Source organism: Buttiauxella noackiae ATCC 51607, from assembly GCF_001654865.1.
GTDB classification, from domain to species: Bacteria; Pseudomonadota; Gammaproteobacteria; order Enterobacterales; family Enterobacteriaceae; genus Buttiauxella; species Buttiauxella noackiae.
Map to the genome: position 1 here is coordinate 1 of NZ_LXEO01000055.1, position 57,302 is coordinate 57,302.

The 57,302-nt window shown below is 50.0% G+C and carries 54 protein-coding genes (1 of these 54 running past the window's edge); 24 read left to right on the forward strand and 30 right to left on the reverse strand.

The annotated features are described in order from the left end of the window. The 5 genes from M979_RS17915 to rfaD form a co-directional block, all read right to left on the reverse strand. Positions 1 to 410 (reverse strand): glycosyltransferase family 9 protein (locus M979_RS17915; protein WP_425338135.1); only part of this gene is annotated, 410 nt, incomplete at its 3' end. A 73-nt stretch (positions 411 to 483) separates the two neighbouring features. Beyond that, the gene (locus tag M979_RS17920; RefSeq protein ID WP_064555932.1) at positions 484 to 1,560 is read right to left on the reverse strand and encodes a glycosyltransferase family 9 protein; all 1,077 of its coding nucleotides are present in this window, start codon (positions 1,558 to 1,560) and stop codon (positions 484 to 486) included. Positions 1,561 to 1,566: 6 nt separating this feature from the next. Then, on the reverse strand, positions 1,567 to 2,544 hold the full coding sequence (gene rfaC / locus M979_RS17925) for a lipopolysaccharide heptosyltransferase RfaC (RefSeq protein ID WP_064555933.1): 978 nt from the start codon (positions 2,542 to 2,544) through the stop codon (positions 1,567 to 1,569). After that, positions 2,544 to 3,593, reverse strand: coding sequence for an ADP-heptose--LPS heptosyltransferase RfaF (gene rfaF / locus M979_RS17930; protein ID WP_064555934.1), 1,050 nt, complete (start codon positions 3,591 to 3,593; stop codon positions 2,544 to 2,546). Before rfaF ends, rfaC begins: the two co-directional genes overlap by 1 nt. 80 nt (positions 3,594 to 3,673) lie before the next feature. Beyond that, a complete protein-coding gene (gene rfaD / locus M979_RS17935; RefSeq protein ID WP_034461451.1) occupies positions 3,674 to 4,648 on the reverse strand; it encodes an ADP-glyceromanno-heptose 6-epimerase in 975 nt (324 codons plus the stop codon). A gap of 216 nt (positions 4,649 to 4,864) precedes the next feature. Between rfaD and kbl the strand changes: the two genes are divergently transcribed. Both kbl and tdh read left to right on the forward strand, forming a co-directional pair. Beyond that, positions 4,865 to 6,061, forward strand: a complete 1,197-nt coding sequence (kbl, locus tag M979_RS17940) for a glycine C-acetyltransferase (protein ID WP_034461450.1) — start codon at positions 4,865 to 4,867, stop codon at positions 6,059 to 6,061. Between the two features lie 10 nt (positions 6,062 to 6,071). Then, on the forward strand, positions 6,072 to 7,097 hold the full coding sequence (gene tdh / locus M979_RS17945) for an L-threonine 3-dehydrogenase (RefSeq protein WP_064555935.1): 1,026 nt from the start codon (positions 6,072 to 6,074) through the stop codon (positions 7,095 to 7,097). A 51-nt stretch (positions 7,098 to 7,148) separates the two neighbouring features. On the opposite strand, the gene M979_RS17950 is transcribed toward tdh, so the two are convergent. From M979_RS17950 to gpmM, 5 genes are all read right to left on the reverse strand, one after another. Beyond that, positions 7,149 to 8,069: a hypothetical protein gene (locus M979_RS17950; protein WP_034461448.1), complete on the reverse strand. Its 921-nt coding sequence runs from the start codon at positions 8,067 to 8,069 to the stop codon at positions 7,149 to 7,151. Continuing rightward, positions 8,062 to 9,294, reverse strand: coding sequence for a glycosyltransferase (locus tag M979_RS17955; protein WP_064555936.1), 1,233 nt, complete (start codon positions 9,292 to 9,294; stop codon positions 8,062 to 8,064). The genes M979_RS17950 and M979_RS17955 overlap by 8 nt, the downstream gene beginning before the upstream one ends. A gap of 61 nt (positions 9,295 to 9,355) precedes the next feature. Beyond that, positions 9,356 to 10,327, reverse strand: coding sequence for a divergent polysaccharide deacetylase family protein (locus M979_RS17960; protein WP_064555937.1), 972 nt, complete (start codon positions 10,325 to 10,327; stop codon positions 9,356 to 9,358). Between the two features lie 3 nt (positions 10,328 to 10,330). Then, on the reverse strand, positions 10,331 to 11,614 hold the full coding sequence (envC, locus tag M979_RS17965) for a murein hydrolase activator EnvC (protein ID WP_034461445.1): 1,284 nt from the start codon (positions 11,612 to 11,614) through the stop codon (positions 10,331 to 10,333). Between the two features lie 9 nt (positions 11,615 to 11,623). Then, positions 11,624 to 13,171 (reverse strand): 2,3-bisphosphoglycerate-independent phosphoglycerate mutase, encoded by a 1,548-nt coding sequence (gpmM, locus tag M979_RS17970; protein ID WP_034461444.1) that lies wholly within the window; start codon positions 13,169 to 13,171, stop codon positions 11,624 to 11,626. Positions 13,172 to 13,416: 245 nt separating this feature from the next. Between gpmM and M979_RS17975 the strand changes: the two genes are divergently transcribed. From M979_RS17975 to cysE, 5 genes are all read left to right on the forward strand, one after another. After that, positions 13,417 to 13,848, forward strand: a complete 432-nt coding sequence (locus M979_RS17975; RefSeq protein ID WP_034461443.1) for a rhodanese-like domain-containing protein — start codon at positions 13,417 to 13,419, stop codon at positions 13,846 to 13,848. Between the two features lie 23 nt (positions 13,849 to 13,871). Continuing rightward, positions 13,872 to 14,123: a glutaredoxin 3 gene (gene grxC, locus M979_RS17980; RefSeq protein WP_034461442.1), complete on the forward strand. Its 252-nt coding sequence runs from the start codon at positions 13,872 to 13,874 to the stop codon at positions 14,121 to 14,123. A 60-nt stretch (positions 14,124 to 14,183) separates the two neighbouring features. After that, positions 14,184 to 14,657 carry a protein-export chaperone SecB gene (gene secB / locus M979_RS17985; protein ID WP_034461441.1) on the forward strand — a complete coding sequence of 158 codons (474 nt, stop codon included), beginning with the start codon at positions 14,184 to 14,186 and terminating at the stop codon, positions 14,655 to 14,657. Continuing rightward, positions 14,657 to 15,676 (forward strand): NAD(P)H-dependent glycerol-3-phosphate dehydrogenase, encoded by a 1,020-nt coding sequence (gpsA, locus tag M979_RS17990; protein WP_034461440.1) that lies wholly within the window; start codon positions 14,657 to 14,659, stop codon positions 15,674 to 15,676. The genes secB and gpsA overlap by 1 nt, the downstream gene beginning before the upstream one ends. Positions 15,677 to 15,792: 116 nt before the next feature. Then, positions 15,793 to 16,614: a serine O-acetyltransferase gene (gene cysE, locus M979_RS17995; protein WP_034461439.1), complete on the forward strand. Its 822-nt coding sequence runs from the start codon at positions 15,793 to 15,795 to the stop codon at positions 16,612 to 16,614. Here cysE and trmL read toward each other — a convergent pair. The 3 genes from trmL to cpxR form a co-directional block, all read right to left on the reverse strand. Then, on the reverse strand, positions 16,611 to 17,084 hold the full coding sequence (gene trmL / locus M979_RS18000; protein ID WP_064555938.1) for a tRNA (uridine(34)/cytosine(34)/5-carboxymethylaminomethyluridine(34)-2'-O)-methyltransferase TrmL: 474 nt from the start codon (positions 17,082 to 17,084) through the stop codon (positions 16,611 to 16,613). The genes cysE and trmL overlap by 4 nt on opposite strands. A gap of 89 nt (positions 17,085 to 17,173) precedes the next feature. Then, complete coding sequence (cpxA, locus tag M979_RS18005; protein WP_034461437.1) at positions 17,174 to 18,544, reverse strand: envelope stress sensor histidine kinase CpxA; 1,371 nt, start codon at positions 18,542 to 18,544, stop codon at positions 17,174 to 17,176. Continuing rightward, positions 18,541 to 19,239 (reverse strand): envelope stress response regulator transcription factor CpxR, encoded by a 699-nt coding sequence (gene cpxR, locus M979_RS18010; RefSeq protein WP_034461436.1) that lies wholly within the window; start codon positions 19,237 to 19,239, stop codon positions 18,541 to 18,543. Before cpxR ends, cpxA begins: the two co-directional genes overlap by 4 nt. A 150-nt stretch (positions 19,240 to 19,389) precedes the next feature. Here cpxR and cpxP point away from each other — a divergent pair, with 150 nt between their 5' ends. The 5 genes from cpxP (at position 19,390) to M979_RS18035 (ending at position 24,070) form a co-directional block, all read left to right on the forward strand. Further along, the gene (gene cpxP, locus M979_RS18015) at positions 19,390 to 19,902 is read left to right on the forward strand and encodes a cell-envelope stress modulator CpxP (protein ID WP_034461435.1); all 513 of its coding nucleotides are present in this window, start codon (positions 19,390 to 19,392) and stop codon (positions 19,900 to 19,902) included. 124 nt (positions 19,903 to 20,026) lie between these two features. After that, positions 20,027 to 20,929, forward strand: coding sequence for a CDF family cation-efflux transporter FieF (fieF, locus tag M979_RS18020; protein ID WP_034461434.1), 903 nt, complete (start codon positions 20,027 to 20,029; stop codon positions 20,927 to 20,929). A gap of 183 nt (positions 20,930 to 21,112) precedes the next feature. Continuing rightward, a complete protein-coding gene (gene pfkA, locus M979_RS18025; protein ID WP_034461433.1) occupies positions 21,113 to 22,075 on the forward strand; it encodes a 6-phosphofructokinase in 963 nt (320 codons plus the stop codon). Between the two features lie 152 nt (positions 22,076 to 22,227). Then, complete coding sequence (gene sbp / locus M979_RS18030; RefSeq protein ID WP_034461432.1) at positions 22,228 to 23,217, forward strand: sulfate/thiosulfate ABC transporter substrate-binding protein Sbp; 990 nt, start codon at positions 22,228 to 22,230, stop codon at positions 23,215 to 23,217. A gap of 94 nt (positions 23,218 to 23,311) precedes the next feature. After that, on the forward strand, positions 23,312 to 24,070 hold the full coding sequence (locus M979_RS18035) for a CDP-diacylglycerol diphosphatase (protein WP_064555939.1): 759 nt from the start codon (positions 23,312 to 23,314) through the stop codon (positions 24,068 to 24,070). Positions 24,071 to 24,116: 46 nt separating this feature from the next. On the opposite strand, the gene tpiA is transcribed toward M979_RS18035, so the two are convergent. Both tpiA and M979_RS18045 read right to left on the reverse strand, forming a co-directional pair. After that, a complete protein-coding gene (tpiA, locus tag M979_RS18040; protein ID WP_034461430.1) occupies positions 24,117 to 24,884 on the reverse strand; it encodes a triose-phosphate isomerase in 768 nt (255 codons plus the stop codon). 110 nt (positions 24,885 to 24,994) lie between these two features. Further along, positions 24,995 to 25,561 (reverse strand): YiiQ family protein, encoded by a 567-nt coding sequence (locus M979_RS18045; RefSeq protein WP_122974070.1) that lies wholly within the window; start codon positions 25,559 to 25,561, stop codon positions 24,995 to 24,997. A gap of 147 nt (positions 25,562 to 25,708) precedes the next feature. Between M979_RS18045 and M979_RS18050 the strand changes: the two genes are divergently transcribed. Beyond that, positions 25,709 to 26,128, forward strand: a complete 420-nt coding sequence (locus tag M979_RS18050; protein WP_034500043.1) for a DUF805 domain-containing protein — start codon at positions 25,709 to 25,711, stop codon at positions 26,126 to 26,128. 2 nt (positions 26,129 to 26,130) lie between these two features. Here M979_RS18050 and fpr read toward each other — a convergent pair whose 3' ends face one another. From fpr to M979_RS18070, 4 genes are all read right to left on the reverse strand, one after another. Then, on the reverse strand, positions 26,131 to 26,877 hold the full coding sequence (gene fpr / locus M979_RS18055) for a ferredoxin--NADP(+) reductase (RefSeq protein ID WP_064555940.1): 747 nt from the start codon (positions 26,875 to 26,877) through the stop codon (positions 26,131 to 26,133). 101 nt (positions 26,878 to 26,978) lie between these two features. Further along, positions 26,979 to 27,989 (reverse strand): class II fructose-bisphosphatase, encoded by a 1,011-nt coding sequence (gene glpX / locus M979_RS18060; RefSeq protein WP_064555941.1) that lies wholly within the window; start codon positions 27,987 to 27,989, stop codon positions 26,979 to 26,981. A gap of 145 nt (positions 27,990 to 28,134) precedes the next feature. Further along, the gene (gene glpK / locus M979_RS18065; RefSeq protein WP_034461425.1) at positions 28,135 to 29,649 is read right to left on the reverse strand and encodes a glycerol kinase GlpK; all 1,515 of its coding nucleotides are present in this window, start codon (positions 29,647 to 29,649) and stop codon (positions 28,135 to 28,137) included. 21 nt (positions 29,650 to 29,670) lie between these two features. Then, positions 29,671 to 30,522 carry an MIP/aquaporin family protein gene (locus M979_RS18070; RefSeq protein ID WP_034461424.1) on the reverse strand — a complete coding sequence of 284 codons (852 nt, stop codon included), beginning with the start codon at positions 30,520 to 30,522 and terminating at the stop codon, positions 29,671 to 29,673. 443 nt (positions 30,523 to 30,965) lie between these two features. Between M979_RS18070 and zapB the strand changes: the two genes are divergently transcribed. Continuing rightward, positions 30,966 to 31,205: a septal ring assembly protein ZapB gene (zapB, locus tag M979_RS18075; RefSeq protein ID WP_064555942.1), complete on the forward strand. Its 240-nt coding sequence runs from the start codon at positions 30,966 to 30,968 to the stop codon at positions 31,203 to 31,205. A 183-nt stretch (positions 31,206 to 31,388) separates the two neighbouring features. Here the strand turns inward: zapB and rraA are convergent, their stop codons facing one another. From rraA to priA, 7 genes are all read right to left on the reverse strand, one after another. Next, on the reverse strand, positions 31,389 to 31,874 hold the full coding sequence (gene rraA / locus M979_RS18080) for a ribonuclease E activity regulator RraA (RefSeq protein ID WP_034461422.1): 486 nt from the start codon (positions 31,872 to 31,874) through the stop codon (positions 31,389 to 31,391). Between the two features lie 92 nt (positions 31,875 to 31,966). After that, positions 31,967 to 32,896, reverse strand: coding sequence for a 1,4-dihydroxy-2-naphthoate polyprenyltransferase (gene menA / locus M979_RS18085; protein WP_064555943.1), 930 nt, complete (start codon positions 32,894 to 32,896; stop codon positions 31,967 to 31,969). Positions 32,897 to 32,972: 76 nt separating this feature from the next. After that, positions 32,973 to 34,307: an ATP-dependent protease ATPase subunit HslU gene (gene hslU, locus M979_RS18090; protein WP_034461420.1), complete on the reverse strand. Its 1,335-nt coding sequence runs from the start codon at positions 34,305 to 34,307 to the stop codon at positions 32,973 to 32,975. A gap of 9 nt (positions 34,308 to 34,316) precedes the next feature. Further along, entirely contained in the window at positions 34,317 to 34,847 is a 531-nt protein-coding gene (hslV, locus tag M979_RS18095; RefSeq protein WP_034461419.1) for an ATP-dependent protease subunit HslV, read from the reverse strand. Between the two features lie 90 nt (positions 34,848 to 34,937). Further along, positions 34,938 to 35,915, reverse strand: a complete 978-nt coding sequence (gene ftsN / locus M979_RS18100; protein ID WP_072009489.1) for a cell division protein FtsN — start codon at positions 35,913 to 35,915, stop codon at positions 34,938 to 34,940. Positions 35,916 to 36,004: 89 nt separating this feature from the next. Next, a complete protein-coding gene (cytR, locus tag M979_RS18105; protein WP_034461417.1) occupies positions 36,005 to 37,039 on the reverse strand; it encodes a DNA-binding transcriptional regulator CytR in 1,035 nt (344 codons plus the stop codon). Positions 37,040 to 37,204: 165 nt separating this feature from the next. Continuing rightward, complete coding sequence (gene priA, locus M979_RS18110; protein ID WP_064555944.1) at positions 37,205 to 39,400, reverse strand: primosomal protein N'; 2,196 nt, start codon at positions 39,398 to 39,400, stop codon at positions 37,205 to 37,207. A 208-nt stretch (positions 39,401 to 39,608) separates the two neighbouring features. On the opposite strand from priA, the gene rpmE reads away from it, so the two are divergent. Next, positions 39,609 to 39,824, forward strand: coding sequence for a 50S ribosomal protein L31 (gene rpmE, locus M979_RS18115; protein WP_034461415.1), 216 nt, complete (start codon positions 39,609 to 39,611; stop codon positions 39,822 to 39,824). A 254-nt stretch (positions 39,825 to 40,078) separates the two neighbouring features. Here the strand turns inward: rpmE and metJ are convergent, their stop codons facing one another. Continuing rightward, entirely contained in the window at positions 40,079 to 40,396 is a 318-nt protein-coding gene (gene metJ / locus M979_RS18120) for a met regulon transcriptional regulator MetJ (protein WP_034461414.1), read from the reverse strand. Positions 40,397 to 40,659: 263 nt separating this feature from the next. Here metJ and metB point away from each other — a divergent pair, with 263 nt between their 5' ends. From metB to katG, 4 genes are all read left to right on the forward strand, one after another. Further along, on the forward strand, positions 40,660 to 41,820 hold the full coding sequence (metB, locus tag M979_RS18125) for a cystathionine gamma-synthase (protein WP_034461413.1): 1,161 nt from the start codon (positions 40,660 to 40,662) through the stop codon (positions 41,818 to 41,820). Positions 41,821 to 41,822: 2 nt separating this feature from the next. Continuing rightward, positions 41,823 to 44,255 carry a bifunctional aspartate kinase/homoserine dehydrogenase II gene (locus M979_RS18130; protein ID WP_064555945.1) on the forward strand — a complete coding sequence of 811 codons (2,433 nt, stop codon included), beginning with the start codon at positions 41,823 to 41,825 and terminating at the stop codon, positions 44,253 to 44,255. 226 nt (positions 44,256 to 44,481) lie between these two features. Next, entirely contained in the window at positions 44,482 to 45,372 is an 891-nt protein-coding gene (metF, locus tag M979_RS18135) for a methylenetetrahydrofolate reductase (RefSeq protein WP_034461411.1), read from the forward strand. Positions 45,373 to 45,616: 244 nt separating this feature from the next. Continuing rightward, complete coding sequence (gene katG, locus M979_RS18145; RefSeq protein WP_064555947.1) at positions 45,617 to 47,797, forward strand: catalase/peroxidase HPI; 2,181 nt, start codon at positions 45,617 to 45,619, stop codon at positions 47,795 to 47,797. Positions 47,798 to 47,849: 52 nt separating this feature from the next. Here katG and gldA read toward each other — a convergent pair whose 3' ends face one another. Genes gldA through ptsP form a run of 3 tightly spaced genes read right to left on the reverse strand, consistent with a single transcriptional unit; the run spans position 47,850 to position 52,161 of the window. Continuing rightward, on the reverse strand, positions 47,850 to 48,953 hold the full coding sequence (gene gldA, locus M979_RS18150; protein WP_064555948.1) for a bifunctional L-1,2-propanediol dehydrogenase/glycerol dehydrogenase: 1,104 nt from the start codon (positions 48,951 to 48,953) through the stop codon (positions 47,850 to 47,852). A gap of 22 nt (positions 48,954 to 48,975) precedes the next feature. Further along, the gene (fsa, locus tag M979_RS18155; RefSeq protein WP_034461405.1) at positions 48,976 to 49,638 is read right to left on the reverse strand and encodes a fructose-6-phosphate aldolase; all 663 of its coding nucleotides are present in this window, start codon (positions 49,636 to 49,638) and stop codon (positions 48,976 to 48,978) included. A gap of 21 nt (positions 49,639 to 49,659) precedes the next feature. Beyond that, positions 49,660 to 52,161 (reverse strand): phosphoenolpyruvate--protein phosphotransferase, encoded by a 2,502-nt coding sequence (ptsP, locus tag M979_RS18160; protein ID WP_064555949.1) that lies wholly within the window; start codon positions 52,159 to 52,161, stop codon positions 49,660 to 49,662. A gap of 308 nt (positions 52,162 to 52,469) precedes the next feature. On the opposite strand from ptsP, the gene M979_RS18165 reads away from it, so the two are divergent. The 5 genes in view from M979_RS18165 to M979_RS18185 are tightly spaced (at most 29 nt apart) and all read left to right on the forward strand, a layout consistent with a single transcriptional unit that may run on beyond the window. Further along, the gene (locus M979_RS18165) at positions 52,470 to 53,552 is read left to right on the forward strand and encodes a PTS fructose transporter subunit EIIC (protein ID WP_034461402.1); all 1,083 of its coding nucleotides are present in this window, start codon (positions 52,470 to 52,472) and stop codon (positions 53,550 to 53,552) included. A gap of 22 nt (positions 53,553 to 53,574) precedes the next feature. Further along, the gene (locus M979_RS18170) at positions 53,575 to 53,895 is read left to right on the forward strand and encodes a PTS fructose-like transporter subunit IIB (RefSeq protein WP_034461400.1); all 321 of its coding nucleotides are present in this window, start codon (positions 53,575 to 53,577) and stop codon (positions 53,893 to 53,895) included. A gap of 29 nt (positions 53,896 to 53,924) precedes the next feature. Beyond that, positions 53,925 to 56,222 carry a formate C-acetyltransferase gene (locus M979_RS18175; RefSeq protein ID WP_064555950.1) on the forward strand — a complete coding sequence of 766 codons (2,298 nt, stop codon included), beginning with the start codon at positions 53,925 to 53,927 and terminating at the stop codon, positions 56,220 to 56,222. After that, entirely contained in the window at positions 56,188 to 57,063 is an 876-nt protein-coding gene (locus M979_RS18180; RefSeq protein ID WP_064555951.1) for a [formate-C-acetyltransferase]-activating enzyme, read from the forward strand. Before M979_RS18175 ends, M979_RS18180 begins: the two co-directional genes overlap by 35 nt. 21 nt (positions 57,064 to 57,084) lie before the next feature. Then, on the forward strand, positions 57,085 to 57,302 hold the 5' portion of the coding sequence (locus M979_RS18185; protein ID WP_034461396.1) for a PTS fructose-like transporter subunit IIB. 127 nt of this gene lie beyond the right edge of the window; 218 of the gene's 345 nt are visible here — the first part of the coding sequence; it begins with the start codon at positions 57,085 to 57,087; its stop codon lies off the right edge, out of view.

A 57,302-nucleotide genomic window follows, 5' to 3' on the forward strand; every position in this document is an offset into this window, starting at 1 on the left:
TTTCGGAGAAAATGCAAACTGGCAGGCGATATTTTGTCACCCATATCAATGACTGCGTCATATTGTTCTTTAAATAAATAATCGACCAAATTATTAGAGTTCGTTGTTAATATTTTCCTGATAAAAGGGTTGTTTTCAATAATAATAACATTTTCAGGAGTTGCAAGGACATCCACGATATAACCGCGTGAATGGAATTCCCTGAATAAAGATGTGGAAACGACCATATCTCCTATTTTACCATCATCCCGTAAGAGCAATACTTTTTTAATGTCATTAAGCTCGAAAGGGGCGCGAGAACGGTAATCCCAGAGCAATTTTGCAAAGCGCATGCGCAATGATTTTAAATAATAGTTCCGACGCCGGTTCCATTGTCTTAGCTTGGCGAATTTTTTATGGGGTTGAGACATAAGAATCACTCTATCTAATAACTGTCTTTATGGTGGTTTAATGACATCAAGTCAGCTCCAAAAATATCATAAGTCAGGAGATATTGTTTTCTCTTGAAATGAATGTGCGTATTTTTATAAGATCATCTTTGCTCAACGCAAACATCTCTTCTCTTGAGCGATCAAAATAGTAAGGAGCTTCAAAAATATATGATTTTTCGTACTCTTTGTGGCCAATCAACAGAACGTTGCCTAATGGACGTTGCTCCTCAATGCAGCACGGACCATAAATGAGGACAATAGGAACACCAATTGCATCTGCTATATAAACATTTCCAGAATCTGATGCAATATAGAAATCCATTTTACTGATAGCAAAAGGGACATCTTCCAAAGGTAATTCGCCAATCAGACTCACAATATCTTCTCGTTCACCAACTTCACGGTGCAAGTCATCGAGCCATACTTGTTCGCTTTGAGGACCGAAGACATAGTAAATACAATTTAAGTCACCTAAAGCATCAAATACTTTTTTCCATACAGCAGCTGGAATTGTTTTTGACTTGTTTCCTGCAGATATACTCAGGCCGATTTTTATAACATTTTGTTTATCAAGCGATATTGGGTAGGACTCAGGCTTTCGTAATGGCCGGGTGGCATGCTTAGGGACATTACGCCAGGTCAAAGTACGATCAGCGAGCTTAAGATAATCGTCGACAGTTAATTGGTTTTTACTATGTTCAACAGTACCTGTAGCCGTAAAGTAAAGTGGAGCTTGATACCAGCGACGCGTATAAGTCGACAAATACTGTTTGTTCTTCGCATTACAGACTGATGCAAAGAACAGATTCGTACTATTTGGATGTAACAAGTAAACATTTTCGTAGCAATTCATAATTTTGAAAGCCAGGCGAAATTTGCGCCATAGGCTCTTTTTATGTTCTTCAATCAAGAAAATGGTATCGATAGTTTCATCATGCTTAGCCAAAGGAAGAACAGTTTTGCTGATCAAAACATCACTATGCTTCAGATGGGCGAGTAAAGGCGTAACGTTGACAAAATCGCCTATTTTTGCCGTTTGAATGAGTAAGTTTCGGCCGGTTTTTTTATAAAACAGTTTTCCGATCAATTTGAACGGAAGAAAGAGGATAAAGAGGATTAGATAGCTCATTAATCGTTATTCTGTCGTTAAGTGGCTAATTTTCTGGAGTGCGGTAAACGTTTCTACAGCGGTGATGTTAGCCATATTTTTTCCTGCGCCCCTGATTTCATGTTGATTTTCACCGTAGCCACCAATTAAACCCGGATCGGTTGGGCCATACAATGTGATGTTTGGCTGACCTAATGCGGCGGTCAGATGACTTAATCCGGTATCGACGGAGACAACAGCTCTGGCTCCAGCAAGTTGTTTGGCTACCTGTTCAAGGGACAGACGTGGCAACACTTCAACATTATCAAATCCTTCAGCCAAACGAATTGCCCGTTCGTGCTCGTGATTTGCGCCCCACGGGAGTTTAATACGTAAGCCAGTATTGTGCATTAATTGAATAAGATCTCGCCAGTGTGATTCCGGCCAGTGTTTTTCATCGCGTGTGGTGGCATGAAGGAAAATCATATATTCCCCCATATCTGACGGCGCGGTAGCCAGAAAATGCCGGGCTATTGCATAGTCACCTTGTTTTTCAGGCTTTTGATAACCAATGCTTTTGGCAAATAACTCGCGGGTACGTTCTACGGCATGTTGCTGTTTCGCGATTGAATGCCGGCGATTGTAAAAGAGGCTGGCTAACGGTTCACGGGCGCTATTCCAGTCCATACCATGTTTTATCCCACGGGCTTTCCGGGTAACCAGAGCAGCGCTCTTTATTAAACCTTGGGCATCAACGATGAGATCGTAATTCTCGACACGTAGCGCCTGGTAGAATGCAGCACGCTCGGCTTTCACTGCGGCTGAAAACCAGCTTTTACGCCAGCGACGAATCGCCACTGGAAGAACTTTATCGACAGCTGGATGCCAGGTGGGGATTTGTGCAAAGCCTTCTTCAACTACCCAATCGAAGCGGATACCAGGAATGGCGTTCATTGCGTCAGTCAGCGCAGGCAAAGTATGTAGCACGTCACCCATTGACGATGTTTTGACGATTAATACCCGCATTACGCTTCTTTCTCCGCTAGCAGCAGGGCTGCAAGCTCTTCCATTACTCGCTCAGGAGTAATATCAATCAAACTTTGATGGTAGCCTTCTGCGGCGTCGCCTTTACGCACTTTGTGATAGCCGCTAATCAGTCGGATGACTCGTGCCTTATGCGAAAGCGGCGGGGTAAAGTCTGGGCTGCTTGGGCCATACAACGCAACAAGTGGGCGATTGAGAGCTGCGGCAACGTGCATTAAACCTGAATCGTTACTTACCACAGCCTGACAAGCGGCGATGAGTATAACGGCTTGCTCAAGAGCGGTATCACCTGCAAGATTACGGCAATGCGCCTGCTGTTGCGTGGTTAACGCGGCGACAATATCATTCCCGGCTTCTTTATCTTTTGCCGAACCAAACAACACAACTTGATAGCCATCATCAATGAGTTTGCCAGCAAGGGTTGCGTAGTGATAATGCGGCCAGCGTTTCGCCGGACCAAATTCAGCTCCAGGGCAGAAACCAATAATTGGGCGTTTAGCATCGAGGCTAAACGCTGCAGTTGTCTGGAGCTTTTCGCTTTCGTTGACTTGCAACTGAGGCCATAGCAACGGCTGGGGGAGATCTTTAGCCGACTGCATTACCCCTTTCTCATATGCTAACGCAACATAACGCTCGACCATTAATGGCCAGGCTTGCTTATCCAGCACGCGGGCGTCGTTGAGCAACCCATAGCGCATTTCACCGCGCCAGCCGGTACGTTGTGGGATGTTGGCAAAGAAAGGAACCAATGCAGATTTGAATGAGTTTGGCAGCACATAAGCTTGATCGTAACGTTTAGCACGCAGGGCGTGCCCAAGGCGGCGACGTTCACCAATCTCAAGAGCGCCATGGCCAAGCGGCATCGCCAACGCTTCGTTCACTTCCGGCATACGCGACAATAACGGACGGCACCAGGCCGGTGCCATCACATCAATGATTGCCTGGGGATAGCGAGCCTTGAGCGTGCGATAGAGACTTTGCGACATCATCATGTCGCCCACCCATGACGGGCCAATCACCAGTATTTTCATACACTTCATCCTTCAAGCTGTCTCTGCGTTGGCTTCATTTGTTCACACCAGTCACATAGTTATCCTATGTTCCTGGTGCTTCACTCATTTGCCGCCTTGATCCCGCCTGAATGATTTTGTGTAGCTGCGTCACGGTTCAGCCAGGCCATATATTCTGTTACGCCTTCGGCTACAGTTTTGAATGGCTTGTCGTAACCTGCAGCACGCAGATTGGTTAAGTCGGCCTGAGTAAACGCCTGATAGCGGCCTTTGAGTTTTTCCGGGAACGGAATGTACTCAATGCTGCCTTTTTTATGGAATGCCAGGGCTGCGTCGGCAATGGCCTGGAAGGATTCCGCACGACCGGTGCCGCAGTTATAGATACCAGATACGCCGTTCTGCCAGAACCACAGGTTAACCGCTGCAACATCACCCACGTAGATGAAGTCGCGCTTAAAGTTATCGCTGCCTTCAAACAGTTTTGGATTTTCGCCGTTGTTCAACTGAGTGTTCAGATGGAACGCAACGCTTGCCATGCTGCCTTTGTGGCCTTCGCGTGGCCCGTAGACGTTGAAGTAACGGAAGCCAGTAATCTGGGAGCTAGCTTCAGGCAGGATTTGGCGTACGTATTCGTCGAACAGGAACTTGGAGTAACCGTAAACATTAAGCGGCTGCTCGAATTCACGAGACTCGATAAAATCGCTGTTGCGGCCGCCGTAAGTTGCAGCTGATGAGGCATACAGGAATGGAATTTCGCGTTCGAGGCAGTAATGCAGAAGTTCTTTTGAGTACTGATAGTTATTGTCCATCATGTACTTTCCATCCCACTCGGTGGTGGAAGAACAAGCACCTTCATGGAAAATTGCTTCGATATCGCCGAATTCTTCACCTGCCATAATCTGGATTAAGAAGTCTTCTTTATCCATGTAGTCGGCAATATTTAAATCTACGAGGTTGGCGAACTTGGTGCCATCCTTTAGGTTGTCGACTACCAGGATATCAGTATGGCCGATATCATTCAGTGACTTAATGATGTTGCTGCCAATAAGGCCAGCACCGCCGGTGACAATAATCATAAGCGAAAACCTTAAAAAAAGAGGGCCGTAAGGCACAATACCTCACGCGCTAATGGCTCTTATCATACCATTACATTGATGGACCCGCCTAATCAGAGGAAGTTTCTCAGCCTCGTGATTTATGCTGCAAATTTCAATTTCATTGAAGCGTAATCTCGTGTCCTGGTATAGGTTTGGGTAATATGTGCCGAAATTAGCCATGCCTGGAGAATCGCAATGCGCGGAGATTTTTACCAACAGTTAACATCCCAACTTGAAACCGCACGAGCGGAAGGGTTGTTTAAAGAAGAACGTATTATCACTTCTGCCCAACAGGCAGATATCACTGTTGCTGATGGCAGTCATGTTATTAACTTCTGCGCCAATAACTATCTGGGGCTCGCTAACCACCCGCAACTGATCGATGCCGCAAAGCAGGGCATGGACACACACGGCTTTGGGATGGCATCTGTGCGTTTCATTTGTGGAACACAAGACAGCCATAAAGAGCTGGAAGGCAAACTTGCAGGCTTCCTCGGAATGGAAGACGCGATTCTTTACTCTTCCTGCTTCGATGCTAACGGCGGCCTGTTTGAAACGCTACTCGGCCCGGAAGATGCGATTATTTCTGATGCCCTGAACCACGCGTCCATTATTGATGGCGTGCGTCTGTGCAAAGCGCAGCGTTATCGCTATGCAAACAACGATATGCAAGAACTTGAGGCTCGCCTAAAAGAAGCGCGTGCAGCAGGGGCTCGTCACATCATGATTGCCACCGACGGTGTGTTCTCTATGGATGGCGTGATTGCCAACCTGAATGGTGTTTGTGATTTAGCTGATAAATATGACGCGCTGGTGATGGTCGATGATTCTCACGCCGTCGGTTTTGTCGGTGAAAATGGTCGTGGCACGCATGAATATTGCGATGTGATGGATCGTGTAGACATCATCACCGGCACGTTAGGCAAAGCGCTCGGTGGTGCATCTGGTGGCTACACTGCGGGTCGTAAAGAAGTGATTGAGTGGTTGCGCCAGCGCTCTCGCCCATACCTTTTCTCTAACTCTTTGGCACCGGCTATCGTTTCGGCATCCATCAAAGTTCTGGAAATGCTGGAAACCGGTGCCGAAATTCGTGCTCGTCTTTGGGCTAACGCGAGTTTGTTCCGCGAGAAAATGTCTGCAGCAGGTTTTACCCTGGCGGGTGCGGATCACGCCATCATCCCTGTGATGTTAGGTGAAGCGGTTGTGGCGCAGAACTTTGCGCGTGAACTGCAAAAAGAAGGCATTTATGTCACTGGGTTCTTCTTCCCGGTAGTACCAAAAGGTCAGGCTCGCATTCGTACTCAGATGTCAGCGGCTCACACGACTGAACAAATTGAACGTGCGGTTGACGCATTTACGCGTATCGGTAAACAGTTGGGCGTTATCGCCTGAGGGAGCGGTCATGAAAGCATTAGCGAAACTGAAAGCAGAAGAAGGCATCTGGATGACGGATGCACCCAAGCCTGAAATGGGTCATAACGATCTGCTGATTAAAATCCGTAAAACCGCAATCTGCGGCACCGATGTGCATATTTATAACTGGGACGAATGGTCGCAGAAAACTATTCCGGTTCCGATGGTTGTTGGTCACGAATATGTGGGTGAAGTGGTTGGCATCGGCCAGGAAGTTAAAGGTTTTAAAATTGGCGACCGCGTATCCGGTGAAGGCCATATCACTTGTGGCCACTGCCGTAACTGTCGTGCCGGCCGTACTCACTTGTGCCGTAACACGACAGGCGTTGGTGTAAACCGTCCGGGTTGTTTTGCAGAATACCTGGTGCTGCCTGCGTTCAATGCTTTCAAAATCCCTGACAACATTTCTGACGATTTAGCCTCTATCTTTGACCCGTTCGGCAACGCTGTTCACACTGCGCTGTCATTCGATCTGGTTGGTGAGGATGTACTGGTTTCAGGCGCTGGCCCAATCGGTATTATGGCGGCGGCTGTAGCAAAACACGTTGGCGCGCGTAATGTCGTGATCACCGATGTTAACGAATACCGTCTGGAACTTGCGCGTGAAATGGGTGTGACCCGTGCGGTCAACGTCAGCAAAGAAAACCTGGCCGACGTAATGAAAGAACTGGGCATGACCGAAGGTTTTGATGTGGGTCTGGAAATGTCTGGTGCTCCACCGGCATTCCGTACCATGCTCGATACCATGAACCACGGTGGCCGTATTGCGATGCTGGGTATTCCGCCGTCAGATATGTCTATCGACTGGACAAAAGTCATCTTCAAGGGCTTGTTCATTAAAGGCATTTACGGGCGTGAAATGTTCGAAACCTGGTACAAAATGGCGGCGCTGATTCAGTCTGGTCTGGATCTGTCACCAATCATCACTCACCGTTTTGGTATCGATGATTTCCAGAAAGGTTTTGATGCCATGCGTTCCGGGCAGTCTGGTAAAGTCATTCTTAGCTGGGATTAATTGTTGCTCAGTTGATTTAAAAAGGCCGGGAAACCGGCCTTTTTAACATTTTTATTCACTTGCCATCTGTTTTTCAGCATCTGTCAGATAACGCACTTTGCGCGTGTAATCCTGTCCTTTAAACAGTAATTCACTCTCTGGCGAAACCAGATATTTTTGCCATTCAGAAAGTGGGAAACCGCCATGCGCGCCCACAACTTGTTTCGGAATCACCGATGGTGTGCCGCCAATTTTCTTGGATACCGGCCAGTTCATCCAGTCACCTAAATTCACGGTTTTGATATCGAGCATATCCAGCAACGCGGCTAGCGGCAGTTGATCTGTTGGTGGCTGGCTATCGTCCATCAACTCCCAGGTGTCCTGGAAGAGCGTGAGCCATAACGGGCAAATTCGACGCCAGGTTTTACGCGTTGCCGCGAGGAATGCCCCGTTAACGTGATCCACAATATATGGACGCACGGTATCTTTATAATAGGCGGGGACTTTATCGACCGGAGCTTTATCCAGTTTGGCGATCATTTTGCCCTGACGGAAACTGGAGTAAATGTGGTGCTCTTCAATTTTAAAACGCGGCATTTGCAGCAAATTGAGATCGGAATCGATCATCAAAATACCGTCTGTGCGGGCCTGCAATGGTGCGTTTAGTTTGATTAAACGGCTGAGATAAATTTGCTTATAACGGTACCCTTCCTCGCGTTGTGGAAGCTCAAGAGTTGCGATGCGGGTTTTCGGTGGAAGTTCACCAAATTCGTGCGCAGGGCGATCGGAAACAATCACGATCTCTTCAACTTCAGGAGCAAAACGAGCCGCGAATTGCGCAGAAAGTAAGCCTTCTTCGATGTAATCCACACCTGCGCAAGGAATGACAATCGATGTCACTGGCACTGCCGCACTTCCGGCCGCAGGTTCCTGATAAGGGATATTATGTCGCGCCGTAATATGGCGATATTTTGGGTTCAGAAATTTAAACATATTCATTCCGGGTTGGTTTTACTGCGCCAAGTACGGCTTCGACACCGGCAACATAGTGTTCGATCGCATAGTTATCAATCACGCGTTGGTAGGCGGCTTGTGTGAGGGCATCACGTAATGCGCTATCTTGCCATACCTGCTGAAGATGCGAAGCGAGCATGATGGTATCGCCATAAGGATAAAGCAGACCGGTACGTCCTGAGTCGATTAACTCTGCCGTCCCCGTCACATTTGAACCGATTACTACGGTTTTAAGCAGCATGGATTCGAGCACGACACGCGGTAGTCCTTCGCTTTTCGATGCCAGAATAAAGACATCAAATGCGGCCAGAAAATCCAGCGGGTTGTTACGAAAGCCGGTAAAGATAACCCGATCTGCAAATCCGTAATCAGCGGCCTGGCGTTTTAGTTTTTCGCGTTCGGCCCCTTCGCCTACCAGAATAAATTTCCATTTTGCGTCGGGATGCTGTTGCTGAAAACGGTGCAAAGCTTCCAGTGTATGGTGGCAGGATTTTCTTGGGATAAGCGAGCCGATACTACCAAACAAAAATGTATCGTCGCCAATGCCCAACGAGCGGCGTACCGCCTCGCCAGAAGGTAAGGGCTGGTGAACATCAATGGCGTTAGGAACAGTAGTACAGAGCGACTTTTTCACGCCGTGGTTAAGCAGCACGCTTTCCACACCATGAGAGACAGCAATTATAGCGTTGCCTGTACGGTTCACGATTTTTGTAATCGCCTGACTCATTACCGGTTCGATACGACAGTGTTGCACGACCGCAACATTGAGCGGCTCGGCTGCCAGATATCCTTCCAGGTTAGAGCCCGGCTGGTTATTCATATATAGAATTTCGTAGCCATCTTTCTGCAACCGCTCACGCAACGCCATTGCGTTAGGTTTGATGCGCCATTGCTCATCAATATAGGCGGTTACCTTTTTGCGCCCTGACTTGCTGAAAAACAAAAATGAGCGAGCGACTTCCTTGCAGATTTTTGCCCAGCCAGGTTGTTTACGTTGGGGGATAAAAATGACAGGAATCTGAATGCTGGTCAGCACTTTCTCAATGGTTTCACCTTCACCACGCGCGTAGTTGTAGTAAAAGCAGCACGTGATATCAAACCGTTGGCGGTCAATACGTTTGAGCAGTTCCAACATACTGTTGGTCCCGCCGCCCCACTCTTTACCGTTATCCAGCAAGAGAATTTTATGCCGCTGTTGCGTCATCGTAGACCGACTCCTGTAGCTTTATTCAACGCGGCATTATAAGGGCTATCAACCGTGATAACTATCCCGCGACATTTCCAACTGTGGGTGTGCTTTTTCCCCAGCCCTGCCACTGATGCTGCATATATTGCATTAATTGGCTCTGGCTGATGCTTTCACTCAACACAGTGAAGAACGTAGTGGCATAGACAGGTTGCAAAGGTTGTTTCGGTTTGCACAAACTAATGCCTTTAAATGGATTACGCGGTTGTTCCGTTGGTTTGCCGGGCACTACAGGGCGAGTATTGTTTGGTTTTGAGGTATCAACCTGCGGCTCGTTCAACAAGCTGCTCGGGCGGACCAGCGTAATATCCGAAGGCAAGTTGTAGACCATCTGTTGCAATACGCGCACGGTTGTTGGGTGTGGATGGCCGATGGCTATCGCGGAGCCATTTCGGCGCGCTAACTCTACAGCACGATTAAACTGGAAACGGATATCGGCTTCGTTTTGCGTATCGTCGAGGAACACTTTGCGCTTGATAACTTTAACGCTGGTTCCAGCTGCGGCCCGCATCGACTGACTGTTGCCGATTGTCATGCTGTCGAGAAAATAGAGATTATATTGCCCTAATGCCTGCATCACTTTTTGCATACCGAACAGGCTGGACGTCATCGCGCTGCCCATATGGTTATTGAGTCCCACAGCATAAGGAACATCATTAACCGCTTCGCGAATAATGCGTTCGATTTCGCCGCTGCTCATATCCGGGCGCAAAGTATCTTTTTCCAGCGGCTGTTTGCTCAGTGGAGCCATCGGTAAATGGATTAGCACTTCATGCCCGGCATTATGTGCTTTGGTTGCCATTTCGCGTGCGTGAGGGGCATTGGGTAAAACAGCCACGGAAATATTAGAAGGAAGAGCGATAACCTGATTTTCTTGCGCGGGGCGATAACCAAAGTCATCTATAACGATTGCCAGCTTTCCGGCGTAAACGGGGTTTGCCAGCATGAGTGTGCTGACGAGAGAGAAAAACACACGACGGAATTGAAGCAAAACTTATCTTCCCAACCACGGTTGTGGATTGACTGCCTGGCCCTGGCGACGAATTTCGAAATAAAGTGACGGGCGGCCCTGACCACCACTGTTGCCCACCAGTGCAATTGCCTGGCCGGCGCGTACTTGTGTTCCAACATTAACCAATGCGCTTTGGTTATAACCGTACAAACTCATATCGCCTTTGCCGTGTTCGACAACCACAACCAAACCATAGCCTTGCAGCCAGTCGGCAAGGATCACACGTCCATCGGCAATGGCTTTAACTTCAGTGCCTTCACCTGCGGCGATAACAATCCCTTTCCAACGTAGCTCACCCTGAAGCTGTTCGCCATAACGATGCAGAATTGAACCGCGCACCGGCCAGAAAGCTTGTCCGTTTGGCGATCCCAGGCCACCAGTACGTGACATCAGTGAGCGTTCGCTTTCTGTTGGTTTGTAGGTACTACCTTTGCTGGTGGCTTCTTTCTGACGATTTCTAACCTGCTCAGCTTCACGTGCTTCTTTCTCTGCCCGCGCTTTGGCTGCCGCTTCTGCCCGGGCTATTTGCCCCTGAAGGCGAGACTGGTTCTGGCGCATTTCGCTCAGCTTTTGCTGATCTTGCTGCAAAGAAGATTCAAGAGTGGATAGCGTCTTTTTGCGCTCGTTACGGGCGCTTTCCAGCTTAGTTTGCTGGGCTTGTTGTTCGTAAAGCAGTGTTTGCTGTTCGGTTTGCTTGGACTCCAGACTCTCTTTTTGCTCCGCCACCTCAGCTTTCGTCTGCTTAAGCCCTTCAATCGTTTCCTGGCGCGCAGCATTCAGATAGCCAAAGTAAGCCTGTAAGCGCTGTCCTCGCTGGCTTTCTTCACCGCTTAATATCAGCTGAATGCCGGTATGTTGACCCTGACGAAAAGAAGCATCGAGTTGTGCCGCCAGATTACGTTCCTGCGAGGCCTGCTGTTTTTGCAGTTTCGCGAGTGAAGCATTCATGGTGTCAATTTGGCGGTTGAGGTCGGCAAGCGTGTTTTGCGTATCGCGCAGCTTGCGGCTGGCTTCGGCAATCGCTTTTTCTTGTGCCTGGAGTTGAGCGAGTAATGTAGAGCGTTGCTGCTGTTGCTGACGTACCGCACGTTCTTGAGTAGCAATATTCTGCTGGATAGATTTCAGCTCGGCTCGATCGTCGGCATGGCTGATCGAGGGGCATAACAATACGCCAGCGCTTAAAACGCTGGCGTACATCATAGGCCTGACTGAAAACAGTTTCGTTTTCACGGCCCATGTTATTGAAAAAATCGCCTTTCCCCTCATGGGGAGGGATTATTCCACGATGAACAGCGGCTTGCCAGTCATCTCTTGCGGGATTTCCATACCCATCAGGCTCAACATTGTTGGCGCGATGTCAGAAAGCTTGCCGCCTTCTACCGCTTTCACACTACGATCGCCCACATAAATCAATGGAACAGGCAGGCTGGTATGCGCGGTGTGCGCCTGGCCAGTTGCCGGGTCAGCCATCTGTTCTGCGTTACCGTGGTCAGCGGTGATAAGCAACTGCCCGCCAACATTTTCAACCGCAGAGACAACCTGAGCGATGCAACCATCCAGTGCTTCAACCGCAGCAATAGCCGCTTCATAAACACCGGTATGACCGACCATGTCACCATTTGGATAGTTACAAATGATGGTGTCGTATTTACCGCTGTTGATAGCTGCCAGCAGTTTTTCGGTCAGTTCTACAGAACTCATTTCTGGTTGCAGATCGTAAGTAGCAACTTTCGGGGAGTTAATCAGAATGCGGTCTTCGCCAGCAAATGGCTCTTCAACTCCACCGTTATAGAAGAAGGTAACGTGAGCATATTTTTCAGTTTCGGAGATACGCAACTGAGTTTTATCGTGCTTCGCCATCCATTCACCGAAAGTATTGGTCAGTGAAGCAGGTGGGTAAGCACAAGCGGCTTTGATGTCTGCTGCGTATTCGGTCAGCATCACGAAATCGCCGAAGTTAACCACTTTCTTACGTGCAAAGCCGTCGAAGTCAGCGTTAACAAAAGTACGGGTGATTTGGCGAGCACGGTCAGCACGGAAGTTCATGAAGATCAGCGCGTCGCCATCGTTCATTACGGCTTCTGCTTCGCCTTGTGCACGAATCACAGTCGGTTTAACGAATTCATCGTTTTCATCACGTGCGTATGCTGCTTCCAGGCCCGCAATAGCGGTTTCTGCCTGGTATTCGCCTTGAGCCAGAGTCAGCAGATCGTAAGCCAGTTCAACGCGATCCCAGCGGTTGTCGCGGTCCATAGCGTAGTAACGGCCAATCAGAGAAGCAACGCGGCCTTTGCCTAGTGCAGCAAACTTATCGGCAAACTTCTTCAGAGAAGATTCTGCACTACGTGGCGGTGTATCGCGACCATCGAGGAATGCGTGCAGGTAGATGGCTTCTGCGCCACGTTCAGCTGCCAGTTCAATCATTGCCAGAATGTGTTCTTCGTGGCTGTGAACGCCACCGGCTGAAGCCAGACCCATGATGTGTACTGCTTTGCCAGCAGCAACCGCTTTGTCTACTGCTGCAGTCAGCGTCGGGTTTGCGAAGAAAGTACGTTCTTTAATTTCAACGTCCAGACGAGTCAGGTCCTGGTAAACAATACGGCCAGCGCCGAGGTTTACATGGCCAACTTCGGAGTTACCCATTTGGCCTTCTGGCAGACCGACTTCCAGGCCGGATGCGTTGATTAAAGTGTGTGGACGCTTCGCCCACAGGCTATCCATAACCGGGGTTTTAGCATTCAGAATAGCGTTATCCTGCTGCTCTTCGCGGTGGCCATAGCCATCCAGAATCACCAGAACCATAGGTTTTTTAGTAACTGACATTGCGACAACCTCTAAGTCAAAGACAAAATTTGCGTAATTTTACTACAGGCTGCGGGGTAAATAGCCGCAGAAGATCAAAGAAAGAGGCTGGATTGTGATCGGTTTTACGTCGTTGCGGTAATTTTTTTCGTAACAGTCCGCAGAATCTACATTACCTGGCGCAGACTGGCTGTATTTGGCACAACGCAAATGTATACTCCTCACCTGGTTTTTTTATATTACTTAGTCGGGAGTTACACCCCCCCATGCAAGAAATTATGCAATTCGTTAGTCGTCATCCCATACTTAGTCTGGCGTGGGTTGGCTTACTGGCCGCCGTACTTTTCATGACCTTTAAAGGTTTAACTTCTAAAGTTAAGGTTATCACCCGTGGTGAAGCGACACGTCTTATCAACAAAGAAGACGCTGTTGTTGTAGATGTGCGTTCCCGTGATGATTTCCGCAAAGGCCATATTGCTAACTCATTGAATGTTCTGCCTGCTGATATTAAAACTGGCAACTTTGGTGAGCTGGAAAAACATAAAGCACAACCAGTGATTGTGGTTTGCGCTAATGGTGTTTCTTCTCAAGAATCAGCCGCACTGCTGACGAAAGCCGGTTTTGAAAAAGTGACCTTGCTGAAAGAAGGTATCGCTGGCTGGAGCGGGGAAAACCTGCCATTAGTTCGCGGAAAATAATGCTACGTACACTGAGGTAAACCATGGCGAATATTGAAATCTATACCAAAGCAACCTGTCCGTTTTGCCACCGTGCAAAAGACCTGCTGCAAAGCAAAGGGGTCTCGTTTCAGGAGTTGGCGATTGACGGCGATGCCGTAAAGCGTGAAGAGATGATTAAACGCAGTGGGCGCACCACAGTGCCGCAGATTTTTATTGACGCACAGCACATTGGTGGTTGCGATGACTTGTATGCACTTGATGCTCGTGGTGGACTTGATCCCCTGTTGCGCTAGTGCAGTTCCTTTGTCGCTTACTGCCGTTTAAGGACGTATTAATTTTTTAAGGGTTTAACAATGTCAGAACAAAACAACACAGAAATGGCTTTCCAGATTCAGCGTGTTTACACCAAGGACATCTCTTTCGAAGCACCAAATGCACCACACGTATTCCAGAAAGACTGGCAGCCTGAAGTGAAGCTGGATCTCGATACCGCTTCAAGCCAGCTGGCAGACGACGTTTATGAAGTAGTGTTGCGCGTAACTGTGACCGCAACACTTGGCGAAGACACTGCATTCCTGTGCGAAGTTCAGCAGGCAGGTATCTTCTCCATCGGTGGGATCGAAGGTCCGCAGATGGCACATTGCCTGGGTGCGTACTGCCCGAACATTCTGTTCCCTTATGCACGTGAAGCAATCACTAGCCTGGTTTCTCGTGGCACCTTCCCGCAGCTGAACCTTGCACCGGTTAACTTCGATGCGCTGTTCATGAGTTATCTGCAGCAGCAATCTGGCGAAGGCGAAGGTGCTGAAAACCATCAGGATGCCTGATGAACAGCCTTAATGCTTCAATGACTGTGATCGGTGCCGGTTCGTACGGCACCGCTCTTGCCATCACCCTGGCACGTAATGGCCACCACGTTGTTCTGTGGGGCCATGACCCTAAACACCTTGCTGTATTGCAGGCAGATCGCTGTAATGCGGCGTTTCTTCCTGACGTTCCTTTCCCTGACACACTTCACCTCGAAAGCGATTTAGCGAAAGCGTTATCTGCCAGCCGTAATATTCTGGTAGTAGTGCCGAGCCATGTCTTTGGCGAAGTTCTACGCCAAATCAAACCGCTTATGCGCAAAGATGCGCGTATCGTGTGGGCGACTAAAGGTCTGGAAGCTGAAACCGGGCGTCTTTTGCAAGACGTTGCGCGTGAAGCTTTGGGTGACGAAATTCCTTTAGCGGTAATTTCCGGTCCAACGTTTGCTAAAGAACTTGCAGCGGGTTTACCAACGGCAATTGCTCTTGCGGCAACTGACGAAACCTTCGCGCAGGATCTCCAGCAACTGCTGCACTGCGGCAAAAGCTTCCGTGTCTACAGCAACCCAGATTTCATTGGCGTGCAGTTGGGCGGTGCGGTGAAAAACGTTATTGCGATTGGCGCGGGGATGTCAGACGGTATTGGCTTTGGTGCGAACGCCCGTACTGCGTTGATCACTCGTGGCCTCGCTGAAATGACGCGTCTTGGCACTGCTTTAGGCGCAGACCCTGAAACGTTTATGGGAATGGCCGGTTTGGGCGATTTGGTCCTGACTTGTACCGACAACCAGTCACGTAACCGTCGCTTCGGTATGGCGCTGGGGCAGGGTGCGGATGTTGATTCGGCACAGCAGAAAATCGGCCAGGTCGTTGAAGGTTACCGCAACACTAAAGAAGTGCGGGAGCTGGCGGCGCGTTTTGGCGTTGAAATGCCAATAACCGAGGAAATTTATCAGGTATTGTATTGCGGAAAAAACGCGCGCGAGGCAGCATTAACGTTGCTTGGTCGAACGCGCAAGGATGAACGGAGCGGCAGCTAATACCCGTCATACTTCAAGTTGTGGGTATAGTTACGGATGATGGAACGACAAAACCGCAATAACTGAAGCGTTCCGGTACTTTGTGCCGGGCGCTGTTTTTCTGTCTGGAGAGAGCAATGTCGTCTGAAGAACTGGATCTGGTGTGGAGCAACATTAAAGCCGAAGCGCGAGCGCTTGCCGATTGTGAACCGATGTTGGCCAGTTTTTACCACGCAACTCTCCTCAAACACGAAAACTTGGGCAGTGCGCTGAGCTATATGCTCGCCAACAAACTCGCCTCCCCGATTATGCCAGCCATTGCGATTCGTGAAGTTGTCGAAGAAGCATATGCCGCAGAACCACAAATGATTGCCTCAGCAGCTCATGACATTCAGGCGGTGCGCACCCGTGACCCGGCAGTCGATAAATATTCTACCCCGCTGTTATACCTGAAAGGTTTTCATGCTTTACAGTCTTACCGTATCGGCCATTGGCTGTGGAAAGAGGGCCGTAGGGCGTTAGCGATTTTCCTGCAAAATCAAGTTTCTGTGTCATTCCAGGTAGATATCCACCCAGCTGCGAGAATTGGCTGTGGGATCATGCTCGATCACGCGACCGGCATTGTGATCGGTGAAACGGCAATCGTTGAAAACGACGTGTCAATTTTGCAGTCGGTAACACTTGGCGGTACTGGAAAAACCAGCGGCGACCGCCATCCGAAAATTCGTGAAGGCGTGATGATTGGTGCCGGTGCGAAAATCCTTGGCAATATTGAAATTGGGCGTGGGGCGAAAATTGGTGCAGGTTCTGTGGTGTTACAACCAGTGCCGCCTCATACCACGGCGGCTGGTGTTCCAGCTCGAATTGTTGGCAAGCCTGAAAGCGATATGCCTGCCATCGATATGGATCAGCACTTCAACGGTGCTAACAATGGTTTTGAGTACGGCGACGGAATCTAACTTCTCAGAACGGCGCCGGGATAGCCAAGCTGGCGCCATGCTTCATACACCACCACCGATACTGCATTCGACAAATTCATGCTGCGGCTGTCCGGCATCATTGGGATGCGGATTTTTTGCTCAGCAGGCAAAGCGTCAAGAATCGTAGCTGGCAGGCCGCGCGTTTCCGGGCCAAACACCAAATAGTCACTATCCTGATAACTCACGGCACTGTGGGCCGGCGTGCCTTTAGTGGTTAATGCAAACAAGCGTTGCGGGTTTTCTGCTTCCAGAAAAGCGCTGTAGTCTTTATGGCGATTAACCGCAGCGAACTCATGATAATCCAGGCCTGCGCGGCGCAGACGCTTGTCATCCCAGCCAAAACCCGTTGGCTCAATGATATGTAACCGGAAGCCCGTATTGGCGCAAAGACGGATGATATTTCCGGTATTCGGTGGGATTTCAGGTTCAAACAACACGATATTCAGCATACGGCCCCCATAAGACAAGGCGCGCAGAATAACAATTTATCGCTGGAAGGAAAACAGGCCCCGAAGGGCCTGTAATTTATGATGGAAAATTAGCGATGATAGAGTGGTAACCAAAGTACCAGTCGCAAACCACCTAATGGACTGTCATCGGCTTTCACCCAGCCACGATGTTGCTGAACGGCAGTTTCTACAATCGCAAGCCCCAGACCTGTACCACCAGATTCGCGATCGCGCGCTTCGTCTGTACGATAGAACGGACGGAAAATTTGCTCACGATCTTCCGGGCTGACGCCTGGGCCATCATCATCAACTGTGATAGTAATCCCTTGATTATCAACAGAGAAGTTGACTGCAATTTTCGTGTGCGAATAACGCAATGCGTTGCGGACGATATTTTCTAATGCACTTTCCAGTGCGTTAGGGTTGCCGTACATCAACCACGGGCCTGGCGGGTAAGTGACTTCTAATGATTTACCCATCTGTTCGGCTTCAAAGGCTGCGTTATCCAGCACTTCTGACCAAATTTGATTGGCTTTCATCGTCTCGCTCGCCAGTGCATTTTTTTGCTGATTGCGTGACATCACCAGAAGATCGTTGATCATGCCATCCAGACGCTGAGCTTCCGTTTCAATACGTTCAAGCTCTTTGCTTTCACCCGTTTTACGGCGCAGCAGGGCGGTGCCTAATTGCAAACGAGTTAGCGGAGTACGCAGTTCATGCGAAATGTCAGACAACAGCCTTTGCTGGCTTGTCATCATCCTTTCCAGCGCGGTAATCATCTGGTTAAAGCTGGCACCAGCTGCGAGAAACTCTTGCGGTCCGGATTCGAGTTCAGGGTGTTGGCGTAAATTACCCTGGGCTACTTCATCAGCGGCGTTTTTCAACTTACGCGCAGGTTTTGCCAGGCTCCACGCCAACCATAATAGCAGCGGTGAACTGACCAGCATCGTGACAATAAGTAACAGTAAAGGTCTATCAAACAGCAGGTTAATAAAATCAGATTGGGAATTACTTGCAGGGCGAATCAGGTAGAGCTGGTAGTTATCTTCGCCATCACGCACAGCGAATGGCCCCACCAATTCTACGCGACCATATTTTTTCTTTTGCGGATGATCGGCGTTATCAGACTGGCCGATAAAGTTACGAATGATCTGCATTTCATTACGCTGGGCGCCAATAACTCGCCCTTCGCTGGTCACGAGTAATAAACGCTGTCCCGGCGGTGCCCATTTATCAATGGCCCGGAACAAACGACGCCACCACATCAGGTCATTTGGTGGATCGTTTTCAAGTTCCGCTTCGACATGCTGTTCAATCATGATGCCTTGACGTTGCTCATTCTCCATCAACTCGGTCATTTGACGCGAATCCAGTTTAGGCAGCATCAGCACTAGCATTAGCACTAACGCCAACGTCAACCAGAAGATGGCAAAAATACGCGCGGTAAGGCTACTTATCATGAAGCAGACACCATCAGGTAGCCGCGGCCACGTAATGTTTTAAACCACGGATGGCCATCTTTGCGGTCCGGCAACTTACGACGCAAATTGGAAATATGCATGTCGATTGCACGGTCGAAAGGTGTCAGGCGTTTACCCAGAACTTCCTGGCTTAAATGTTCGCGTGAAACCACCTGGCCCAGATGCTGTGCCAGCAAATAGAGCAGGGTGAATTCGGTACCGGTCAAATCCAGCGCTTGTCCATCAAAGCTGGCTTCCTGGCGGCCTGGGTTAAGGCTTAAACCGTCAACTTCGACAGTCGGTGAGCCACTGTCACTGTTTTGCTGCTGCTCACTCCAGTGTGAACGACGCAAAATAGCGCGTATACGGGCCACCAGCTCACGATCGTTAAAGGGTTTAGGCAGATAGTCATCTGCACCCAGTTCAAGGCCGAGAACGCGATCCAGCTCACTTCCTCGTGCTGTCAGCATAATGACTGGAGTCTGGTGTGACTGGCGCAACTCTTTCAATGTATCAATGCCATTTTTCTTTGGCATCATCACGTCGAGCAATAAAAGGTCAATGGTGTCATCAAGAAGCTCCAACGCTTGTTCGCCATCGTGGGCAACAATTACGTTAAAACCTTCCATGTCGAGCAGTTCCTTTAATAGGGAAGTAAGCTCTCGGTCATCATCAACTAGCAGAATTTTATTCATTGTTAAATTACCTCCGAGGCAGAAATTACGTCATCAAGGCGCGCTAATCTATGACTTTACGTTGTTTTACACCCCCTGACGCTAGTTTGCAGCGGGAATCGTAGACTGAATCTCGTTGAATCGCAGCACAGATGATTTCAGGAGCAAGTGATGCGCAATGTTACCGCTGCCGTCATGGCCTCTACATTGACTCTGATAACCCTGGCTAGTCAGGCCAAAGAGTTACCGGCCAGCGATAACTGGTACCAGGGCGGTGAAGGTTTAGTGAAGCGTAATCACCTTCAGAGCCATATGTTCGATGGGATAAACCTGACCGAACAACAGCGCCAGCAAATGCGCGATCTTATGCAACGGGCACGGCATGATAGCCCACCCGTGAATGTAAGCGAAATGGAGACCATGCATAACCTGGTCACCGCAGACAATTTTGATGAAACGGCAGTGCGTGCCCAGGCTGAAAAAATGGCACAAGAACAAGTGACTCGCCAGGTTGAAATGGCGAAAGTACGCAACCAAATGTACCGCTTGTTAAGCCCTGAGCAACAGGCCGTTTTAAATGACAAACACCAACAGCGCATGGATCAATTCCGTGAACTGGCGGACCTGCAACAGATGTCTTCGATGCAGGCACTGAGTAGTAGCAGTAAGCGTAGTAACCAGTAACAAACCCTGTTTTCCTTGCCATAGACACCATCCCTGTCTTCCCCGCCTTAACCGGCGGGTTTTTTTTGCCTGAAGGTTCAGGTGAATCCGCTATACTAGCCAGCAATCATTTGCTGGAGCCCCTATGAATCAACAATATGGGAAACTGGTCAGCCGTGCGGCAATCGCCGCGACGGTAATGGCATCATTGTTACTTTTGATTAAGATTTTCGCCTGGTGGTATACCGGTTCGGTCAGTATTCTGGCTGCATTGGTGGATTCGCTGGTGGACATTGCTGCGTCGCTGACTAATCTTCTTGTCGTACGTTACTCACTGCAACCGGCGGATGAAGAACATACATTTGGCCATGGTAAAGCTGAATCGCTGGCTGCTCTGGCGCAAAGTATGTTTATTTCAGGTTCTGCACTATTCCTTTTTTTGACGGGGATCCAACATCTAGCTGAACCGTCACAGATGAAACAACCATTAGTTGGTGTCGTAGTCACGGTCATTGCATTATTCAGCACGTTAATACTTGTGACTTTCCAGCGCTGGGTTGTGAGGAAGACGCAAAGTCAGGCCGTTCGGGCAGATATGCTTCATTATCAGTCTGATGTTATGATGAACGGAGCAATTCTTGTTGCACTGGCGCTGTCCTGGTATGGATGGCATCGTGCGGATTCGATATTTGCTTTAGGTATTGGCGTCTATATTTTATATAACGCGATTCGTATGGGGCATGAAGCCGTACAATCTCTTTTAGACCGTGCATTACCAGATGATGAACGTCAGGCAATTATTGATGTCATCAATGCATGGCCAGGGGTCAAAGGGGCGCATGACTTACGTACGCGGCAGTCAGGGCCGACCCGCTTTATTCAAGTCCATATTGAAATGGAAGACAATCTACCACTGGTTCAGGCGCATGTTATTGCCGAACAAGTGGAGCAAGCGATTTTACGTCGCTTCCCTGGGTCAGATGTGATAATTCACCAGGACCCCTGCTCGGTTGTTCCGACGCAGCAACAAGGGCATTTTGAGCTTTAATTTTTCGTTGTAAGGTCAGGCTGAACCGATATTTTGTGGTTAAGATACCGGCATATGGCCTGACCTGAATCAATTCAGCAAGAAGCGGTTGTTATACTATTTGTAGCAGAGTCGACGCCTCGGCATGCCGCAGGCCGTTTCCGGCAACAGGATTAATTTGCATTTAAAAGTTCAGAGGTAGTCATGATCAAAAAAATTGGTGTGTTGACGAGTGGCGGTGATGCGCCAGGTATGAACGCCGCGATTCGTGGTGTTGTCCGTGCTGCATTGTCGGAAGGTCTGGAAGTCGTAGGTATTTATGACGGTTATCTCGGCTTGTATGAAGATCGCATGGTGAATCTGGACCGCTACAGCGTGTCCGATATGATTAACCGCGGCGGTACCTTCCTGGGATCCGCTCGTTTCCCGGAGTTTCGTGATGAGAAAATCCGTGAAGTGGCTATCGAGAATTTGAAAAAACGCGGTATCGATGCGCTGGTTGTTATCGGTGGTGATGGCTCCTATATGGGTGCTATGCGTCTGACCGAAATGGGCTTCCCATGCATCGGCCTGCCAGGCACCATTGATAACGACATCAAAGGTACCGACTACACTATCGGCTTCTTCACCGCTCTGGAAACAGTCGTGGAAGCAATCGACCGTCTGCGTGACACCTCTTCCTCCCACCAGCGTATTTCTATCGTGGAAGTGATGGGCCGTTACTGTGGCGACCTGACCTTAGCTGCGTCCATTGCTGGTGGCTGTGAGTTTGTTGTGCTGCCAGAAGTTGAGTTTAATCGCGAAGACCTGGTTGAAGAGATCAAAGCGGGCATCGCGAAAGGTAAAAAACACGCTATCGTCGCTATTACCGAGCACATTTGTGACATCGACGAGCTGGCTCAATATATCGAGACGGAAACCAAACGCGAAACTCGCGCCACCGTCCTGGGCCACATTCAGCGCGGTGGTTCGCCGGTTGCCTACGATCGCATTCTGGCTTCCCGCATGGGTGCTTACTCCATCGAACTGCTGCTGCAAGGCCATGGTGGTCGTTGCGTCGGTATTCAGAATGAGAAACTGGTTCACCACGACATCATTGACGCTATTGAAAGCATGAAGCGTCCATTCAAAGGTGACTGGCTGGATTGCGCCAAGAAACTCTACTAATTCACTTGTTGTGAAATCTGAAGCCGGGGAAACCCGGCTTTTTATCGTTTGTTATATGCTCGATAGTTATAGCCAATCTTTTTTTATTCTTTAATGAATGGTTAAATTTCTGGCACGCTGCTTTTATCAAATCTGATTAAAGAGAGCGAACGATGAATAAGTGGGGAGTTGGACTTACATTACTGTTGGCGTCAACCAGCGTACTGGCAAAAGATATTCAGTTACTTAACGTCTCATACGATCCCACTCGCGAACTTTATGACGAGTACAACAAGGCGTTCAGTGCACACTGGAAGCAACAAACAGGCGATAACGTCGTTATCCGCCAGTCTCATGGTGGTTCCGGTAAACAAGCCACATCAGTAATCAATGGTATTGAAGCTGATGTCGTGACTTTGGCGCTGGCCTATGATGTGGATGCGATTGCTGAGCGTGGCCGTATCGACAAAAACTGGATCAAACGCCTGCCTGATAACTCCGCGCCTTACACTTCAACCATCGTTTTCCTGGTGCGTAAAGGCAACCCAAAACAAATTCATGACTGGAACGATCTGATTAAACCGGGCGTTTCCGTTATTACCCCGAATCCAAAAAGCTCCGGCGGTGCGCGCTGGAACTATCTTGCTGCCTGGGGCTACGCTCTGCATCACAACAATAACGACCAGGCCAAAGCGCAGGATTTCGTGAAGGCGCTGTATAAAAACGTAGAAGTACTGGATTCTGGCGCACGTGGTTCAACCAATACCTTTGTTGAGCGCGGTATCGGCGATGTGCTGATTGCCTGGGAAAACGAAGCGTTACTGGCGACTAACGAACTGGGTAAAGATAAGTTTGAGATTGTCACTCCGAGCGAATCTATTCTGGCCGAGCCGACTGTTTCCGTAGTCGACAAAGTGGTCGATAAGAAAGGAACTCAGAAGGTTGCTGAAGAGTATCTGAAATACCTCTACTCGCCGGAAGGCCAGGAAATTGCGGCGAAAAACTATTATCGCCCTCGCAATGCAGAAGTGGCGAAGAAGTATGAAAATGCCTTCCCGAAACTGAAACTGTTCACCATTGATGAAGAGTTTGGCGGCTGGACCAAAGCGCAGAAAGAACACTTCTCGAATGGCGGAACCTTCGACCAAATTAGCCAGCGTTAAACGAAATGGCGGCCCCGAAAGGGGCCGTTTTGCTTTTGGGTTACGGGAGTTTGGGATACGCTGGGCAACCCTCTCATCATGTCTGAGGTTTTGTATGCTCCGGCGTCGACGCACAATAGTTGTCTGTGTTTTTTTGCTGATTCTCGCAGCCGTGTGCTGGTTTAGCCTCCGGCAATATCTCCATCACCCAGACGCCCTGTGGCGCATCGTCAGCCAGCAGTGCGTTCCTCATCAGCGTGATCGCCAAAACCCTGAGCCTTGTGCCAAAGTGGATTTGCAGTCTGGATTCGTACTGCTGAAAGATATTCATGGCCCGCTTCAATACCTGTTATTACCCACGACCAAAATGAAAGGGATGGAAAGCCCGGAATTATTGCAGGCGAAAACCGCTAATTTTTTCTGGCTAGCGTGGCAGCAGCGCAATTTTATGAGCCTGCGCCGTGGATCTCCGGTACCTGATGACGTTATCTCGCTGACAATTAACTCCACCTCCGGGCGCACCCAGAATCAGTTACACATCCATATTTCATGTTTGCGCCCGGATGTGCGTAACCAGTTAAATCAGTATGCAAAGACGTTGAACAACGGCTGGCAAGATTTCCCGGCACCGCTTGCCGGAAATAAATACATCGCACGGAAGGTAAGCGAAGCGGAGTTTGTGCAGCGTAGCCCGTTTATTTTGTTGGCATCTCAGGTTCCACAAGCACGCGAGCATATGGGGAGTTATAGCCTGGCGATGGCGAAATTAGCTGACGGAGAGTGGGTCATACTGGCGACGGAGCGCAACTTACTACATTTGAATCTGGCTTCTGCGGAGCAGTTGCAGGATCACAGCTGTGAACTGCTGAAATAATAAAGGCCCCGCCGGAGCAGAGCCTTAATATTTTAAGCGCGAGAAATTACGCTTTTTTCGCTTCAGCCGCAGCTTTAACGATTACTGCGAATGCGTCAGCTTTCAGAGATGCGCCGCCAACCAGGGCACCATCGATGTCTGGCTGAGCAAACAGCTCTGCAGCATTTTTGTCGTTTACGGAACCGCCGTACTGGATGATCACTTGCTCAGCAACTTTCGCATCAGCTTTAGCAATGTGGTCACGAATGAATTTGTGAACTGCCTGAGCCTGAGCTGGAGTTGCAGATTTGCCAGTACCGATTGCCCATACTGGTTCGTAAGCGATTACCACGCCTTCGAATGCCGCAGCACCCTGAGTTTTCAGAACTGCATCGATCTGACGTGCGCAAACTTCTTCAGTTTTGCCAGCTTCGTTTTCTGCTTCAGTTTCGCCGATGCACAGTACTGGGATCAGGCCAACTTCTTTCAGGATAGCGAATTTTTTAGCGATCAGTTCGTCAGACTCTGCGTGGTAAGTACGACGCTCTGAGTGACCGATGATGATGTATTTAGCACCAACATCTTTCAGCATTTCTGCAGAAACTTCGCCAGTGAATGCGCCAGACAGGTTCAGGTCAACGTTCTGAGCACCAAGAATGATGTGGCTGCCAGAAGCGGCGTGTTTAGCCAGATCCAGGTACATTGTTGGAGGAGCGATAGCAACGCCACAGCCAGCAACGCCAGCCAGTTCTTTGCGTAAGCCAGCAATCAGCTCGTGTACCATGTGCTTGCTGCCGTTCAGTTTCCAGTTACCCATCACCAAAGGATGTCGCATCTTAATTCTCCACAAGGTCAAACTAATAAAAGAATCGCTGCCATTCAGGGCAGCATGGTCTGTGAAACAGTATAGAGACTCAGCAAGCGAAAGGCTTTGCTTTTTGTCATTTATTCGCCGTTGTTAAGGGTTTCAGATAGCGTCAGCTTAATCGGTTCAACTGCGAAGGTAAGCCCCTTTTCACCGTTATCCGCAACAACATAACGAATCGCGCCATCGGTTTGCGCGTAATAACGTTTGTTCTTCCCATCGCTAAGTAATTTAGTGAGTTTTGCCCCGCTTTGCGGTTTTGAAAGCGACGGGGTAAAGGTGCGAATCAGCGCTGACATATACTCAGACGCTTTTGCTCGCGCCGCTTTTTGCTCGGGGCCCTGAATCGGCAACCACGTTATCTGCATCGACTTTATTTTCAACGTACCGCGCTCAAGCGCCGTAGATGCGTAGAGATTTTCGTTTATTTTGCTGGCAGCGCGCATCAGGTTTGCCTCATCGGTACTGGAGTCGATAGCGCGGAATTCATTGATCGGCAAAGAAGGGTTTTCTGCGGTGAATTTTTCCCGAAACTGCGTAATGTTCATATCAAATGTTGGTGCACCGGCCAGTAAATAGGGCGCGGCTTGCAGTGGTGAGGTGGAATCTGAAGGCGGATCGGCCCAAACCACCGCAGCGGGTAGCATCAGTAAAGCCAGAGCTGCAAACAGATGTCTCATTGACAAATTCTCCTGTGAATTCTGCTTCCCGATTAAATCGGCATTCCGTTGGCTTGTCAAAACCCGGCATAGCCAGGGTACACTACGGCGCTAAACAATAAAATGGACCTTACCATGACCATACAGCAATGGCTGTTCTCTTTTAACGGACGTATTGGACGCCGTGACTTTTGGATTTGGATTGGCGTTTGGTTAATCGCGCTGATCATTCTCTTCACCCTTGCGGGTGCTGAAATTATGCCTTATTCCACCGCCGGTTTCTTCTTGTCGGGCTCTTTGATTCCGACTGCCGCTGTGATTGTGAAACGCCTGCACGATCGCAATAAGAAGGGCTGGTGGGCGCTACTGTTTATTCCGGCTTGGCTGTTGCTTGCCGGAAACTGGGAGACATTCGGCACATTAGCGCAGTGGGGACTTGGGCGTTTTATCCCAACCTTGATTCTGGTGATGGTCATTATGGACCTGGGTGCATTTGTTGGCACCCAGGGCGAGAACCGCTTTGGTAAAGACACCAGCGAAGTGAAATACCGCTAACGCTACCAGTAGTGTTCGGCTGTCATATGGCCCGGTCGGCGGCGCAAATGTTTGGTCATCTGCCGGGTATCTTTCAGCAAATGCTGCGTATCACGCACCATTTGCGGGTTACCGCACAACATCACATGGCTGGTCTCAATGTTCATTGGCAGACCTACCGCCGCTTCAAGTTCCCCGCTTTCGATAAGTGCGGGTACACGTCCGGTTAACGAGCCTGGAAGTGATTCCCGGCTGACCACTGTCTGAATCCGTAATTTCCCTTCATATTGCTGCTGGAGTTTTTGCATCAATGGCAAATAACTCAAATCCTGTGCATAACGCACGGCATGAAGTAAAACGATATTCTCAAAACGATCCAGGTCTTTGCCTTCCTGCAAAATCGAAAGATAGGGGCCTAATGCGGTACCTGTCGCCAGCATCCACAACGTCTGGCAATCCGGGATTTCATCCAGCACAAAGAAACCCGCAGCTTCGCTAACCAACATGATTTCATCGCCGGGTTGCAGAGCATGCAGGCGTGGGCTGAGTTTGCCCTCAGGTACGGTGACCAGATAAAACTCAAGATTAGGATCGCTCGGCGCATTGACGTAGGAATAGGCGCGCTGCACGCGTTCACCATCGATTTCCATGCCAAGCTTGGTAAATTGCCCGGCGGTGAAAGGAGCGACAGGCGCATGAACAGTGAGACTAAACAGAGCATCGGTCCAGTTTTCAACCTGAACGACTTTACCTTTGACCCATTCCGCCATGATGCACGTTCCCCTTTGTTGTGTTTTCCCTATCTTCACCAGAAAAGTGCGAGATTTCCAGCCGGTTAAAGCTGGAAAGCTCATTCAGACAAACGGCAGTCTTACAGAATATGCGTTTGTACGTCTGGATCTTTGCGGTCGAGATAGTGAATAGATTTGATACGGCGAATGGTGCGCGATTTACCACGAATCAGCAGTGTTTCGGTGGTCGCCATATTCCCTTTACGGGTAATGCCGTCCAGCAAATCACCTTTTGTAATACCGGTCGCGGAGAAAATCACGTTGTCGTTACGCGCCATATCGTCGAGTTTCAATACCACGCCCGCTTCAATGCCCATCGCTTTGCAGCGCTCAAGCTCTTTCTCACCCATCAGACGGTTTTCATCGCTATCACCTTTAACGTGGTGACGAGCCAACAAGCGGCCTTGCATGTCGCCGTCCAACGCGCGAATGACAGCTGCGGAAATCACCCCTTCTGGCGCGCCGCCGATACCGTACATCACATCGACTTCACTATCTGGCATACAGGTCAAAATGGATGCCGCAACATCACCATCAGGTATTGCGAAAACGCGTACGCCAAGCTTTTGCAGTTCAGCAATGGTGGCGTCGTGGCGCGGTTTGGCGAGAATAGTTACGGTTAGTTCACTCAGTGGCTTGTTGAGCGCAACGGCGATGTTATAGAGGTTTTCAGCCAGCGGCAGATTGAGGTCGATAATGCCTTTCGCGCCAGGGCCAACAATCAGTTTTTCCATGTACATGTCTGGGGCGTTGAGGAAACTACCTTTGTCACCCACCGCCAGTACAGCCAGCGCGTTGGCCTGACCCATGGCGGTCATCCGTGTGCCTTCAATCGGGTCAACGGCGATATCTACCGCATCCCCCTGGCCAGTCCCGACTTTTTCGCCAATATAGAGCATCGGCGCTTCGTCGATTTCCCCTTCACCAATCACAATCTGGCCGTCAATATTGACCTGATTAAGCATGATACGCATGGCGTGAACGGCTGCGCCATCCGCCGTATTTTTATCGCCACGGCCCAACCATTTATAACCAGCCAGTGCTGCGGCTTCGGTTACGCGGGAAAATTCAATCGCAAGTTCTCGTCTCATTGCACACTCATTTAGCAAACTCAATTGCGACGCATTTTAGCACAGGTGAGGAATCGTCGGGGGAAGGTGGGATGTTGCTGTGGATTCAGGACTCATCTCAACTCTCTCCCAGGATAGGGAGAGAGTAGGTTGGTGGTGTCAGAACTTAACTTTCGTCATGCTCTTCCCACGCCAGCGCACGCTTAACGGCTTTTTTCCAGCCAGCGTAACGGACGTTACGTTCAGTGGTTTCGATACCCGGACGGAACTCTTTTTCGATAACCGCCTTCTCGCTGACTTCATCCAGATTCTGCCAGAAACCAACGGCCAGGCCTGCCAGATAAGCTGCGCCTAACGCTGTGACTTCACGGACTTCCGGGCGTTCAACGCGGGTGCCTAAAATGTCCGCCTGGAATTGCATCAGGAAATTGTTTGCGACAGCTCCGCCGTCTACGCGCAGAGCATGCAGGCGAATATCTGCGTCAGCCTGCATCGCTTCCAGTACATCACGCGTTTGGTAAGCGATGGACTCTAGTGTTGCACGGATAATATGGTTTGCGTTCACGCCGCGAGTCAGGCCGAAGATTGCGCCGCGGGCATACGGGTCCCAATAAGGAGCGCCCAGGCCAGTAAAAGCGGGAACGACATATACACCGTTAGTGTCTTTGACTTTGGTGGCAAAGTATTCGGAGTCCGTCGCGTCGCTAATTAGTTTCATCTCATCGCGTAGCCACTGGATAGACGCGCCGCCCATAAATACCGCACCTTCCAGTGCATAATTCACTTCACCGCGTGGGCCGCAGGCAATAGTGGTCAGCAGCCCGTGAGTTGATTTCACCGCCTGAGTACCGGTGTTCATCAGCATAAAGCAGCCGGTGCCGTAGGTATTTTTCGCCATCCCTTCTTTTACGCACAGCTGGCCGAAGAGTGCCGCCTGCTGGTCACCGGCGATCCCGGCGATTGGAATACGCGTACCGCCTTTACCACCGATGTTGGTCTGGCCGTACACTTCGGAAGATTTACGTACTTCTGGCAGCATCGCACGTGGAATATCCAGCGCTTCCAGCATGCGGTCATCCCAGTCCAGACTGTGGATGTTAAAGAGCATGGTTCGTGAGGCGTTTGTGTAATCGGTAACGTGTACGCGCCCCTGGGTCATTTTCCAGATAAGCCAGGTATCGACAGTACCAAACAGCAGTTCGCCACGGCGAGCACGTTCACGTGAGCCTTCTACATGGTCAAGAATCCATTTCACTTTGGTGCCAGAAAAGTATGGGTCAACGACCAGGCCTGTGTTGGATTTGATGTACTCTTCCAGGCCATCGCGTTTGAGTTTCTCGCAGATTTCAGCGGTACGACGGCACTGCCAGACGATGGCGTTATAAATTGGTTTGCCGGTCTCTTTTTCCCAGACAATCGCGGTTTCACGCTGGTTGGTGATACCAATTGCGGCAATTTGGTCTGAGTTAATATCGGCTTTAGCCAGCACTTCTACAAGCGTGGAGCTTTGTGTTGCCCAGATCTCCATTGGGTCGTGTTCTACCCATCCTGCTTTTGGATAGATTTGCTGAAACTCGCGCTGTGAAACGCTAACTACGTTGGCATCATGATCCAGGACGACGGCGCGGGAGCTGGTTGTACCCTGATCGAGTGCGACAATATATTTTTTTTCGTGGGTCATAATTTTGTCCTGAAGTCAGTCTTACAAAGAAGCATTTTGTTGAGTGGATGCGCTGGATTTTTCTTCATCTGCAACACAAACATCGCAAGGTAAATGGTGGCCAATCAGCTTGCGGTAACCAAAGGCACCTAACGCCGCACCTACAATCGGGCCAAATACTGGCACCAGGAAGTAAGGAATATCACGGCCACCGGTAAAGGCGACATCGCCCCAGCCAGCTAACCAGGCGAAAAGTTTCGGGCCAAAGTCACGTGCTGGATTCATCGCAAATCCGGTCAATGGCCCCATTGAGGCACCAATTACCGCAATCAGTAAGCCAATCAGCAATGGTGCTAACGGGCCACGTGGGATGCCGTTGCCATCGTCAGTCAGCGCCAGAATAACGCCCATCAGAATGGCGGTGATCACCATCTCTACGGCAAACGCCTGTACCAGATTGATGTGTGGGTTAGGGTAGGTTGAGAAGATACCTGCTAAATCCAAGCTTTCCACACTGCCACGTACCATGTGGTGCGTCTGCTCGTAATCGAGGAATAAATTGTAATACAGGCCGTAGACCAAAGCTGCGGCACAGAACGCACCTGCAACTTGCGAAAGAATAAACGGCACCACTTTACGTTTATCGAAGCAGGCGAACAGGCAAAGTGCGATAGTCACCGCCGGGTTAAGATGCGCACCGGAAACGCCTGCAGTCAGGTAGATAGCCATAGCCACTCCCAAACCCCAGATGATACTGATTTCCCACTGCCCGAAACTTGCGCCCGCGACTTTTAAGGCGGCGACACATCCGACACCAAAGAAAATCAACAACGCGGTACCCATGAACTCGGCGATGCACTGACCTTTCAAAGTTGATGGAGCTGTCTGACTCATAGTAGGGTCCTGAAGGCAAAATTAATGATTATTGTTTGTTCGGGCTTCCCTGCCGCGCAGGTGCCATGTAGGCATAGTGTTAATTTATCGTTAACGAACATAAACGAGAAATATCGAACTTTAAAATTGTGTTGTTCGTCATAAAAATGAGCGATTACGCGCTAAATTGTGCGCATTATCACCCAGAAAAGACAACGCAAACGCTCATGGAAGTAATCAATGCGTTAACAAATAGTGATTTTAGCGCTCCAGGTCATTCGGCATATGCTGAAAAACGTTATGTTATGCAAAGAGCGCTTGAACTCGCTGGACACGGCTACTCACGCTACTTACAATCGAGACACGCTGCGTGGAGCGCATATATTCATAAGGTGTCATCGGGAATATCCGGGACGGGGATTTAGAAATCCATCAACGCCTTGCAATTCAGAAGAGGTTCAGAAATGTCATTTGAAGTGTTTGAGAAACTGGAAGCAAAAGTACAGCAGGCGATTGACACCATTACCCTGCTGCAAATGGAAATTGAAGAGCTGAAAGAGACCAACAATAATTTGTCTCAGCAAGTTCAGCAATCTCAGAACAACCATGAAGAATTAGTGCGCGAAAACAATTCTCTGAAAGAACAACAGCACGTGTGGCAGGATCGTCTGCATGCCTTGCTGGGTAAGATGGAAGAAGTCTAAATACCCGTCATACTTCGAGCCGCAGGGGCGTTGGCTGCACTCAAAAACCCCAGTCACTTACTCAAGTAAGCTCCTGGGGATTTGCTCCCTTGCCGCCTAACTGTAACTCGAATTATTTTGGTTATTGTTTTCTTTAGAAGAAGAACGGGCGCCCAAGGGCGCCCGTTTTGTTATTCGATTGGGTTATTCAATATCGAGGGGATCTTCGGAAAGGATAATGCCGGTGTTATCTGCATACAGATGGTCGCCGGAGAAGAATGTCACGCCACCAAAGTTAACGCGCACATCACTTTCGCCAATGCCAACTCCTGCTGAACCTACCGGAATAGCGGCAATTGCCTGAATACCAATATCCAGCTCTTCCAGGTCGTCGACCTGGCGTACTGCACCGTATACCACGATGCCTTCCCACTCATTTTGAGTCGCCAGACGGGCAAGTTCTGCATCAATCAAAGCACGGCGAACAGAGCCGCCACCATCGATTACCAGCACTCGGCCACGGCCATTTTGTTCGAGCAGATCATACAACAATCCGTTGTCCTCGAAACATTTCACCGTGATGATTTGCCCGCCAAAGGACGACCGCCCACCGAAGTTGGAAAACAGCGGTTCAACGACGTTGACATCTTCCTGATAGATGTCGCAAAGCTCGGAAGTATCATATTTCATAGGATTAAGATTCTGTTGCTGCACGAGTTGTCAGTATATCGCTTAATCGTAACTGTTGGCAAAATCATCAATTGTTAATTGATATTTGTCAGCTAAAACGACACCGTACTGAGCACAACTCCTACCGCAAACAACAAGTTAGTGAGTAATGCGGCTTTAACCGTTCGTTCAAGCATTGGGCGCATGGCGACCGGCTCCATCTCACTGAGCACGAAACGCGTCTGTTTAATCAGTAGCGGTGCTGCGAGCACAAATAGCCATCCCCAGAGGCTTTGCAACCAAACCAGGTTAAATACTGCCAGGCACGCCAGCGCCCCAATCAACAGGCAAGCATGATAGCGACGGGCAAGCACCGGACCCAGGCGCACAGCCAGTGTGTTCTTACCGTTCTCACGGTCGCTGTCGATATCACGTAAGTTATTGATGTTCAGCACAGCTGTTGCCAGTAATCCACAAGCCGTCGCGGGTAAAAACACTAACGGGGCCAGAGCATGAGCCTGGAGATACCAGGTGCCAGCCACACTTAGCCAGCCAAAGAAGACCAGTACTGAAATGTCCCCAAGCCCCATGTAACCATACGGACGGGTTCCGACGGTGTAGGTAATAGCCGCGATGATAGCCAGCAAACCGAGGACCAGGAAACCGAGGAAATCTGCCAGCGTACGGCAAGCAACCGCGACCAGCGCCAGACCAGAAACACAGATTAATACTACAGTGATAACCAGCGCTTTTTTCATCTGCGCCTGGGTAATCACCCCTTTTTGCATTCCGCGCAATGGCCCGATTCTGTCTTCTTTGTCGCTGCCTTTTACCGCATCACCGTAGTCATTCGCCAGGTTTGAGAGGATTTGCAGCAACCCGGCAGTCAGCAGTGCCAGCAGTGCAATAGCGGGGTTGAACACGCCTTGCCAGAAAGCCAACGCGGATCCACAGACGATAGAGGCAAATGCCAGTGGTAATGTGCGTGGGCGCAAGCTTTCAAGCCAGGCTTGAGTCGTGCTTACAGAGTGCGATTCGCTCATAGTTCTCTCTGTTAGATATAAAAAAATGGAGGGCATAAGCCCTCCATTTCAAATGAAGAAAATACGTTGAGCGGGATTATAGGATAAAACGGCTCAAGTCTTCATCTGCTACCAACTCATCCAGATGTTTGCTGACATATTCGCCGTCAATCAGAATGGATTGGCCGTTCATTTCGCTGGCATCGTAAGAGATGTCTTCGACCAGGCGTTCTAACACAGTGTGCAGACGACGCGCACCGATGTTTTCGGTGGACTCGTTCACTTGCCATGCGGCCTGAGCAATACGGCGAATACCGTCTTCGGTGAAGTCGATATTCACGCCTTCGGTGCCCAATAGTGCTTTGTACTGCACGGTGATAGAAGCGTTTGGCTCAGTCAGAATGCGCTCGAAATCTTCAACAGTCAGTGCCTGAAGTTCCACACGAATTGGCAGACGTCCCTGTAATTCTGGGATCAGGTCTGATGGACTTGCGACCTGGAAGGCGCCAGATGCGATAAACAGGATGTGGTCAGTTTTGACCATACCGTGTTTAGTCGAAACGGTGCAGCCTTCAACCAGTGGCAGTAAATCACGCTGAACACCTTCGCGGGAAACGTCCGGGCCGGAACTGTTGCCACCGCGCTTACAGATTTTGTCGATCTCATCGATAAACACGATGCCGTGTTGCTCGACGGCATCAATGGCGTCTTGCTTCAGTTCTTCCGGATTCACAAGCTTCGCCGCTTCTTCTTCAATCAGAAGTTTCATCGCGTCTTTGATTTTCAGCTTGCGTGGTTTTTGCTTCTGGCCGCCCAGATTCTGGAACATAGACTGCAACTGGCTAGTCATCTCTTCCATGCCAGGAGGAGCCATGATTTCAACACCCATCGGTGCCGCAGCCAGGTCGATTTCAATTTCTTTATCGTCTAACTGCCCTTCGCGTAATTTTTTACGGAAAGACTGACGCGCTGCAGATGGCTCTGGTGCCGTTTCGTTTTGGCCCCAGTTGTTTTTAGCAGGCGGGATCAGCACATCAAGAATGCGCTCTTCTGCCATTTCTTCGGCACGGTAGCGGTTTTTCTCGATGGATTGCAGGCGAACCATTTTCATTGCAGAATCAGTCAGATCGCGGATGATAGAATCCACTTCTTTACCAACATAGCCAACTTCGGTGAATTTGGTCGCTTCAACTTTAATGAAAGGTGCGTTAGCAAGTTTTGCCAGGCGACGAGCGATTTCGGTTTTACCCACGCCAGTTGGGCCGATCATCAGAATGTTTTTTGGCGTAACTTCATGACGCAGCTCTTCATCAAGCTGCATACGGCGCCAGCGGTTACGTAGCGCAATCGCCACGGAACGCTTGGCATTGTCCTGGCCAATGATGTGTTTGTTCAGTTCGCTGACAATTTCGCGAGGAGTCATTTCAGACATGGGGATTCCTTACGCCTTAGACGCTAATTCTTCAATAGTATGGAAATGGTTGGTGTAGATGCAGATATCACCGGCAATCCCCAGCGATTTCTCTACGATGTCACGAGCACCCAGTTCGGTATTTTCAAGTAGTGCACGTGCCGCAGCCTGGGCATACGGGCCACCGGAACCAATTGCAATCAGATCATCTTCTGGCTGAATAACATCACCGTTACCGGTGATGATAAGAGATGCATTTTCATCGGCGACTGCAAGCAACGCTTCGAGTTTGCGCAGCATACGATCGGTACGCCAGTCTTTTGCCAGTTCAACCGCAGCTTTAACCAGGTGGCCCTGGTGCATTTCTAGCTTGCGCTCAAACAGTTCGAATAGGGTAAAAGCATCCGCAGTGCCGCCAGCAAAACCGGCAATCACTTTGTCGTTATATAAACGACGTACTTTTTTAACGTTGCCTTTCATTACGGTGTTGCCGAGCGTGGCCTGACCATCACCACCGATTACGACATGGCCGTTACGGCGCACACTTACTATTGTTGTCACGAGCAGACCCCTTATTGCATCAGCTAAATAAGTACCCCGACATTATATCGGGGCTGAATGCAATTATAGATGGGGGGGATTTTGGGGGTTTCAACCCCCAGTGCCGAGACGAATGCAGTTAGAGTGGCCTGCCATCTTCAACTGGCTAATTGTACCGTCAGCTTTCTCTTTGCCCTTGATTGGGCCAATTACGACTCGATTCCAGCCATTATTGGTGGTAATGCGTGAGTCAAAGCCTTCGAAAGCAAGCTGCGCACGTACCGTTTCCGCCTGTTCGCTGCCCTTAAAGGAGCCGCACTGTACCATCCAGCGTTTCTCATCCTTTGGCTTGTCCTGAGGTGCCGGAGCTTGTTTCACAACTTCTTCACGGGTAATCGGCGCTGCCGGTTGAGTGGTAGGATTGGCCGCTCGTTGCTGAGTGTGCGGTGGTGTTTGTAGCAGATCTTGATACGGCTGCTGAGTTGCCGCTGTACGAGGTTGCTGCTGTGCCTGACGGGGCTGCTGCGCTACAGGTTGTGATTGCTGAACAGGCCGTGGTTGTGCTGTAACAGTTTGAGTATTGAATTGTTGCTGTTGAGCTTGTTGTTGCTGAATGATTTTTTGGCGCTGTAAGGTACTCTGACGCTGTTCGGGCGTCTGTTCGTTCCACGGCACTTCATTGAGCTGAGTCGGCTGCTGACGCATATCCGCCTGCATTTGCTCTAACAATTGGCGCTGTTCGCTGGTGAGCTGATCTTTATTCTGCACTTCACCACCGGCAGAAGGTTCGGTTGGGGCACGCACCCCCGTCTGGCGATTTTCCAGTTCTTTGATATAACGCCAGCGTTCTTCTGGTTTAGGTGGCAGACCATTTCCTGTGACTTTGTGTCCAGGCAGGGTTTCGCTTTCATCTTTTTTATGATGAGTAATGAAGTAGAGAGCACCAATAAAGGTCACCAGAACGGCGGCCGCAATTGCGACCATTGTCGGCGAGACAGATGGTAGGCTGCGTTGCTTGCTGCGGGTGTTACTTTTCTTACGCCGCGTACCTGCCGATTGCCCGCGGCGTACATAATCTCGTTGTGCCACTATTGATTCGCTATATTTTATTCGTTTATCAGCCCGCCATGTTACTTAATGGATATCCCTTTGACCAGAATCCAGTGTCCTAAAGCGGGTCATTTTCTACTGCCAGGTGCGCTGGTGGAGCCTCTTTCAATGAGTTCACAGTCCAGCAAACGCGAACCACTACTCACGGTGTGCCCGTTAAGTTGATCCAATAACAACAGCATAGCTTCCCTCCCGATATCAAAACGGGGTTGCGCTACGGTGGTGAGCGGTGGGTCACAGAACTGTGAAAGTGCGATGTCATCAAAGCCCATAATCGATAAGTCTTCTGGCACGCGTAAGCCATTTCGCTTGGCCTGAGACAGTGCGCCCAGCGCCATCACATCGCTATGACAGAACACAGCAGTCGGCGGATTTGGCAGCGCCAGCAACTGCGACAATGCTGCGGCACCGGCTTCATAGGTAAAGTTACCACGTGCAATGTAGTGCGGATCGATTACTGCACCCGTGCGACGCAGTGCCTGAACATACCCCTGCAAGCGATAGTGGCAAAGCGGCATCTCTTCCGGGCCTGCAATACAGGCAATTTTTTGATGGCCGAGTTGCTGTAAATAATAAACAGCGTTAAATGCAGCAGTAAGATTATCAATATGAACCGTAGGCAGTTCCAGCTCAGGAGCAAATTCGTTTGCCATCACCATCGGCGGTAAATTGCGTTGTTCTTCAATGCTGGCATCAAAGGGAAGGCGCGAGCCGAGCAGCAGCATGCCATCAATCTGCTTGGTGATAATCAGATTAATGAAGGTTTTTTCCTGCTGATTTTGGTGGGCGCAATCGCCAATCAGCACCAGGTAGCCCTGTTCAGCAGCCGTCACTTCGATACCGCGAATGATTTCGCTAAAGAAGGGGTCGCAGATATCCGGGACAATAACCAGAATGGTGCGTGATTCATTACGCTTTAAATTTCGCCCCAGGGAGTGGGGTAAATAACCTACGGCTATTGCCGCTTGTTCCACACGATTACGAGTACTTTGCGATACTTTGTCCGGGTTCATTAATGCCCTGGACACTGTTGCAGTTGATACTTTCGCCTGAACGGCAACATCTTTCATGGTTGCATTGGCAACCTGATTCTTCGGCTTCAACTTCTTCTCCTCGCGTGCACTGTACAGGTGCTGACAACGTCCGTGGTGTCTGACCATGTCCACATTCTTAGCAGAAATTGATGTTCGTTGGTTACAGTTATTTCATTAAAAGTGTGATGGTTGTTGAAATTTTCGATCCGCTTCGCATAACCACAGGGCTTTGTGCTAGCCGTCTATCGGATCAACATCCAGCGTCCACTTCACTTTGCGTGATTCCGGTAAGGTATTGACCAGCTTCAACGAATGGCTGACCAGGCGTTGCAGACGCGCGCGCGAAGGGTGTTGCAGCAGAATCTGCCAACGGAAGCGCCCACCGCGTTTGGGCTGCAAACAGGGAACCGGCCCCATAACCCAGAGTTGATCATCTCGTAATGGGCTGGATTCCAATAGGTTTCGTAACTGCTGTAAGAAGAGCGGTGCCTGATGGTTATTCTGGTCTTCTGCGCGAAACATGATGTGGCTGGTAAACGGCGGTAAGAACACTGTCTGGCGCTCTTTCAGTGCCTGGCTTGCGAAGTCGTCATAACCTTTGGTGAGCAGCGTTTGTAATAAAGGGTGCTCGGGATGGTGAGTTTGCAACATGACTTCGCCTTGTTTACCGGCGCGGCCAGCGCGGCCAGACACCTGAACATAAAGTTGTGCAAAACGCTCCGCTGCGCGGAAATCAGCCGAAAACAGTGCGCCATCGACATCGAGTAAAGCCACCAGCGTCACATCGGGGAAGTGGTGGCCTTTCGCCAGCATCTGCGTGCCAATCAGGATGCGTGCACCGCCGCGATGGACTTCTGCCAGTTGCTGCTCAAGTGCACCTTTTCGACTGGTGGTGTCGCGATCAATACGCGAAATCGGCACGCCAGGAAATTCCGGTGTCAGGCTATGTTCGAGCTGTTCGGTGCCCATACCTACTGGAACCAGATTGGTGGAGCCACAATGTGGACATTGCTGTGGGATAGCTCTTTGGCTGTCGCAATGGTGGCAGCGCAAATGACGTTGGCCTTGATGATAGGTGTAGTAGTGATCGCAGCGTGGGCACTCCGCTATCCAGCCGCATTCATGGCACAGCAGTGCGGGGGCAAAGCCTCGGCGGTTAAGAAACAGGATCACCTGGTTGTCAGCGTTAAGGTGCTGACCAATTTTTTTGATAAGCGCAGGCGCCAGGCCGGATTTCAGTGGCTGCCCTTTTAAGTCCACCACTTGCTGTGTTGCCGGGCGTGCATTACCGGCGCGTTTTGTCAGACGTAACTGGCGATATTTCCCCAGTTGAACGTTGTGCAATGTTTCAAGGGCGGGGGTCGCTGAGCCAAGGATGATGGGAATATCTTCCGCATGCGCGCGGTATACGGCTAAATCACGAGCGTGATAACGCCAGCCTTCTTGCTGCTTGTAAGAGCTATCGTGCTCTTCATCTATAACAATGACGCCAAGTCGGCAAAACGGTGTGAATAGAGACGAGCGGGTGCCAATCACAATAGCTGCTTCGCCGCTACGAGCCTTTAACCACACAGCAAGACGCTCACTGTCATTAAGTCCGGAGTGCAGCACTTCGACCGGCGCGTTAAAACGCTCACGGAACCGGGCGATAGTTTGTGGCGTCAGGCCAATTTCAGGTACCAGAACTAGCGCTTGTTTGCCTTGTGCCAGCACGTTTTCAAGCACGCTTAGATAAACTTCTGTTTTGCCCGAACCGGTAATACCTGCAAGCAACCAGACCGCAAAATGGTCGGCAGAACTGTGGATAGCGCCAATAGCAGTAGCCTGCTCGGTGTTCAGCCGTAAACGCTCACCTTCAACAGAATAGCTATCGCGCCAGTCTGTCGTTGAAGGCGCTGCACTTTTCAGATCACATAACCCTTTGGCCCGCAGCGCTTGTAACCCCGGTTCGCTGATTTCCATCTCGCTCACCTGGTGACGCCAGATGATATTTTGCCGTACCGCCGCCAGTGCTTGTTGCTGCTTAGGCGCGCGTTTCAGGCTGTTCAGGTCGATAGCTTTGCCTTCTTCTGTAGCGAACCAGTACCACAATGGCGCATGGTGCGCGGGTTTTCCTTCGCGCAGCAAACCCGGTAGGGCGTGGAAGAGCACATCGCCAAGCGGATGGTGGTAATACTCAGCCGCCCACAGCAGAACGCGCCACAGAGAAACAGGAAACAACGAAGCGCCATCCAGAACTTCAGCAACTGGCTTTAGCTCATTAATCGGCAATTCGCTGTGCTCGCTAACGGCAACGACAATCCCGACAGCCTGGCGTTTACCAAACGGCACCCTAACGCGAAAACCTGATGCCACCTGCATTCCAGCAGGAACGAAGTAATCAAAAGTGCGGGCAAGAGGAACCGGCAAAGCGACGTGAGCAACAGGCATTAAAGCTTCCAGGCTGATAAAAATGACGAGATAGTGTACACTGTGTGTTCCAGAAAATGCGGATCAGTTTGCATCCAACGGTGGGGTTCTGTATGATTCGCCGCCTTTGATGCGCAGTTTTTGGTATCAAAAAACCTAATTTATCAACTTCGCGTGGTGTCTGGCGTTAGGGCTGGAAGAGCGACGCGGCCTTATACAGAGGTTTTCCATGAAAAAGAATATTCACCCGAACTACGCAGAAGTTACTGCAAACTGCTCATGCGGTAATGTTATCAAGATTCGCTCTACCGTGGGTCATGATCTGAACCTGGACGTATGTGGCGAATGCCACCCGTTCTACACTGGCAAGCAGCGTGATGTTGCTACCGGTGGCCGCGTTGACCGCTTCAACAAGCGTTTCAGCGTTCCAGGCGCGAAGAAGTAATTCGCTGCACGGTAAGAGAAAGGCGCCTAACGGCGCCTTTTTTGTTACCCGTCATCCTTCAAGCCGCAGGAGTGTTGGCTGCACTCCTAAACCCCAGTCACTTACCTACGTAAGCTCCAGGGATTTACTCACTTGCCGCGTTACTCGGCCTCTGGCCTCGCCCCTTTGGGGCCAGCGCAAGCGCTGTTCAAAACGCTTTCAGCGTTTTAGTCCTGCGACTCGAATGCTATAGGGTAACCCAGTAATTTCTTAAGCTAGTATTCCCACGTCTCCGGATCAATCCCCAGCTCGCGCATAATCACTTTCGCCGCTTCAGGAATCTCATCACTACGCTCTTTGCGCAGGTCTGCATCATTTGGCAACGGTTGCCCAGTAAACGCATGCAAAAACGCTTCGCACAGCAGTTCACTGTTGGTTGCGTGACGCAGGTTATTCACCTGGCGACGGGTACGCTCATCGGTGAGGATTTTTAACACCTTCAGAGGAATGGACACCGTAATTTTCTTTACTTGCTCACTCTTCTTCCCGTGCTCAGCGTAAGGGCTGATATATTCGCCGCTCCATTCAGCCATGAGATACTTAATCCTCTTAATCAATGTATTTAGGCTTCCACCGGTCATATGCGCGGTAGAAGCGATTATCTGGTCGTAGTGTAAGCGTTTATTGATTCGCGGTCTGCGACGCTATCACCCTAAAGCGTATAATTTTAACGGCTATTGCGTGTTTGCTCAATCTATACGCAAAGAAGTTTAGATGTCCAGATGTATTGACGTCTAACTCGGCAGTGTTTACTCTGGTGCCTGACCTTTATTCGACCAGCAAGGATTCGAGAGCCATGACGCGCAAACAGGCAACTATCGCAGTACGTAGCGGTTTGAACGATGACGAGCAATACGGCTGCGTTGTACCGCCAATCCATCTCTCCAGTACTTATAATTTCACCGGGTTTAACGAACCGCGAGCGCATGATTATTCGCGCCGTGGCAATCCTACGCGTGATGTTGTTCAGCGCGCACTGGCAGAGCTGGAAGGCGGAGCGGGCGCTGTGCTGACGAATACCGGCATGTCGGCAATCCATTTGGTAACCACCGTTTACCTCAAGCCTGGCGACCTGCTGGTGGCTCCGCATGACTGTTACGGCGGCAGCTACCGTTTGTTTGATAGCCTGGCAAAACGCGGTGCATATCGCGTTTTATTTGTCGATCAAGGAGATGAAGCGGCTTTAACTGCGGCACTCAACGAAAAACCAAAACTCGTGCTGGTCGAAAGCCCAAGTAATCCCTTGTTACGAGTAGTAGATATTGCGAAAATCTGCGCCGCAGCGCGTGAAGTAGGGGCAATTAGTGTGGTGGATAACACCTTTTTGAGCCCGGCTTTGCAAAACCCACTGGCATTGGGTGCGGATTTGGTTCTGCACTCATGTACCAAATATCTGAATGGTCACTCAGATGTTGTTGCGGGCGTAGTAATTGCGAAAGATCCTGAAACCGTCACTGAACTTGCCTGGTGGGCAAATAACATTGGCGTGACCGGTGGTGCTTTCGATAGCTACCTGCTGCTGCGTGGCCTGCGTACACTTTCACCTCGTATGGAAGTGGCACAACGTAACGCTCAGGCGATTGTCGATTTCCTGAAGACGCAACCGCTGGTGAAAAAGCTGTATCATCCTTCGCTGCCTGAAAACCAGGGCCATGAAATTGCTGCTCGTCAGCAAAAAGGTTTTGGGGCGATGCTAAGTTTTGAATTTAATGGCGACGAGCAAACGCTGCGTCGATTCCTGAGTAGCCTGACTCTCTTCACTCTGGCGGAATCATTGGGTGGAGTAGAAAGTTTGATTTCACACGCGGCGACGATGACCCACGCGGGCATGGCGCCAGAAGCGCGTGCTGCAGCGGGGATCTCTGAAACCTTGTTGCGTATTTCGACTGGCATTGAAGATAGCGAAGATTTAATTGCTGACCTGGAAAATGCGTTCCGGGTTGCAGCCGAGGGGTAAGCATGAGTGTTTCAGCACCAGCAGGGGCGTCGGGTCGTCAGCTGCATAAATTTGGTGGCAGTAGTCTGGCAGATGTGAAGTGCTATCTGCGCGTTGCGGGGATCATGGCCGAGTATTCAAAACCTGGCGACATGATGGTTGTTTCCGCAGCGGGTAGTACGACCAACCAGTTGATTAATTGGTTGAAATTAAGCCAAAGCGATCGCCTTTCTGCCCATCAGGTTCAGCAAGCTCTGCGCCGTTATCAGAGCGAGCTGATTAGTGGCCTTGTTACACCTGATGTTGCTGATGCTTTAATCGGTCAATTTGTTCACGATCTTGAGCGTTTGGCGGGTTTGCTGGATGGCAAAATGACCGACGCCGTGTATGCCGAAGTTGTAGGCCATGGTGAAATTTGGTCTGCTCGCCTGATGTCTGCGGTGCTAAATCAGTTAGGTCATCCGGCTGCATGGCTGGATGCACGCGAATTTATGCGTGCAGAACGTGCAGCTCAGCCACAAGTCAATGAAGGCTTATCCTGGCCGCTGCTGCAAGAACTTATGGCGCAGCACCCGAACAAACGCCTCGTGGTTACTGGCTTTATCTGCCGTAACGACGCGGGCGAAACCGTTCTGCTGGGCCGTAACGGTTCTGACTATTCCGCAACTCAAATTGGTGCACTGGCTGGGGTTTCCCGCGTGACCATCTGGAGTGACGTTGCCGGGGTTTACAGCGCAGACCCACGTAAAGTGAAAGATGCTTGCTTGCTGCCGCTGCTGCGTCTGGATGAAGCCAGTGAACTGGCCCGTCTTGCTGCCCCGGTGCTGCATGCTCGTACCTTGCAACCTGTTTCCGGTAGCGATATCGATCTGCAACTGCGTTGTAGCTATTCACCAGAACAAGGCTCAACTCGTATCGAACGAGTGTTGGCTTCTGGTACTGGTGCACGAATCGTTACCAGCCACGACGATATTTGCCTGATTGAACTTGAAGTTTCTGCACAGAAAGATTTTAAACTGGCGCACAAAGAGCTCGATACGCTGTTAAACCGCGCCCAGATTCGCCCGTTGTCGATTGGTGTACATCCTGACCGCAATCTGCTTCAACTTTGCTACACCTCCGAAGTGGCTGGCAGCGTGCTGCAAACTCTACAAAATGCTGACCTACCGGGCGAATTACGTCTGCGTGAAGGCCTGGCTTTAGTAGCAATGGTGGGTGCGGGCGTTTGCCGTAACCCACTGCACAGCCACCGTTTCTGGCAGCAACTGAAAGATCAGCCTGTTGAGTTTATCTGGCAGTCCGAAGATGGTATTAGCCTGGTTGCGGTATTACGTGTTGGCCCAACAGAAAATCTCATTAAGGGTCTACATAAGTCACTGTTCCGTGCCGAAAAACGTATTGGTCTGGTTTTGTTCGGTAAAGGGAACATTGGTTCACGCTGGCTGGAGCTGTTCGCCCGCGAGCAAGAAACTATCTCTGCACGAACTGGTTTTGAATTCGTGCTTTCAGGCGTAGTAGATAGCAGCCGCAGCTTGCTGAATTACGAAGGTCTGGATGCAAGCCGTGCTCTCGCTTTCTTCAATGACGAAGCGGTAGAGCAGGATGAAGAATCACTATTCCAGTGGATGCGTGCCCATCCTTATGATGATTTGGTGGTTCTGGATGTGACGGCGAGTGAACAACTGGCCGATCAATACCTCGATTTTGCCAGCCACGGTTTCCACGTTATCAGCGCTAATAAACTTGCGGGTGCCAGTAATAGCCAGAAGTACCGTGAAATTCGTAACGCTTTTACCAAGACGGGTCGCCACTGGCTGTATAACGCCACCGTGGGCGCTGGCTTGCCGGTAAACCATACCGTTCGTGACTTACGCGAGAGCGGCGACTCCATTCTGGCTATCAGCGGCATTTTCTCCGGTACGCTTTCATGGCTGTTCCTGCAATTCGATGGCACTGTGCCATTTACCGAGCTGGTGGACCAGGCCTGGCAGCAAGGGCTGACGGAACCCGATCCACGCGTCGATCTCTCCGGGAAAGACGTGATGCGCAAGCTGGTGATCCTGGCTCGCGAAGCGGGTTACGACATCGAGCCGGATCAGGTTCGTGTTGAATCGCTGGTTACAAACGGCAGCGAAACGGGCTCAATTGACCATTTCTTTGAAAATGGCGATGAATTGAATGACCAAATGCTTCAGCGTTTTGAAGCGGCTCAGGAAATGGGTCTGGTGCTGCGCTATGTCGCACGTTTCGATGCTAATGGTAAAGCGCGTGTCGGTGTGGAAGCTGTGCGCCCTGAGCATCCACTGGCTTCGCTGCTACCTTGCGACAACGTGTTTGCTATCGAAAGCCGTTGGTATCGTGATAACCCGCTGGTTATTCGTGGGCCAGGGGCTGGTCGTGACGTAACAGCTGGCGCTATTCAATCGGATCTCAATCGTCTGGCGCAATTGCTCTAACTGCGGAAACACAAAAATACCGAGGCCAGCTATTGCTGGCCTTTTTTATTCTTTTCAATCGAACATGAGAAAAATTCAATTTGGTTGAGAATTCCTCACTTCTTGTGTTGAATTTTCAGTTGACGGAATCATGCTTTTCCTTCATCTTGCTATCTGGACGTCTAAACGTCTGGATAGCAACAAAACACAACATCACATAATAAAATGCGATTAATGAGGTAAGGGTATGAGCTTTTTTCACGCCAACCAGCGGGAAGCACTAAATCAGAGTCTGGCCGAAGTTGCCGGGCAAATTAACGTTTCCTTTGAGTTTTTCCCGCCGCGCACCAGTGAAATGGAACAGACCCTGTGGAGCTCAATTGATCGACTAAGTAGCCTGAAACCAAAATTTGTCTCCGTAACTTACGGCGCAAACTCCGGTGAGCGTGACCGTACCCATAGCATCATCAAAGGTATTAAAGACCGTACAGGTCTGGAAGCTGCACCGCATCTGACTTGTATTGATGCCTCTCCCGACGAACTGCGCACAATCGCACAGGATTACTGGAACAGCGGTATCCGTCATATCGTCGCCCTGCGCGGTGATTTACCACCAGGCGGCGGCAAGCCAGATATGTACGCTTCAGATCTGGTGACATTGCTTAAAGATGTCGGTGATTTTGATATTTCCGTTGCGGCTTACCCGGAAGTTCACCCGGAAGCGAAAAGTGCACAGGCTGATTTAATCAACCTGAAACGCAAGATTGATGCCGGTGCAAACCGCGCCATCACTCAATTCTTCTTCGATGTAGAAAGCTATCTGCGCTTCCGCGACCGTTGTGCCGCTGCCGGTATCGACGTGGAAATCGTGCCAGGCATTCTGCCAGTCAGTAACTACAAGCAAGCACATAAATTTGCCACCATGACCAACGTGCGTGTTCCGCACTGGATGGCTCAAATGTTTGAAGGGCTGGATAACGACGCAGAAACTCGCAAAATGGTCGGTGCCAATATTGCGATGGATATGGTGAAAATCCTCAGCCGTGAAGGCGTGAAAGATTTCCATTTCTATACGCTTAACCGTGCTGAAATGAGCTACGCGATTTGCCACACACTGGGTGTTCGCCCGTTAGTATAATTCAGTCAATGGCCCGCAAGGGCCATGATTTTCCCCTGCACATCCACTCCCCTTCCAAATACCCATTTCATTTGTAATGTTAAGTTTTGAAAGTTTATGTTGCTGTCGACGTTTCTGAGAAAAACTTTTGCTATGTTGCTCATTAGCCAACAGGAAATAACTATCAAATCTGTAGTTTTTTTCATCTATAACTTATCTGCAGAGCCGTATATCCTGGTATTAAAATAGTGAAGGGAGCAGGAAGATGAGCACAAACGAAAACGATCATAATACGTTGTCCGCAGGGAAGTGCCCGTTTCATCAGGGCAGTCATGATGTGAGTGCAGGAGCCGGAACAAGCACGCGAGACTGGTGGCCGAAACAACTCCGTGTTGACCTCCTCAATCAGCACTCAAACCGCTCTAACCCCCTCGGCGAAGATTTTGATTACCGCAAAGAATTCAGCAAACTCGATTATTCCGCGCTGAAAGGCGACCTGAAAGCATTACTCACCGATTCCCAGCCATGGTGGCCAGCCGATTGGGGTAGCTACGCCGGGCTATTTATTCGTATGGCCTGGCATGGTGCCGGCACTTACCGTTCCCTGGACGGACGTGGTGGTGCAGGTCGTGGTCAGCAACGCTTTGCTCCACTCAACTCCTGGCCAGATAACGTAAGCCTTGATAAAGCTCGCCGCCTGCTGTGGCCTATCAAACAGAAATATGGTCAGAAAATATCCTGGGCCGACCTGTACGTGCTGGCGGGGAACGTAGCACTGGAAAACTCAGGCTTCCGTACCTTTGGTTTTGGTGCCGGGCGTGAAGATGTTTGGGAGCCGGATCTGGATGTGAACTGGGGTAATGAGAAAGCCTGGTTGGAACATCGCGACCCAGAAGCGCTTGCTAAACGCCCATTAGCCGCAACCGAGATGGGGCTGATTTATGTAAACCCTGAAGGGCCAAATGCCAGCGGTGAACCGCTTTCAGCCGCCGCTGCCATTCGTGCTACTTTCGGCAATATGGGGATGAACGACGAAGAGACTGTGGCACTTATCGCTGGCGGTCATACGTTGGGCAAAACCCATGGTGCGGCGGAGGCAACGCATGTGGGTGTTGATCCAGAAGCTGCACCGATTGAAGCGCAAGGCTTAGGTTGGACGAGCAGCTACGGCAGTGGTGCAGGTGCTGATGCAATTACCTCTGGCCTGGAAGTTGTCTGGTCACAAACGCCAACTCAGTGGAGTAACTATTTCTTTGAGAACCTGTTCAAATTTGAATGGGTACAGACACGCAGCCCTGCTGGTGCTATTCAGTTTGAAGCGGTCGATGCGCCTGAAATTATTCCTGATCCGTTTGATCCATCGAAAAAACGTAAACCGACAATGTTGGTTACTGACCTGACGCTGCGTTTCGATCCGGAATTCGAGAAAATCTCCCGTCGCTTCCTCAATGATCCACAAGCTTTCAATGAAGCTTTTGCTCGCGCATGGTTCAAATTGACCCACCGTGATATGGGGCCAATTGCGCGTTATATCGGCCCGGAAGTGCCAAAAGAAGAACTGATTTGGCAGGACCCGTTGCCAAAAGCGACATTCAGTCCAACGCCTGCTGATATCGATCACCTGAAAGCAGAAATTTCCCATTCTGGCCTTTCTGTCAGTGAGTTGATTTCTGTAGCCTGGGCGTCGGCATCGACTTTCCGTGGCGGTGATAAACGTGGTGGAGCCAATGGTGCACGCCTGGCACTGGCACCTCAGCGCAACTGGGATGTGAATGCTTTAGCGGTTCGTGCATTGCCTGCGTTAGAAGCCATTCAGAAAGCGTCTGGTAAAGCGTCACTGGCCGATATCATTGTGCTGGCAGGTGTTGTGGGTGTGGAACAGGCGGCGGAAGCGGCTGGTATCAGCGTTCGCGTTCCGTTTATTCCGGGGCGTGTGGATGCCAGCCAGGATCAGACCGATATCGAGATGTTCAACCTGATGGAGCCTGCAGCAGATGGATTCCGTAACTACCGTGCCCGTGTGGATGCGGCGACAACAGAATCCATGCTGATTGATAAAGCACAGCAACTTACGCTGACCGCACCGGAGCTCACCGTGTTGGTTGGTGGCATGCGTGTGCTGGGTGCGAATTTTGATGGCGGCAAACATGGCGTATTCACCGAACGTTTAGGTGTGCTCAGCAACGATTTCTTTGTCAATTTGCTGGATATGGGCACGGAATGGAAGGCGACTGATGACTCTTCAGAACTGTTTGAAGGGCGCTGCCGTCAAACTGGTGAAGTGAAGCGTACAGCGACACGCGCGGATCTGGTCTTTGGCTCAAACTCCGTACTGCGCGCACTGGCGGAAGTTTATGCCTGCAGTGATGCGAAAGAGAAGTTTGTGAAGGACTTCGTTGCGGCATGGGTGAAAGTGATGAATCTGGATCGCTTTGACCTGAAATAAGCCGGTATCTGACGTAACAATCCCCGCAGATGCGGGGATTTTTTTATCTACGCTATTCCCACTCTTGCAAGAAGCGCTGACCGTACTGGTCGGCAACTAAAAGTGCCGCATAAACCTCATCCGGCGTAGCACCGCCAGGCATGTTATGGATAGTTTCGCCTTCTGCGCAGGATGCCTGCGCCACAATGCGCATTTTTGCGGGAACGTCTTGTTTGATATCAAGTTGTGCCAGCGTAATTGGCAGCCCGACGGAGTGACACAGCGCCGCTACGGTTTCAATCTCTTCTAGTGGCGCATTTTCCAGAACTAACTGGGTCAGCGTACCGAAAGCGACTTTTTCACCGTGATAATAGTGATGTGCGTCTGGAATTGCCGTCAGACCGTTATGCACTGCGTGTGCAGCGGCCAGGCCTCCACTTTCAAAGCCGACACCGCTCAAGTAGGTGTTGGCTTCAATTACGCATTCAAGAGCTGGCGTGACTACATGCTGCTCTGCAGCCAGCATCGCTTTTTCACCCTGTTCAATTAACGTGTTATAGCAAAGTTCAGCCAGCGCTAATGCAGCCTGAGTGCACTTGCCGCCGGCCATTGTGGTCGCACCGCTACGTGAACAGGCACGTGCCTCAAACCAGGTTGCCAATGCGTCGCCGATCCCGGCGGCTAAAAGGCGTGCAGGTGCACCTGCCACGATTTTGGTATCAACAATCACTATATTTGGATTGTTCGGCAACATCAGGTAACGATCAAACTCACCCTCATCGGTATAAATAACAGAGAGCGCGCTGCATGGCGCATCGGTAGAGGCGATAGTGGGTGCGATGGCAACAGGTAAACCCATAAAATGCGCCAGTGCTTTGGCGGTATCGAGCGTTTTGCCGCCACCGATACCGAGTACTGCTCCACACTGTGTCTGTTCTGCAATACTGCGCAGACGATCGATTTCATTTTGCGAGCATTCGCCGCCAAAAGGTGCTATTTCCAACACCAGGCCGGCATCTTTAAAGCTTTTTTCTAGTGCGGACTCGGCAAATCCTAAGACAAATTTGTCTCCGACCACTAGCCAGCGCTCAGCCAGTGGTTTGAGATAGTGGCCGAGGCGGGAAATAACCTCAGCGCCCTGAATGTACTTACCCGGTGACTGTATTATGCGATCCATTCACTGCCTCCTTTTGTGTCCGTTACAGGCTCAGGCGACCAAACGCTTTCTGCCAGTCTTCTTCAAACTTCACCACCGCCGAGTCTACTGCTGGCGCAGCCAAAAATTGCTGTGCGACATCAAGGGGAAGCGTGATGGATTCGCATCCTGCCAGTAAGCAATCCAGTGCCTGACGCGGAGTTTTAAAGCTGGCTGCCAGAACTTTGCTGTCAGGAGCGTGAAGCTCAAGCAAAGCTTGTAACTCCTGAACCATGCGAATGCCGTCCCCGCCTTGCGCATCAACGCGGTTAACATATGGAGCAACGTACTCCGCTCCAGCGAGAGCAGCTAATAATCCCTGAGCAGCGCTATAAACAGCTGTTCCCAGCGTAGGAATACCCAAAGCAGTTAGCTGCTTAATCGCCGCCAGCCCCTCAAAGGTAACGGGAATTTTTACCACCAGACCTGGAACGCACTCTCTGAGTTTCTGCGCCTCTGCAACCATTCCATCCGCGCTGCGGCTCATCACTTGTGCAAACAGGCGGCCTTCTTTGCCCACTGCATTTTGCAGGCGTGGCAGTACGTCCCATATAGATTCGCCATTGGCGGCAACAATACTCGGATTGGTTGTCACTCCTTGTAATGGGAAGATTCGCGCCAGACGTTCTACTTCCGCAATGTTTGCTGTATCGAGATAAAGCTCCATTAATTTTTCCTCTTGGGTGAATTACAGTTCCAGTTCGCGGGCTAGCAGAACCGCGATGGCTTCGCCATTTGTGGCATTTACCAGGGCGTCACGGAATTCTGCATGCATGATTCTGCGTGCTAGTCGGGAGAAAATTCGCATATGCTGGTCACCTGCCGCATGCTTATTTAGCGTCAACATAATGATAAATTGTGCCTCATCGTCTCCCCACTGAACGGGGGTAGGGAGCCGGGCGACACTAATCGTCGATTGCTCAATATGTTCTGATTTACTGTGGGGAATAGCGAAACTAAAGCCCAGACCTGTCGAAAACACGGCCTCCCGAGCCCATAAATCGGCCTCAAGTTTGCGTGGGTAACGACAGCGCCCAGCGATAAGCAGGTTATCGGTCATTCCTTTAATGACCTCTTCTTTGCTACGCCAGTTGTTATCAAGAGAGATGCATTGAGTTGTGATCAGCGGTGCATCCTGCTGAGTCATACGGAATTGCGCCAATAAGTGTTCGACTTCAAGGGAAGTTCGACACGCCATCGCCTGATTAAGCAACTGGCGACAGGCTCGGCTATCGAGTTGGGCCAGACGTGCCTTTGTTGCGGGTATGGAAGGTGCACTCATGCTGATTTCATCAAGCCCCAGACCCACAAGCAGTGGGAGAACTGAGCCTTTTGCTCCCAGTTCGCCACACAGCCCAATCCATTTCCCCTGGCGATGCACTGCCTGCACGGCGTAATCCAGAGCCCGTAAGAAAGCAGGGTTCAGGCTGTTGTAATGCCGGGTGACCTTCGCATTGTCACGGTCAACGGCCAGTAGATATTGCGTAAGGTCGTTGCTGCCGATACTAAAGAAATCAATTTCTTCACAGCACTGGTCGATGATGAACATTACTGAGGGCACTTCAAGCATGATGCCCAACGGAATTTTTTCATCAAATGGGATATGTTCGCTACGTAGCGATTGTTTCACTTCCGCGAGTTGATCTTTAACCCACAAGATCTCTTCCATTGAGGAGATCATTGGGATCATGATTTTTAACGATCCGTGTGCAGATGCCCGCAAAATGGAGCGCAACTGAATGTGGAAAAGCGGCAGATATTCCTGGTAAATACGTACGGCACGATAGCCGAGGAATGGATTGTTTTCCTCAGGGATATTCAGGTAATCCACCGGTTTATCGCCACCGATATCTATTGTGCGCACAATAATGCTGCGCCCGTTTGCACCTTCCAACGCCTGACAATAAATGTTGTAAAGTTCATCTTCGGAGGGTGCATGAGCGCGGTCCATGTATAGCATTTCAGTGCGAAACAGGCCCACAGCCTCTGCTCCGTTATTAAATGCAGGAGCCGATTCAACGCAATGAGCAATGTTTGCAGCCACTTCCAGACGAAGGCCATCAGCAGTACGTCCTGGTTGGTTAAGCCAGACTTTTTGCTGATCGCGTAGGACTTGCTGCACATACGCTTCTTGCTGGTAATAGCGTTTTACCGTTTCGCTAAGATTTACTACTACCAAACCAAGATCACCATCAATCTGCACGGTTTGTTGCAACCACGGCGTGAGTGCGTCGATATCAACGCCCACCAAGGTTGGAATATTAAATGAGCGAGCAAGAATGACCGTGTGGGAGGTGGTTCCGCCACTACGTAACAGAAGACCTTTGAGTAGTGTTTTATCCAGCTCAAGAAACTGGCTCGGCGTAATTTCATCAGCTAAACAGATAGCAGCTTGCTGAAGCTTGCCTGGTGCTGGGAAGCGCTGCTCCCCATAGATATGCTGCAGTAGTTGGAAACAGACATCCCGAACATCAAGCACTCGCTCTTGCAGATAAGCACTGCCTGACTGGGAAAATTGATTACAAAAGTGTTCTGCTGTTTTTACGACTGCAGCTGCACAGCTGGCGCCATGATGGATATGTTCCAGAAGCAGAGTGCGCAATGACGCATCACTTGCCAGAGAACGGTGGGCTTCAAGAATAGCGCTCGCTGTGCCATCATTTCCTAGTAACTGGAGATTGATGGTTTTCAGTAATTTTTCGAGCCCGCTCTCAAGTTTCTCCTGCTCTTCATCAATATTTCCAGCCGCTGGTAACTCCCCCAGTTTGTTTAAATCGAGGGACGCGAGTTGTATCAGCTTGCCACTGGCACTTCCTCCACAAACCGGATTTGCATGAAACAGCGTGGGATTCAGGCGTGCGAGAGATTCAGGAATCGGTGCAGCTTCACTATTGTTAGTTTCTGGTAGAGGGGCATCGCAGTAAGGGAATTCGTCTTGCATGAAAACGGAAAGCCTGTTGAAAGCACCTTCTTCATCACTGCCAGCGATCAGTAACTGGCAGTCATCTCCTTTTAACGTCCCCGTACCAATAAGTGCCAATGCACTCTTGGCATTGCCACGGCGCTCTGTGCGCAAGTTAATCCATTCAACAGTCGAAGAAAACTGATTGCACAGTGTTTCAACATGACTCGCTGGGCGGGCGTGTACCCCGTTGGGTAAGTCACAACGGAAATTTATAACCAGTGCCATAGACGTTCTCCTGAGCCAACTCTAAACAATGGCTACAGAATAAGAGCCCTTCAATGGGAGTCGCCACGGGACAAAACTGTCAAAAGCTGGACAAATGTATTGTCTGGTTTTATTTGCGAGATATCTCACAAAACCAGTCTTAGTTAATAGTGAAGCCATTAACTCTAACTTTTGAGACGGATCTCATTTTTCCTTAAGCATTACAAAAATCCAGTAAATGGCATTTTTATCCACTGTCTGCCAACGTCGGGATTGCCTATTGTGTCCGCAATATTCAGGACATGAGCCGCTTAGGCCAGGAGTGCTTTATGAAAGAGTTGGTCCAGATCCTCAAAAATACGCGGCAGCATTTAATGACAGGCGTGTCGCATATGATTCCATTCGTGGTTGCAGGCGGTATTTTGCTGGCTGTTTCCGTCATGTTGTATGGCAAGGGTGCGGTACCAGATGCGCTCAACGATCCCAACCTGAAAAAACTATTCGATATTGGCGTGGCTGGTTTAACGCTGATGGTGCCTTTCCTTGCGGCTTACATCGGTTATTCCATTGCAGAGCGTGCAGCGCTGGCACCTTGTGCGATTGGAGCCTGGGTCGGGAACAGTTTTGGCGCTGGTTTCTTCGGCGCGATTATTGCTGGGATCATCGGTGGCATTGTTGTCTTCTATCTCAAGAGAATCCCCGTACCAAAAATACTGCGCTCGGTGATGCCTATCTTTGTCATTCCTATTATCGGCACTTTTATTACTGCGGGCATCATGATGTGGGGTCTGGGTGAACCTGTCGGTGCATTGACCAGCAATCTAACCCATTGGTTACAAGGGATGCAGCAAGGAAGCATCGTCGTTCTGGCGGTGATTATGGGGCTAATGTTGGCGTTTGATATGGGCGGCCCGGTTAACAAAGTTGCTTACGCTTTTATGCTGATTTGCGTAGCACAGGGCGTGTATAGCGTAGTGGCAATTGCTGCTGTCGGTATTGCCGTTCCACCTCTGGGTCTTGGCCTGGCAACGCTAATGAACCGTAAAAACTTCACCGGAGAAGAACGTGAAGCGGGTAAAGCTGCGGTGGTTATGGGCTGTGTTGGTGTGACTGAAGGCGCTATTCCATTCGCTGCGGCTGACCCGTTACGCGTTATTCCTTCCATCATGCTGGGTTCTGTATGCGGAACGGTTACCGCTGCGTTGATGGGGGCACAATGCTACGCAGGTTGGGGTGGGTTAATCGTGTTGCCGGTTGTTGAAGGCAAGTTTGGTTTTATCGTGGCGTTATTGGTAGGCGCGGTTGTTACGGCAGTCAGTGTGAACCTGTTGAAAACCTTTGCCCGCAAAAAACAGACCGATCTGCCAGCGAAAGCGGAAGATGATTTAGACCTGGATTTTGAAATTAACTGATTGAACAGAAAAGGAATTAACCATGACTAAGATTATTGCTGTTACCGCTTGTCCATCTGGAGTTGCTCATACTTACATGGCAGCTGAAGCATTGGAAAGTGCAGCTAAAGCAAAAGGCTGGGAAGTGAAAGTTGAAACCCAGGGTTCTATTGGTCTTGAAAATGAACTGAGTGCCGCAGATGTTGCCAGTGCTGATATGGTGATTTTGACCAAAGATATTGGCATCAAAATGGAAGAGCGCTTTGCCGGTAAAACCATTGTGCGTGTCAATATTAGCGATGCGGTGAAACGTGCTGACGCCATCATGAGCAAAATTGAAGCCCATCTGGCGCAAACCGCCTGAGCCTTTGAATGACCAGTAAGGAACACATCATGACTCATCGTATCGAACGCCTGAAATTAGCACTGTTTGCCCAGCCGCGAGAAATTTCGCTGGAACGCGCCATGTTGTATACCGCTAGCCACCGTACAACAGAAGGTGAACATGTGTTGTTACGTCGCGCTAAGGCAACGGCGTACATCCTGGATAATGTGCAGATAGTGATTCGTGACGATGAGTTGATCGCGGGTAATCGTACCGTGAAACCGCGTGCCGGGATTATGTCACCGGAGATGGACCCTTACTGGCTGCTAAAAGAGTTGGAACAGTTTTCGACTCGCCCGCAAGACCGTTTTGAGATCAGCGAACAGGATAAAGAGCTGTACCGCGAGCAGCTTTATCCTTACTGGGAAAAACGCTCAATGAAAGACTTCATCAATAGCCAGATGACAGATGAAGTCAAAGCGGCAGTAAAAACGCAAATTTTTAGCGTCAACCAGACCGATAAAGGGCAGGGGCATATCATTATTGATTACCCGCGTCTGCTGCAAAATGGGTTGGGTAGGTTGGTGGCGGAACTGCGTGAGCATTGCCAGCAGGCACCAGGAAATCACTTCTATCAAGCGGCATTGATTTTACTGGAAGCTTCACAGCGACATATCTTGCGCTATGCCGAGTTAGCCGAGACGTTGGCGGCAGAATGCACAGACACCTGTCGTCGCGCTGAGTTACAGAAAATTGCCGAGATTTCGCGCCATAACGCAACTTCCAGACCAGAAGATTTCTGGCAGGCATGTCAGCTGTTTTGGTACATGAATATCATATTGCAGTACGAATCCAACGCCAGTTCGCTATCGCTTGGCCGATTTGATCAGTACATGCTGCCATTTTATCAAGTGTCGCTTAATCGTGGTGAAAGCCCTGCATTCCTGCGCGAGCTGCTGGAATCGCTGTGGGTGAAATGCAATGACATCGTCCTGCTACGCTCCACCAGTAGCGCCCGTTATTTCGCTGGCTTCCCAACGGGATACACCATTTTGCTTGGTGGCCTGACAGAAAATGGGCGCAGCGCGGTGAATGTACTCTCCTTCTTGTGTCTGGATGCCTACCAGAGCATTCAGTTGCCGCAGCCGAATCTTGGGGTGCGCGTGAATGAACTGATTGATCGTCCTTTCCTGCTAAAAACAGCTGAAACTGTGCGGCTGGGAACCGGGATTCCACAAATTTTTAATGACGAAGTTGTGGTGCCTGCTTTCCTTAATCGTGGAGTGTCGCTTGAGGATGCTCGTGATTACGCCGTTGTTGGTTGCGTGGAACTATCTATTCCTGGGAGAACCTACGGTTTGCATGATATTGCCATGTTCAATCTTTTGAAGGTCATGGAAATTGTGCTGCTGGAAAACGAAGGGAACAGCGAACTGGATTATCAGAATTTGTTGCAGCAGATCCGTGACAAAATCCGCCACTACATCAAGCTGATGGTTGAGGGAAGTAACATTTGTGATATCGGCCACCGTGATTGGGCTCCTGTTCCGCTGCTTTCATCATTTATCGATGATTGTCTTTCACATGGCAAAGATATTACTGAGGGTGGAGCTCGTTATAACTTCTCTGGTGTTCAAGGGATAGGTATCGCTAACCTTAGTGATTCGCTATATGCGCTGAATGGCATGGTTTTTGAACAGCAACGCTTAAGTTTTGATGAACTTCTGGCGGTATTGAAAGCGAACTTTGCTACCCCAGAAGGGGAAAAAATACGCGCGCGGCTGATGAACCGCTTCGATAAGTACGGCAACGATATTGATGAAGTAGATAACATTAGTGCTGATCTGCTGCGTTTCTACTGTAAAGAGGTAGAGAAGTATCGTAATCCACGCGGCGGATATTTTACTCCAGGCTCTTACACCGTTTCAGCACATGTGCCATTGGGGGCAGTCGTCGGCGCTACTCCGGACGGGCGTTATGCGGGTGAGCAATTGGCTGATGGTGGTTTATCTCCAATGCTGGGTCAGGACTGTCAGGGGCCAACGGCGGTACTGAAATCGGTCAGTAAATTGGATAATTACTTACTTTCCAACGGCACGTTGTTGAACGTCAAATTCACTCCCAGCACGCTGGAAGGCGATGCCGGGCTTCATAAGCTGGCAGATTTCATTGGCGCATTCACGAAGCTTAAATTGCAGCATATTCAATTCAACGTTGTGAATGCTGAAACCCTACGTGAGGCACAATTACGTCCGCAAGATTTCGCTGGACTGGTGGTCCGTGTGGCTGGATACAGCGCCTTCTTTGTTGAGCTGTCGAAGGAGATTCAGGATGACATTATCCGCCGTACAGCGCATCAACTGTGAGGTTATTGAAGGCGATGCAATAAAAGCACGGATCTTCAATATTCAGCGCTACTCTCTAAATGATGGTCATGGAATCCGCACAGTCGTTTTCTTTAAAGGTTGCCCACATTACTGTCCATGGTGCGCTAACCCGGAGTCTATCTCCGGGAAAATTGAAACCGTAAGACGACTGTCGAAGTGTCTGCATTGCTCAGCCTGTCTGAATGATGCAGATGAATGCCCTTCTGGTGCTATGGAAAGAATCGGTCGCGATTACTCTCTGGCGCAACTGGAAAAAGAGGTGCTTAAAGACGACGTTTTCTTCCGTTCTTCAGGTGGTGGTGTAACGCTTTCTGGCGGGGAAGTTTTGATGCAGGCGGCTTTTGCCACGCGATTTTTAAAACGTCTAAAATTGTTAGGTATTCATACCGCTATTGAGACGGCCGGTGATGCTGCTCCTGAGAAAGTCCTTGCACTGGCAAAGCAGTGTGACGAAGTGTTGTTCGATGTGAAGATTATGGACAGTGAAAAGGCAAAATCAGTGCTGAACATCAACCAGCCCAGAGTTCTGCAAAATCTAAAGATGCTGGTGGAGTCTGGAGTTCATGTGATTCCAAGGGTTCCGCTGATACCCGGCTACACTCTTGAAAGAAGTAATATGGCGGAAATCCTGAAGTTTCTGGCTCCATTAAAACTTACTGAACTTCATTTACTTCCATTCCATCAGTACGGTGAGCCGAAATATCAGTTACTGGGTCGGCCGTGGAATATGAAGGGTATTGCACCACCTGATGTATCAGTTATCGCCCCGTTGCAACAGATGGCAGAAAATGCAGGATTCCGTGTGACAATGGGTGGCTAGCCTTAATGGAGGATCGTGAGGATGACTCGACATCTGGTTGCAGTAACGGCATGTGTCAGTGGTGTCGCTCACACCTATATGGCTGCCGAGCGGCTCGAAAAACTCTGCCAGCAAGAAAAGTGGTCGGTAAAAATAGAGACTCAGGGAGCGCTGGGAATTGAAAACGAACTGACTCAAATGGATATTGAGCAAGCAGACGTTGTATTGCTAATTACTGATATTGAACTGGCGGGCGCGAC

What these genes read in the sequence shown, in the direction of transcription:
- cpxA (WP_034461437.1), bottom strand. Translation starts at nt 18,544, where the DNA reads ATGATAAGTAGCCTTACCGCGCGTATTTTTGCCATCTTCTGGTTGACG.
- zapB (WP_064555942.1), top strand. Translation starts at nt 30,966, where the DNA reads ATGTCATTTGAAGTGTTTGAGAAACTGGAAGCAAAAGTACAGCAGGCG.
- gpsA (WP_034461440.1), top strand. Translation starts at nt 14,657, where the DNA reads ATGAACAGCCTTAATGCTTCAATGACTGTGATCGGTGCCGGTTCGTAC.
- fieF (WP_034461434.1), top strand. Translation starts at nt 20,027, where the DNA reads ATGAATCAACAATATGGGAAACTGGTCAGCCGTGCGGCAATCGCCGCG.
- glpX (WP_064555941.1), bottom strand. Translation starts at nt 27,989, where the DNA reads ATGAGACGAGAACTTGCGATTGAATTTTCCCGCGTAACCGAAGCCGCA.
- rraA (WP_034461422.1), bottom strand. Translation starts at nt 31,874, where the DNA reads ATGAAATATGATACTTCCGAGCTTTGCGACATCTATCAGGAAGATGTC.
- ptsP (WP_064555949.1), bottom strand. Translation starts at nt 52,161, where the DNA reads ATGGCACTGGTTATAAATTTCCGTTGTGACTTACCCAACGGGGTACAC.
- M979_RS17950 (WP_034461448.1), bottom strand. Translation starts at nt 8,069, where the DNA reads ATGTTTAAATTTCTGAACCCAAAATATCGCCATATTACGGCGCGACAT.
- secB (WP_034461441.1), top strand. Translation starts at nt 14,184, where the DNA reads ATGTCAGAACAAAACAACACAGAAATGGCTTTCCAGATTCAGCGTGTT.
- kbl (WP_034461450.1), top strand. Translation starts at nt 4,865, where the DNA reads ATGCGCGGAGATTTTTACCAACAGTTAACATCCCAACTTGAAACCGCA.
- M979_RS17975 (WP_034461443.1), top strand. Translation starts at nt 13,417, where the DNA reads ATGCAAGAAATTATGCAATTCGTTAGTCGTCATCCCATACTTAGTCTG.
- M979_RS18050 (WP_034500043.1), top strand. Translation starts at nt 25,709, where the DNA reads ATGACCATACAGCAATGGCTGTTCTCTTTTAACGGACGTATTGGACGC.
- sbp (WP_034461432.1), top strand. Translation starts at nt 22,228, where the DNA reads ATGAATAAGTGGGGAGTTGGACTTACATTACTGTTGGCGTCAACCAGC.
- priA (WP_064555944.1), bottom strand. Translation starts at nt 39,400, where the DNA reads ATGCCTGTTGCTCACGTCGCTTTGCCGGTTCCTCTTGCCCGCACTTTT.
- M979_RS17920 (WP_064555932.1), bottom strand. Translation starts at nt 1,560, where the DNA reads ATGAGCTATCTAATCCTCTTTATCCTCTTTCTTCCGTTCAAATTGATC.
- M979_RS18130 (WP_064555945.1), top strand. Translation starts at nt 41,823, where the DNA reads ATGAGTGTTTCAGCACCAGCAGGGGCGTCGGGTCGTCAGCTGCATAAA.
- grxC (WP_034461442.1), top strand. Translation starts at nt 13,872, where the DNA reads ATGGCGAATATTGAAATCTATACCAAAGCAACCTGTCCGTTTTGCCAC.
- M979_RS18045 (WP_122974070.1), bottom strand. Translation starts at nt 25,561, where the DNA reads ATGCTACCCGCTGCGGTGGTTTGGGCCGATCCGCCTTCAGATTCCACC.
- cpxR (WP_034461436.1), bottom strand. Translation starts at nt 19,239, where the DNA reads ATGAATAAAATTCTGCTAGTTGATGATGACCGAGAGCTTACTTCCCTA.
- metJ (WP_034461414.1), bottom strand. Translation starts at nt 40,396, where the DNA reads ATGGCTGAATGGAGCGGCGAATATATCAGCCCTTACGCTGAGCACGGG.
- rpmE (WP_034461415.1), top strand. Translation starts at nt 39,609, where the DNA reads ATGAAAAAGAATATTCACCCGAACTACGCAGAAGTTACTGCAAACTGC.
- M979_RS18175 (WP_064555950.1), top strand. Translation starts at nt 53,925, where the DNA reads ATGACTCATCGTATCGAACGCCTGAAATTAGCACTGTTTGCCCAGCCG.
- hslU (WP_034461420.1), bottom strand. Translation starts at nt 34,307, where the DNA reads ATGTCTGAAATGACTCCTCGCGAAATTGTCAGCGAACTGAACAAACAC.
- glpK (WP_034461425.1), bottom strand. Translation starts at nt 29,649, where the DNA reads ATGACCCACGAAAAAAAATATATTGTCGCACTCGATCAGGGTACAACC.
- cysE (WP_034461439.1), top strand. Translation starts at nt 15,793, where the DNA reads ATGTCGTCTGAAGAACTGGATCTGGTGTGGAGCAACATTAAAGCCGAA.
- M979_RS18035 (WP_064555939.1), top strand. Translation starts at nt 23,312, where the DNA reads ATGCTCCGGCGTCGACGCACAATAGTTGTCTGTGTTTTTTTGCTGATT.
- M979_RS18165 (WP_034461402.1), top strand. Translation starts at nt 52,470, where the DNA reads ATGAAAGAGTTGGTCCAGATCCTCAAAAATACGCGGCAGCATTTAATG.
- rfaC (WP_064555933.1), bottom strand. Translation starts at nt 2,544, where the DNA reads ATGCGGGTATTAATCGTCAAAACATCGTCAATGGGTGACGTGCTACAT.
- metB (WP_034461413.1), top strand. Translation starts at nt 40,660, where the DNA reads ATGACGCGCAAACAGGCAACTATCGCAGTACGTAGCGGTTTGAACGAT.
- katG (WP_064555947.1), top strand. Translation starts at nt 45,617, where the DNA reads ATGAGCACAAACGAAAACGATCATAATACGTTGTCCGCAGGGAAGTGC.
- menA (WP_064555943.1), bottom strand. Translation starts at nt 32,896, where the DNA reads ATGAGCGAATCGCACTCTGTAAGCACGACTCAAGCCTGGCTTGAAAGC.
- M979_RS17955 (WP_064555936.1), bottom strand. Translation starts at nt 9,294, where the DNA reads ATGACGCAACAGCGGCATAAAATTCTCTTGCTGGATAACGGTAAAGAG.
- tpiA (WP_034461430.1), bottom strand. Translation starts at nt 24,884, where the DNA reads ATGCGACATCCTTTGGTGATGGGTAACTGGAAACTGAACGGCAGCAAG.
- fpr (WP_064555940.1), bottom strand. Translation starts at nt 26,877, where the DNA reads ATGGCGGAATGGGTCAAAGGTAAAGTCGTTCAGGTTGAAAACTGGACC.
- rfaF (WP_064555934.1), bottom strand. Translation starts at nt 3,593, where the DNA reads ATGAAAATACTGGTGATTGGCCCGTCATGGGTGGGCGACATGATGATG.
- M979_RS18070 (WP_034461424.1), bottom strand. Translation starts at nt 30,522, where the DNA reads ATGAGTCAGACAGCTCCATCAACTTTGAAAGGTCAGTGCATCGCCGAG.
- tdh (WP_064555935.1), top strand. Translation starts at nt 6,072, where the DNA reads ATGAAAGCATTAGCGAAACTGAAAGCAGAAGAAGGCATCTGGATGACG.
- cpxP (WP_034461435.1), top strand. Translation starts at nt 19,390, where the DNA reads ATGCGCAATGTTACCGCTGCCGTCATGGCCTCTACATTGACTCTGATA.
- gpmM (WP_034461444.1), bottom strand. Translation starts at nt 13,171, where the DNA reads ATGTCAGTTACTAAAAAACCTATGGTTCTGGTGATTCTGGATGGCTAT.
- M979_RS18170 (WP_034461400.1), top strand. Translation starts at nt 53,575, where the DNA reads ATGACTAAGATTATTGCTGTTACCGCTTGTCCATCTGGAGTTGCTCAT.
- envC (WP_034461445.1), bottom strand. Translation starts at nt 11,614, where the DNA reads ATGAGGGGAAAGGCGATTTTTTCAATAACATGGGCCGTGAAAACGAAA.
- fsa (WP_034461405.1), bottom strand. Translation starts at nt 49,638, where the DNA reads ATGGAGCTTTATCTCGATACAGCAAACATTGCGGAAGTAGAACGTCTG.
- gldA (WP_064555948.1), bottom strand. Translation starts at nt 48,953, where the DNA reads ATGGATCGCATAATACAGTCACCGGGTAAGTACATTCAGGGCGCTGAG.
- pfkA (WP_034461433.1), top strand. Translation starts at nt 21,113, where the DNA reads ATGATCAAAAAAATTGGTGTGTTGACGAGTGGCGGTGATGCGCCAGGT.
- trmL (WP_064555938.1), bottom strand. Translation starts at nt 17,084, where the DNA reads ATGCTGAATATCGTGTTGTTTGAACCTGAAATCCCACCGAATACCGGA.
- M979_RS18180 (WP_064555951.1), top strand. Translation starts at nt 56,188, where the DNA reads ATGACATTATCCGCCGTACAGCGCATCAACTGTGAGGTTATTGAAGGC.
- rfaD (WP_034461451.1), bottom strand. Translation starts at nt 4,648, where the DNA reads ATGATTATTGTCACCGGCGGTGCTGGCCTTATTGGCAGCAACATCATT.
- metF (WP_034461411.1), top strand. Translation starts at nt 44,482, where the DNA reads ATGAGCTTTTTTCACGCCAACCAGCGGGAAGCACTAAATCAGAGTCTG.